Annotated in this window: 52 protein-coding genes; 21 read left to right on the top strand and 31 right to left on the bottom strand. The window is 65.8% G+C overall.

All coding sequences use genetic code 11. The annotated features are described in order from the left end of the window. The 3 genes from H2040_RS06780 to H2040_RS06790 form a co-directional block, all read right to left on the bottom strand. Positions 1 to 180, bottom strand: a 180-nt coding sequence (locus tag H2040_RS06780) for an AAA family ATPase (RefSeq protein ID WP_287156221.1), incomplete at its 3' end; no start/stop codon positions are given. Positions 181 to 194: 14 nt separating this feature from the next. Beyond that, entirely contained in the window at positions 195 to 908 is a 714-nt protein-coding gene (locus H2040_RS06785; protein WP_287156223.1) for a DsbA family protein, read from the bottom strand. A 61-nt stretch (positions 909 to 969) separates the two neighbouring features. Continuing rightward, positions 970 to 1518, bottom strand: a complete 549-nt coding sequence (locus tag H2040_RS06790) for a DUF721 domain-containing protein (protein ID WP_287156225.1) — start codon at positions 1516 to 1518, stop codon at positions 970 to 972. A 47-nt stretch (positions 1519 to 1565) separates the two neighbouring features. On the opposite strand from H2040_RS06790, the gene mutY reads away from it, so the two are divergent. After that, positions 1566 to 2633: an A/G-specific adenine glycosylase gene (gene mutY / locus H2040_RS06795; protein ID WP_287156226.1), complete on the top strand. Its 1068-nt coding sequence runs from the start codon at positions 1566 to 1568 to the stop codon at positions 2631 to 2633. Here the strand turns inward: mutY and H2040_RS06800 are convergent. Next, the gene (locus tag H2040_RS06800) at positions 2630 to 3073 is read right to left on the bottom strand and encodes a RidA family protein (protein ID WP_287156227.1); all 444 of its coding nucleotides are present in this window, start codon (positions 3071 to 3073) and stop codon (positions 2630 to 2632) included. The two genes, mutY and H2040_RS06800, sit on opposite strands and share 4 nt — an antisense overlap. A 13-nt stretch (positions 3074 to 3086) precedes the next feature. Beyond that, the gene (locus tag H2040_RS06805) at positions 3087 to 3755 is read right to left on the bottom strand and encodes a MarC family protein (protein ID WP_022699047.1); all 669 of its coding nucleotides are present in this window, start codon (positions 3753 to 3755) and stop codon (positions 3087 to 3089) included. Between the two features lie 160 nt (positions 3756 to 3915). Between H2040_RS06805 and H2040_RS06810 the strand changes: the two genes are divergently transcribed. From H2040_RS06810 to H2040_RS06820, 3 genes are read left to right on the top strand one after another with little or no spacing between them, the layout of a single operon-like run. Then, entirely contained in the window at positions 3916 to 5319 is a 1404-nt protein-coding gene (locus H2040_RS06810; RefSeq protein ID WP_287156228.1) for a cytochrome ubiquinol oxidase subunit I, read from the top strand. After that, positions 5316 to 6317: a cytochrome d ubiquinol oxidase subunit II gene (gene cydB / locus H2040_RS06815; RefSeq protein WP_287156230.1), complete on the top strand. Its 1002-nt coding sequence runs from the start codon at positions 5316 to 5318 to the stop codon at positions 6315 to 6317. The genes H2040_RS06810 and cydB overlap by 4 nt, the downstream gene beginning before the upstream one ends. After that, positions 6304 to 6450 carry a hypothetical protein gene (locus tag H2040_RS06820; RefSeq protein ID WP_287156231.1) on the top strand — a complete coding sequence of 49 codons (147 nt, stop codon included), beginning with the start codon at positions 6304 to 6306 and terminating at the stop codon, positions 6448 to 6450. The genes cydB and H2040_RS06820 overlap by 14 nt, the downstream gene beginning before the upstream one ends. On the opposite strand, the gene H2040_RS06825 is transcribed toward H2040_RS06820, so the two are convergent. Then, positions 6447 to 7550 carry a site-specific DNA-methyltransferase gene (locus tag H2040_RS06825; RefSeq protein ID WP_022699051.1) on the bottom strand — a complete coding sequence of 368 codons (1104 nt, stop codon included), beginning with the start codon at positions 7548 to 7550 and terminating at the stop codon, positions 6447 to 6449. The two genes, H2040_RS06820 and H2040_RS06825, sit on opposite strands and share 4 nt — an antisense overlap. A 129-nt stretch (positions 7551 to 7679) precedes the next feature. After that, positions 7680 to 8315, bottom strand: a complete 636-nt coding sequence (rnhB, locus tag H2040_RS06830) for a ribonuclease HII (RefSeq protein ID WP_287156237.1) — start codon at positions 8313 to 8315, stop codon at positions 7680 to 7682. Positions 8316 to 8399: 84 nt separating this feature from the next. Between rnhB and H2040_RS06835 the strand changes: the two genes are divergently transcribed. The 4 genes from H2040_RS06835 to H2040_RS06850 are packed head-to-tail and all read left to right on the top strand — an operon-like array spanning position 8400 to position 11666. After that, on the top strand, positions 8400 to 9068 hold the full coding sequence (locus H2040_RS06835; RefSeq protein ID WP_287156240.1) for a TIGR04283 family arsenosugar biosynthesis glycosyltransferase: 669 nt from the start codon (positions 8400 to 8402) through the stop codon (positions 9066 to 9068). After that, positions 9065 to 9616 carry a TIGR04282 family arsenosugar biosynthesis glycosyltransferase gene (locus H2040_RS06840; RefSeq protein ID WP_287156241.1) on the top strand — a complete coding sequence of 184 codons (552 nt, stop codon included), beginning with the start codon at positions 9065 to 9067 and terminating at the stop codon, positions 9614 to 9616. Before H2040_RS06835 ends, H2040_RS06840 begins: the two co-directional genes overlap by 4 nt. Then, positions 9613 to 11013: a DUF2254 domain-containing protein gene (locus tag H2040_RS06845; RefSeq protein ID WP_287156242.1), complete on the top strand. Its 1401-nt coding sequence runs from the start codon at positions 9613 to 9615 to the stop codon at positions 11011 to 11013. Before H2040_RS06840 ends, H2040_RS06845 begins: the two co-directional genes overlap by 4 nt. After that, a complete protein-coding gene (locus H2040_RS06850; RefSeq protein ID WP_287156243.1) occupies positions 11010 to 11666 on the top strand; it encodes a class I SAM-dependent methyltransferase in 657 nt (218 codons plus the stop codon). The genes H2040_RS06845 and H2040_RS06850 overlap by 4 nt, the downstream gene beginning before the upstream one ends. Positions 11667 to 11670: 4 nt before the next feature. On the opposite strand, the gene H2040_RS06855 is transcribed toward H2040_RS06850, so the two are convergent. Next, the gene (locus H2040_RS06855; RefSeq protein ID WP_287156244.1) at positions 11671 to 12525 is read right to left on the bottom strand and encodes a uracil-DNA glycosylase; all 855 of its coding nucleotides are present in this window, start codon (positions 12523 to 12525) and stop codon (positions 11671 to 11673) included. A gap of 71 nt (positions 12526 to 12596) precedes the next feature. On the opposite strand from H2040_RS06855, the gene H2040_RS06860 reads away from it, so the two are divergent. Genes H2040_RS06860 through H2040_RS06870 form a run of 3 tightly spaced genes read left to right on the top strand, consistent with a single transcriptional unit; the run spans position 12597 to position 16866 of the window. Beyond that, complete coding sequence (locus H2040_RS06860; RefSeq protein WP_287156245.1) at positions 12597 to 14267, top strand: electron transfer flavoprotein-ubiquinone oxidoreductase; 1671 nt, start codon at positions 12597 to 12599, stop codon at positions 14265 to 14267. Positions 14268 to 14287: 20 nt separating this feature from the next. Further along, entirely contained in the window at positions 14288 to 15979 is a 1692-nt protein-coding gene (locus tag H2040_RS06865; RefSeq protein WP_287156246.1) for a tetratricopeptide repeat protein, read from the top strand. Next, positions 15976 to 16866 (top strand): 4-(cytidine 5'-diphospho)-2-C-methyl-D-erythritol kinase, encoded by an 891-nt coding sequence (locus H2040_RS06870; RefSeq protein ID WP_022699060.1) that lies wholly within the window; start codon positions 15976 to 15978, stop codon positions 16864 to 16866. Before H2040_RS06865 ends, H2040_RS06870 begins: the two co-directional genes overlap by 4 nt. Here the strand turns inward: H2040_RS06870 and H2040_RS06875 are convergent. Further along, complete coding sequence (locus H2040_RS06875; RefSeq protein WP_287156247.1) at positions 16863 to 17882, bottom strand: polyprenyl synthetase family protein; 1020 nt, start codon at positions 17880 to 17882, stop codon at positions 16863 to 16865. The two genes, H2040_RS06870 and H2040_RS06875, sit on opposite strands and share 4 nt — an antisense overlap. A 116-nt stretch (positions 17883 to 17998) precedes the next feature. Between H2040_RS06875 and H2040_RS06880 the strand changes: the two genes are divergently transcribed. Genes H2040_RS06880 through H2040_RS06890 form a run of 3 tightly spaced genes read left to right on the top strand, consistent with a single transcriptional unit; the run spans position 17999 to position 19643 of the window. Then, positions 17999 to 18211: a putative signal transducing protein gene (locus H2040_RS06880; protein ID WP_287156248.1), complete on the top strand. Its 213-nt coding sequence runs from the start codon at positions 17999 to 18001 to the stop codon at positions 18209 to 18211. Further along, positions 18208 to 18939, top strand: a complete 732-nt coding sequence (locus H2040_RS06885) for a tRNA1(Val) (adenine(37)-N6)-methyltransferase (protein ID WP_287156249.1) — start codon at positions 18208 to 18210, stop codon at positions 18937 to 18939. Before H2040_RS06880 ends, H2040_RS06885 begins: the two co-directional genes overlap by 4 nt. After that, the gene (locus tag H2040_RS06890) at positions 18939 to 19643 is read left to right on the top strand and encodes an NAD-dependent deacylase (RefSeq protein ID WP_287156250.1); all 705 of its coding nucleotides are present in this window, start codon (positions 18939 to 18941) and stop codon (positions 19641 to 19643) included. The genes H2040_RS06885 and H2040_RS06890 overlap by 1 nt, the downstream gene beginning before the upstream one ends. Here H2040_RS06890 and H2040_RS06895 read toward each other — a convergent pair. After that, positions 19629 to 20168, bottom strand: a complete 540-nt coding sequence (locus H2040_RS06895; RefSeq protein ID WP_161624637.1) for a YbjN domain-containing protein — start codon at positions 20166 to 20168, stop codon at positions 19629 to 19631. The two genes, H2040_RS06890 and H2040_RS06895, sit on opposite strands and share 15 nt — an antisense overlap. Positions 20169 to 20240: 72 nt before the next feature. Then, positions 20241 to 20645, bottom strand: coding sequence for a metallopeptidase family protein (locus H2040_RS06900; protein WP_287156251.1), 405 nt, complete (start codon positions 20643 to 20645; stop codon positions 20241 to 20243). 68 nt (positions 20646 to 20713) lie between these two features. Here H2040_RS06900 and H2040_RS06905 point away from each other — a divergent pair, with 68 nt between their 5' ends. Further along, complete coding sequence (locus H2040_RS06905; protein WP_353844814.1) at positions 20714 to 21157, top strand: MmcB family DNA repair protein; 444 nt, start codon at positions 20714 to 20716, stop codon at positions 21155 to 21157. A gap of 489 nt (positions 21158 to 21646) precedes the next feature. Here the strand turns inward: H2040_RS06905 and H2040_RS06910 are convergent, their stop codons facing one another. Next, positions 21647 to 22228 carry an ActR/PrrA/RegA family redox response regulator transcription factor gene (locus H2040_RS06910; RefSeq protein WP_022699068.1) on the bottom strand — a complete coding sequence of 194 codons (582 nt, stop codon included), beginning with the start codon at positions 22226 to 22228 and terminating at the stop codon, positions 21647 to 21649. A gap of 20 nt (positions 22229 to 22248) precedes the next feature. Then, a complete protein-coding gene (locus H2040_RS06915) occupies positions 22249 to 23583 on the bottom strand; it encodes an ActS/PrrB/RegB family redox-sensitive histidine kinase (protein WP_081639653.1) in 1335 nt (444 codons plus the stop codon). A gap of 106 nt (positions 23584 to 23689) precedes the next feature. Between H2040_RS06915 and H2040_RS06920 the strand changes: the two genes are divergently transcribed. Both H2040_RS06920 and H2040_RS06925 read left to right on the top strand, forming a co-directional pair. Continuing rightward, complete coding sequence (locus H2040_RS06920) at positions 23690 to 24328, top strand: SCO family protein (protein WP_287156256.1); 639 nt, start codon at positions 23690 to 23692, stop codon at positions 24326 to 24328. A gap of 85 nt (positions 24329 to 24413) precedes the next feature. Further along, positions 24414 to 25706: a polyhydroxyalkanoate depolymerase gene (locus tag H2040_RS06925; protein WP_287156258.1), complete on the top strand. Its 1293-nt coding sequence runs from the start codon at positions 24414 to 24416 to the stop codon at positions 25704 to 25706. A gap of 4 nt (positions 25707 to 25710) precedes the next feature. Here the strand turns inward: H2040_RS06925 and H2040_RS06930 are convergent, their stop codons facing one another. From H2040_RS06930 to H2040_RS06960, 7 genes are all read right to left on the bottom strand, one after another. Beyond that, a complete protein-coding gene (locus H2040_RS06930) occupies positions 25711 to 27252 on the bottom strand; it encodes an aq_1923 C-terminal domain (RefSeq protein ID WP_287156260.1) in 1542 nt (513 codons plus the stop codon). A gap of 124 nt (positions 27253 to 27376) precedes the next feature. Beyond that, complete coding sequence (locus H2040_RS06935; RefSeq protein WP_287156262.1) at positions 27377 to 29329, bottom strand: transglycosylase domain-containing protein; 1953 nt, start codon at positions 29327 to 29329, stop codon at positions 27377 to 27379. 111 nt (positions 29330 to 29440) lie between these two features. Continuing rightward, a complete protein-coding gene (locus H2040_RS06940) occupies positions 29441 to 31894 on the bottom strand; it encodes a sensor histidine kinase (protein WP_287156264.1) in 2454 nt (817 codons plus the stop codon). A 112-nt stretch (positions 31895 to 32006) separates the two neighbouring features. Beyond that, positions 32007 to 32438: an energy transducer TonB gene (locus H2040_RS06945; RefSeq protein ID WP_287156288.1), complete on the bottom strand. Its 432-nt coding sequence runs from the start codon at positions 32436 to 32438 to the stop codon at positions 32007 to 32009. Between the two features lie 30 nt (positions 32439 to 32468). Further along, positions 32469 to 33104 (bottom strand): energy transducer TonB, encoded by a 636-nt coding sequence (locus tag H2040_RS06950; protein ID WP_287156265.1) that lies wholly within the window; start codon positions 33102 to 33104, stop codon positions 32469 to 32471. A gap of 41 nt (positions 33105 to 33145) precedes the next feature. Beyond that, entirely contained in the window at positions 33146 to 33835 is a 690-nt protein-coding gene (locus H2040_RS06955; protein ID WP_287156267.1) for an SdpI family protein, read from the bottom strand. Then, complete coding sequence (locus H2040_RS06960) at positions 33832 to 34110, bottom strand: autorepressor SdpR family transcription factor (protein ID WP_287156270.1); 279 nt, start codon at positions 34108 to 34110, stop codon at positions 33832 to 33834. The genes H2040_RS06955 and H2040_RS06960 overlap by 4 nt, the downstream gene beginning before the upstream one ends. Positions 34111 to 34225: 115 nt before the next feature. Between H2040_RS06960 and typA the strand changes: the two genes are divergently transcribed. Continuing rightward, complete coding sequence (typA, locus tag H2040_RS06965) at positions 34226 to 36046, top strand: translational GTPase TypA (RefSeq protein WP_287156273.1); 1821 nt, start codon at positions 34226 to 34228, stop codon at positions 36044 to 36046. A 28-nt stretch (positions 36047 to 36074) separates the two neighbouring features. Continuing rightward, the gene (ppa, locus tag H2040_RS06970; protein ID WP_022698226.1) at positions 36075 to 36602 is read left to right on the top strand and encodes an inorganic diphosphatase; all 528 of its coding nucleotides are present in this window, start codon (positions 36075 to 36077) and stop codon (positions 36600 to 36602) included. Here ppa and H2040_RS06975 read toward each other — a convergent pair. From H2040_RS06975 to ahcY, 4 genes are all read right to left on the bottom strand, one after another. Further along, positions 36599 to 37339, bottom strand: a complete 741-nt coding sequence (locus tag H2040_RS06975; protein WP_287156280.1) for a Crp/Fnr family transcriptional regulator — start codon at positions 37337 to 37339, stop codon at positions 36599 to 36601. The two genes, ppa and H2040_RS06975, sit on opposite strands and share 4 nt — an antisense overlap. A 439-nt stretch (positions 37340 to 37778) precedes the next feature. Further along, on the bottom strand, positions 37779 to 38477 hold the full coding sequence (locus tag H2040_RS06980; protein WP_287156281.1) for a YceI family protein: 699 nt from the start codon (positions 38475 to 38477) through the stop codon (positions 37779 to 37781). Further along, positions 38458 to 38805 (bottom strand): ArsR/SmtB family transcription factor, encoded by a 348-nt coding sequence (locus H2040_RS06985; RefSeq protein WP_022698229.1) that lies wholly within the window; start codon positions 38803 to 38805, stop codon positions 38458 to 38460. The genes H2040_RS06980 and H2040_RS06985 overlap by 20 nt, the downstream gene beginning before the upstream one ends. Positions 38806 to 38935: 130 nt before the next feature. Then, positions 38936 to 40336 (bottom strand): adenosylhomocysteinase, encoded by a 1401-nt coding sequence (ahcY, locus tag H2040_RS06990; protein ID WP_022698230.1) that lies wholly within the window; start codon positions 40334 to 40336, stop codon positions 38936 to 38938. A gap of 240 nt (positions 40337 to 40576) precedes the next feature. Here ahcY and H2040_RS06995 point away from each other — a divergent pair, with 240 nt between their 5' ends. Further along, a complete protein-coding gene (locus H2040_RS06995; protein WP_287156282.1) occupies positions 40577 to 41089 on the top strand; it encodes an EF-hand domain-containing protein in 513 nt (170 codons plus the stop codon). A gap of 5 nt (positions 41090 to 41094) precedes the next feature. Here the strand turns inward: H2040_RS06995 and H2040_RS07000 are convergent, their stop codons facing one another. From H2040_RS07000 to H2040_RS07015, 4 genes are all read right to left on the bottom strand, one after another. Continuing rightward, positions 41095 to 41370, bottom strand: coding sequence for an HPr family phosphocarrier protein (locus H2040_RS07000; RefSeq protein WP_022698232.1), 276 nt, complete (start codon positions 41368 to 41370; stop codon positions 41095 to 41097). Then, complete coding sequence (locus H2040_RS07005) at positions 41363 to 41770, bottom strand: PTS sugar transporter subunit IIA (protein ID WP_022698233.1); 408 nt, start codon at positions 41768 to 41770, stop codon at positions 41363 to 41365. Before H2040_RS07005 ends, H2040_RS07000 begins: the two co-directional genes overlap by 8 nt. Before the next feature lie 93 nt (positions 41771 to 41863). Beyond that, the gene (locus H2040_RS07010) at positions 41864 to 43522 is read right to left on the bottom strand and encodes a stimulus-sensing domain-containing protein (protein ID WP_022698234.1); all 1659 of its coding nucleotides are present in this window, start codon (positions 43520 to 43522) and stop codon (positions 41864 to 41866) included. Next, positions 43491 to 44192 carry a response regulator transcription factor gene (locus H2040_RS07015; protein ID WP_022698235.1) on the bottom strand — a complete coding sequence of 234 codons (702 nt, stop codon included), beginning with the start codon at positions 44190 to 44192 and terminating at the stop codon, positions 43491 to 43493. Before H2040_RS07015 ends, H2040_RS07010 begins: the two co-directional genes overlap by 32 nt. Positions 44193 to 44303: 111 nt before the next feature. On the opposite strand from H2040_RS07015, the gene H2040_RS07020 reads away from it, so the two are divergent. After that, on the top strand, positions 44304 to 45965 hold the full coding sequence (locus tag H2040_RS07020; protein WP_022698236.1) for a hypothetical protein: 1662 nt from the start codon (positions 44304 to 44306) through the stop codon (positions 45963 to 45965). On the opposite strand, the gene H2040_RS07025 is transcribed toward H2040_RS07020, so the two are convergent. The 3 genes from H2040_RS07025 to polA all read right to left on the bottom strand — a co-directional run. Further along, positions 45962 to 46897: a DMT family transporter gene (locus H2040_RS07025; protein WP_287156284.1), complete on the bottom strand. Its 936-nt coding sequence runs from the start codon at positions 46895 to 46897 to the stop codon at positions 45962 to 45964. The two genes, H2040_RS07020 and H2040_RS07025, sit on opposite strands and share 4 nt — an antisense overlap. Before the next feature lie 267 nt (positions 46898 to 47164). Beyond that, complete coding sequence (locus H2040_RS07030) at positions 47165 to 47665, bottom strand: GNAT family N-acetyltransferase (RefSeq protein WP_287156285.1); 501 nt, start codon at positions 47663 to 47665, stop codon at positions 47165 to 47167. Next, on the bottom strand, positions 47662 to 50347 hold a 2686-nt coding region (polA, locus tag H2040_RS07035), incomplete at its 5' end, for a DNA polymerase I (protein ID WP_287156287.1). The genes polA and H2040_RS07030, both read right to left, overlap by 4 nt.

The following is a 50347-nucleotide window of genomic DNA, read 5'->3' on the forward strand; positions in this document are numbered from 1 at the left end:
CCCCGCGCCGCGCAGCGCCTTGGCGGAGGTGGCCCCCATCACCCAGCGCACGGATTCGAACAGGTTGGACTTGCCGCAGCCGTTCGGCCCCACAACGCCGGTCAGCCCCGGTTCGATCCGGATATCCACCGGATCGACGAAGGACTTGAAGCCTGCAATGCGGAGCTGGCGGAATTTCACGGCCTGGTCGCGCCTTATCCTTCGGCCGGCGTCGCGGCGTCTTCGCCGTCTTCGCCCGCGTCTTCTTCAGACGGCGGCGGGGCCTGATCGCCCAGCAGCGGCGCGAACTTCTCGTCAAAGAAGCTGAGCGCCCGCGCGCCGGCATAGGTCTCGCCGTCGATGATGAAGGTGGGGGTGGAGCTCACATTGAACTTGGCGGAGGCCTCGTCGACCACATCGTTGATGCGGTTGATCTGTTCCTCGTCCCGGATGCAGGCGTCGAATTCCTCTTCATCGATCCCGGCGGCGCGGGCGATGTTCAGAAGCTCCTCGCGCGGCTCCTGCGAGCGGACGATCTGCTCCTGCCGTTCAAACAGCGTGTCCAGCACGTCGTAATACTGGCTGTCCGGCGCGCAGCGCGCGACCAGGAAGCCGGCCATGGCCAGCGGCACGGGCGGGGTGGGCAGTTCGCGGAACGTGTATTTCACCAGCCCGGTATCGACATATTTCTCCTTCACCTCCGGCCACGTCGTCTCGTGGAAGGCCGCGCAGTGCGGGCAGGTGACCGAGGCGTATTCGATCAGAAGCACGGGCGCGTCGGCGTCGCCCAGAATGATGTCGTCCGCGCGCTGGTTCTCGGCCAGCGGGCCGTCGGCGCTGGCGCCGTCTCCGCCCCCGCACGCGGCGAGGAAGAGGGCCGGCGCGGCGATGGCCGCGGTCAGAAGGCTGCGTCTGATGGCTGTGTTCACGTCAAATCTCCGCTCAATCCTTAATAAATCCGCCGATTCTCTCGAGTCTGGCAAGCTCGGCTCATGGGGCGCTGCGCGAAAGCACCGCCCGGCCGAGCCGTTGCAGCGCCGCGCGAAGGCGTTCGGACTCGATCCCGTCCAGCGAGTTTTCCAGCGATTGCGTTTCGCTTGGCGTCAGGCCGCGGCGGACGGGCGGGGCCTTTTTCGGGGTCATGGCCGGCTTGAAGCTCAGCGGCCCTTGCTGGAAGGCGATGCGGGCAATCGCGCCTTCGCCGCAATAAAGGTTCGCCCGCTCGATCAGGCGCGGCGTCTCCGCCTGCAGCAGCGTGGCGGCGGGCCCGCGCGTGCGCAGGGTCAGGGTGCCGGCCTTGCGTCCGCGCGTCAGTTTCACCGGCCGCGCCAGTTTGGACAGGCGGTCGCCCGCAATCTCGTTCCAGTGTTCCGTGATTTCGGTCAGGCCCGGCCCATATTTCTTCGCCAGCGGCCGCAGGACGGCGGCCACGGCGCGCCCGGCCTGCGGCGCCGGCTTGATCGCCGCGCGGCCGCGCGCGCTATTCAGGCGCTGCAAGGCGGTGCGGGAATCGAGACGGGGCGGACGCATGGGGGCCATGGCCGCAAGCCTCGCTTTTCGCGCCGCGGCGGTCCAGAGGGGAAGGCATGAACGATCCACAGGGAAATGAAGGCCCGCCGGCCATGCGCGCGGCGCTTCTGGCCTGGTATGACCGCCATGCCCGCAGCCTGCCCTGGCGCGCCCCGCCGGGGTCGGGGCGCCGGACTGACCCCTATCGCGTCTGGCTGTCGGAAATCATGCTGCAGCAGACCACCGTGCCGCACGCCGCGCCCTACTTTGCCAAATTCACCGAACGCTGGCCGCGCGTGGAGGCCCTCGCCGCCGCCGACCGCGATGACGTGCTGGCCGCCTGGGCGGGGCTGGGCTACTACGCCCGCGCTCGAAACCTGCACAAATGCGCGCAGGCGCTGGCGGCGCAGGGCGGATTTCCCGAAACGGTCGAAGGGCTGAAGGCGCTGCCGGGGGTGGGCGACTATACCTCTGCCGCCATCGGCGCCATTGCGTTTGACCTCCCCCACGTTCCCGTGGACGGCAATGTGGAGCGGGTGATGGCGCGGATATTTGCCCTGGAAACGCCGCTGCCCGCCGCCAAGCCGGAGATAAGGGCGCTGGCCGCGCGCTTCGCCGCTGATGGCCGGCCGGGCGATTTCGCGCAGGCTTTGATGGATCTGGGCGCGACGATCTGCACCCCGAAATCCCCCGCCTGCGCGCTGTGCCCGTGGCGGGACAATTGCGCGGCCTTCGCGCAGGGCGACCCCGCCGCTTATCCCAAACGCGCGCCCAAGAAGAAAAAGCCCCACCGTCAGGGCGTGGCGTTCTGGATGCAGCGGGACGGCGCGGTGCTGCTGCGCCGCCAGCCGGACGATGGCCTGCTGGGCGGCATGTGGCTGCCGCCCTCAACGCCATGGCGCGAAGAGGCATGGAGCGAGGGCGAGGCGCTGGGCCACGCGCCCGCCGCCGCCGAATGGGAAGATCTCGGGGCGGAGGCCCGGCACGTCTTCACGCATTTTTCGCTGGGGCTGGAAATCTGGCGCGCGGCCGCCCCCGCCGGTTTTACGCCGGATGCGGAAGAACGGTTCGTGAAGCTGGAGGATTTGCCGGAAAGCGGCCTGCCGAGTGTCGGGCGCAAGGTGTGGAAACTGGCGGCGTCCTAGTCCTGTCCGCCCGTCCAGGCGATGCATTCCACCTCGACCGCCGCGCCCAGCGCCAGCCCGTCGGCCCCCAGCGCGCTTCGCGCGGGATAGGCGCCGGCCTCGAAATAGCTCGCATAGACTTCGTTGAAGGCGGGCCATTCGGCCATGTCGTCCAGAAAGACGGTGCATTTAACGACATCGCCGAAACCGAGGCCGCGGCGGTCGAGCGCCGCCCCGATATTATCCATGGTCTGGCGGGCTTCGGCGGCCATGCCGCCTTCCGCAAGGCTGGCTTCGCCCGGAACCGTGCCGATCATGCCGGACAGATAGAGAAATCCGCCCGCCTCGACGCTTTCGGAGAACGGGTAATCGGCCAGCGCCGGGTCCGGACTGGGATGATGCAGAGGATCAGCGCCCGCGCTGAGGGTCAGGGCGGCGAGGGCAATCAGCAGCGATGTCATGTCGGGGTCTCCGTCAAGCCAGCTGGCCGAACGTATTGACCAGCGAGTCCAGCATAAGCTGGGCGGCGAGCGCCGCCAGTATCACGCCGAGAACGCGGGTGATCGCGCTGGCGGCGGACGGGCCGGTCAGACGCAGGATCGCGCCGGCGGCCAGGAACAGGATCAGCGAGAGCGCCAGAGTCGCCGCCATGGCGCCCAGCGTCACGCCCTTTTCCGCCAGCGACAGCTTTTCGTCCGACATATAGAGCAGCACGGTGGCGATGGAGCCGGGACCGGCCAGCATGGGCAGCGCCATCGGGAAGACGGAGATATCCTCCCGGTGCTCGATCTCGCCCGGATGCGCCTCGCCGTCCTCTTCCCATTCCTCCTTCACCGTCTCGGCGCGTTCCTCGCGCCGTTCGCTGCGCTTTTCGAAGATCATGTCCAGCGCGATCAGGAACAGCAGCACCCCGCCGGCCAGCCGGAAAGCGTCCAGCCCCACATGCAGGGCGTCCAGCACGAAATCGCCGATGGCCGCGAAGCCGAACAGGATGATGGCGGAGATGATGATGGACTTCACCGCCATGGTGCGCGCCCAGCGTTTCGGCGCGCCCTCGGTCAGGCTGGCGAAAACCGGCGCGACCCCAAGCGGGTCGATCACCACGAAAAACGTGACGAAGGAGACGATGAAGAGTTCAAGCATGGCGCGGCTCTAACGCTTTGCGCCCGCCGGGGGAAGCCCCGAAATTGCGGGCAAACAGGTCAGCGGCGAAACGCCGCGCGCGCAAACGCCGCTTTGCCTTCCGCCGGTCAGGCAATCACAATGGCGGAAACGGCGCTCGCGGTTTTTGGAGAGTTGAACGATGGATTTATCCGATCCGGTCATTCTGGCGCGAATACAGTTCGCGTTCACGATATCGTTCCACATCATCTTCCCGGCCTTCACCATCGGGCTGGCCAGCTATCTGGCCGTGCTGGAAGGCCTGTGGCTGTACACCAAGCGCGACGTTTATCTGCGCGTCTTCAAGTTCTGGCTGCCCATCTTCGCCGTGGCGTTCGCCATGGGCGTCGTTTCCGGCATCGTGATGAGCTATCAGTTCGGCACCAATTGGGGACCGTTCGCAGAGCGCACCGCGCCGATCCTCGGCCCCTTGCTGGCTTATGAGGTCCTGACCGCGTTTTTCCTGGAGGCCGGGTTCCTGGGCATCATGCTGTTCGGGCTGAAGCGCGTGGGGCCGAAACTGCACTTTTCCGCCACGCTGATGGTCGCCATCGGCACGCTGATTTCCGCCTTCTGGATCCTGTCGGCCAATAGCTGGATGCAGACGCCGGTCGCCTACAATATCGAACCGGGCACGGGGCGTTTCACGCCGGACACCTGGATGGGCGTCATCTTCAATCCGTCCTTCCCCTACCGCTTCGCGCACATGACGCTGGCCGCCTATCTGACGACCGCCTTCGTGGTCGGCGGGGTCGGCGCGTGGCACCTCCTGAAGGACCGCGCCAATCGCGGCGCGCGGGTGATGTTCACCATGGCCGCCCTGATGGCGATGGTGGTCGCGCCGCTGCAGCTGGTGGTCGGCGATCTGCACGGCCTGAACACCAAGGAGCATCAGCCGGCCAAGGTCGCCGCGATGGAGGGCCATTTCGAGTCGAAGGAGGGCGCGCCCCTGATCCTGTTCGGTCTGCCGGACCGGGAAGCGGAAAAGGTCCATGCGGAGATCGGAATCCCCAAGCTGGGCAGCCTGATCCTGGAGCATGATCTGAATGCGGAGGTGACCGGGCTGGACGCCTTCCCGAAGGAAGACTGGCCCTATGTGGCGCTGACCTTCTGGAGCTTCCGCGTGATGGTCGGGATCGGCATGCTGATGATCCTGTTCGGCGCGGTCTCCGCGCTGCAGCTTTTCCGCGGCAGGCTCTATGATTCCGGCTGGCTGCACCGCTGGGCCGTGGGCATGGCCCCGCTTGGTTTTATCGCCATCCTCGCCGGCTGGTTCGTGACGGAAACGGGCCGCCAGCCCTGGGTGGTTTACGGACTTATGCGCACGGCGGACGCCGCCTCGCCCGTCGGCGCGCCCGGCGTCGGGATCAGCCTGATCGCTTTTGTTGCGATCTACATGATCGTTTTCGGCGCCGGGACTTTTTATCTGATCCGCCTGATGGGCCGCACGCCGGAGATTGAGGATGACCGCACGCTGGAGAAGGGCCCGATCCGCACCGCGGGCGTCAATCCCGGCCCGGCGCAAGAAGATGGAGGCAGGGAATGATGGACCTTCCAACAATCTGGGCCGGACTGATCTGCATCGCCCTGCTGGCCTATGTCGTGCTGGACGGGTTCGATCTGGGCGTCGGGATCCTGTTCCTCACCGGCAAGGATACGCGCGAGCGCGACACGATGATGAACACGGTCGCGCCGGTCTGGGACGGCAACGAGACATGGCTGGTTCTGGGCGGCGGCGGGCTTTTCGCGGCCTTTCCGCTGGCCTACTCGGTGCTTCTTACGGGCTTTTACGCGCCGATCATCGCCATGCTTCTGGCGCTGGTGCTGCGCGGGGTGGCGTTCGAGTTCCGCTTCAAGACTGAGCGGTGGAAACATTACTGGAGCTGGGCCTTTTTCGGCGGCTCCACCATGGCGGCCTTCACGCAGGGCATCATGGTCGGCGCCTTCGTGCAGGGCGTGGAGGTTCAGGACAATGTCTATGCCGGCGGCTGGTTCGACTGGCTGACGCCGTTCACAATCCTCTGCGGCCTTGCCCTGACGGCGGGGTACGCGATGCTGGGCGCGGGCTGGATGGTGATCAAGACGGACGGCGAACTGCATGACCGCATGAATCGCTGGCGCATCCCCATCGGGATCATCGCCATCGCGCTGCTGGCGCTGGTCAGTTTCGGCACGCTCTACCAGCAGGAAACGGTGCGCCTGCGCTGGCTGACGGCGCAGGATGGCTGGTGGTTCTGGATCATCCCGGCGGGCAGCGCGATCGCCGGTCTGGCCTTCCTCTACACCGCGCGGAAGGGGAAAGAGGTCACGCCCTTCCTGTGGACCCTGGTCCTGTTCGCCACCGGTTTCGCCGGACTGGCGGCCAGCCTCTACCCCTATCTGATCCCGCCGGACATCACCTATCGGGAAGCCGCGAACTATGACGCCAGCCTGGTCTTCATGCTGGTCGGCGCGCTGATCATGCTGCCGATCATCCTGGCCTATACCGCGTTCGCCTACTGGACCTTCCGTGGAAAGGTGGACCCAGATCATGGCTACCACTGATCCCGAAGAGACGCCGGGCGGCCCGGCGCGCAAGGCGCTGTGGTTCGTCGGCCTGTGGATCGCCGGATTCGCGGTCGTGGTCGGCGGCGCCTACGCCCTCAAACTGATTATGGGGATGGTGGTCGGGCTCTAGTTCGGCCGGCTCGGCGACCCGCTGATCCCGCCCGCTTCGCGCACCTGACGGCGCAGCACGTCCAGCGGGATCAGGCCGCCGTCCGTGCGCACATGCCAGAACGTCCAGCCATTGCAGGCCGGGGCCTTCAGAACATGCGCCCCCACCTGATGGATGGAGCCCCGCGCGTCCCCGGTGACGATGGAGCCGTCGGCGCGGATGCGCGCCACGTGGCGGCCATCCGGGCTATGCAGCTTGTCGCCGGCCGAGAGCAGGCCGCGCTCGATAATCGTGCCGAACGGCACGCGCGGCAGGGCGCGGGCGGATTCGGTAACTTCCAGATCCTCCGGCGCGGCGCCGACAACCTTGTCGATCCGTTCGCGCGCGGCGATGCAGTAATCGTGATCGGCGTCCACGCCCATGAAGCGGCGGCCCAGCTTCTTGGCGACCGCCCCGGTGGTGCCGGTGCCGAAGAACGGGTCCAGGATCACGTCGCCCGGATTGGTGGTGGACAGGATCACCCGGTGAAGCAGCGATTCCGGCTTCTGTGTCGGGTGGGTCTTTTCGCCGTCATCCTTCTTCAGGCGCTCGCCGCCCGTGCAGATCGGCAGCGTCCAGTCGGAGCGCATCTGCACGCCGTCATTGAGCATCTTCATCGCCGAGTAATTGAAGGTCGGCTTGGAATCCTTGTGCTTGGCCGCCCAGATCAGCGTCTCATGCGCATTGGTGAAGCGCGTGCCGCGGAAATTCGGCATCGGGTTGGATTTGCGCCAGATGATGTCGTTCAGCATCCAGAACCCGGCGTCCTGCAGAATGCCGCCGACGCGGAAAATATTGTGATAGCTGCCGATCACCCAGATCGCGCCATCGTCCTTCAGAACGCGCCGCGCCTCGTCCAACCAGCGCCAGGTGAACAGGTCATATTCGTCGAACCCGCCGACCTGGTCCCAGGCCGCTTCCACGCCGTCCACGCGGGAATTGTCCGGGCGGTGCAGTTCGCCGCCAAGCTGGAGATTATAGGGGGGGTCGGCGAACACCAGATCGACGCTGCCGTCCGGCAGCGTCTTCATGAATTCCACGCAGTCGCCTTCGTAAATCTCGTCGAGCGGCAAATCCGCCATGGCCCACGCCCCTTTGTTTCTTGCTCTATTCAAGCCCGTCGAATCGGAAGCGTCCAGATTCGTGCGCTCACGGTTAGCGAGGGGCTAAGGAACGTGGTTAACCGGTTTTAACGGGGCGGCGAGGGGGACTCAGATCGCTTTGCCAAAGGCGAAAGCGGCCTGCTGACCTTCTTCTGCAATCCGCACGGGCGCGAAGCTGCGCCGGTGGATGGGCGTGGGGCCCAGCCTGGTCAGCGCCGCCTTGTGGGACGGGCAGCCATAGCCCTTGTGGCTGGCGAAGCCGTAGCCGGGATACACGGCGTCCATCTCGATCATGATGCGGTCGCGCGTGACCTTGGCGATGATGGAGGCCGCGGCGATGGAGACGGACTTGCCGTCCCCGCCGATGATCGTCTCGCAAGCGCAGCTCAGCATGGCGGGGCGCGCATTGCCGTCGATCAGGGCGAAGGCGGCGCGCTCGGGCAGGGCGGAAACCGCCCGCGCCATCGCCGTCATCGTCGCGTGATAGATGTTCAGCTGGTCAATTTCCTGATGGTCGCACATGCCGACGCCCACCACGGCGCTTTCACGGATGCGGGCATAGAGCGTCTCGCGTTGCTCATGGCTCAGAACCTTGGAGTCGTTCAGGCCCCGCGGGCGGCGCTTGCGGTCCGGGAAAAAGACGGCGGCGGCGACCACCGGCCCGGCCAGCGGGCCGCGCCCGGCCTCGTCCACGCCGCAGACCGGCGTCTTCGCGCATCGTCTTTCGTACAGAAAATCGGGCATCGTTCCTGATCCCAACCTGCCGCGATTCAGCGCCAATCGGCAAGCAGGCCTCGCACGCGGGGCGGCGCGGCTGTAAGGGTTGAGATGATGCTCAGCGCCGTCATCCCCGCCCTCAACGCCGCCGCAACGCTGCCCGCAACGCTGGAAAGCCTGATCGGAGCGGACGAGATCGTCCTTGCCGATGGCGGGTCCGGCGATGCGACGGTTTCGGTGGCGGAGGGCGCGGGCGCGCGCCTCGTTTCATCGCCGCCAGGGCGCGGGCGGCAGCTCATCGCCGGGGCCGCGGCGGTGCGCGGCGACTGGCTTCTCTTCCTCCACGCCGACACGCGGCTCGCGCCGGAATGGCGGCGGGCCGTGGATTCCTTCATAGCCGATCCCGCCAATCTGGAGCGCGGCGCCGTTTTCACTTTTGCGCTGGACGATGATTCCGCCGCCGCAAAACGTCTTGCCTGGTCGGTGAACCGGCGGACAGACTGGTTCGGCCTGCCCTATGGCGATCAGGGCCTGCTGGTCTCGCGCCCCTTCTATGACAGCCTTGGCGGCTATCGCCCGTTTCCGCTGTTCGAGGACGTGGACCTTGTCCGCCGCATCGGCCGGGCGCGCCTGACCCGCCTGCCGGTCCGCGCGGTAACCAGCGCCGCGGCGTTCCGGCGCGACGGCTATTTGAGGCGCTCCTTGCGTAATCTCACCCTGCTGACCCGCTATCTGGCGGGCGCCTCGCCGGAATCGCTGGTGGAGGAATACAGGCGATGAGACCCCGTCTTGTCATCTTCGCCAAGCCGCCCGCGATGGGGCGGGCCAAGACGCGGCTGGCCGCCGATATTGGTCCGGTCCCGGCGATGCGGCTCTACCGCGCCATGGTCGCGCACATCCTGAGAAACACGCGCGATCCGCGCTGGAAAACCCTGCTGGCGCTGCCCGACGATAGCCTGAATGCCCGCCACCCGGTCTGGCCGCCGGACCTGCCGCGCATGCCGCAAGGGCCAGGCGATCTGGGCGCGCGGCAGGCGCGGGCCTTCTCCGCGCCCATGACTGTGGTGATCGGAACCGACACGCCGGACGTGACTGCACGCGACATCGCCGCCGCCTTAGCCGCTTTGAGGCGGAGCGAGGCGGTTATCGGCCCGGCTGAGGATGGAGGCTACTGGTTGCTGGGCCTGAAGGGGCCCGCGCGGCCGGGCCTGTTCGACGGCGTGCGCTGGTCACACGCCAACACCTTGAATGATCTTGAGAAACGTCTGCCGCGCCCTATCATGAGGCTCGCCGCCAAGCGCGACATCGACGACGGGACGGACCTTTGAAAACACGCCTTCTGGCCTGGTGGGACGATCTGCGTTCCAGCTACTGGTTCATCCCCGCGGTGATGACCGTTTCGGCGATCATCCTGTCCTTCGCCTCCACCGCTTTCGACCAGATGATCGGTCAGGACTGGGTGGAGGGGTTCGGCTGGGTCTATGCCAACAAGCCGGAGGGCGCGCGGGCCTTCCTTTCCACCATCGCCGGGTCGATGATCGGCGTGGCGGGGGTGACCTTTTCCATCACCATCGCCGCGGTGGTCTATGCGACGTCGCAATTCGGCCCGCGCCTGCTGACCAATTTCATGCGCGACACCGGCAACCAGGTCACGCTGGGCGCTTTCATCGCCACCTTCATCTATTGCCTGATGGTCCTGCGCACCGTGCGCAGCGCGGACGAGCCGGTTGGCGATTTGCCGGAGGGGGCGGAGCTGTTTACCGGCTTCGTGCCGCATTTCTCCATTCTTCTGGCGATCGGGTTCGTCCTGCTCAGCGTCGCGGTGCTGATCTATTTCATCCATCACATCCCGGACTCGGTCCACGCCTCCAATGTCACCGCCGGCGTGGGGCGCGAGCTGAAGAACAAGATCGCCGATTTCTATCCGGCGCGGGAGGAAAAGGACGCAATCCTCCCCATGGACGATGCGCCTTTTGAGCGCCCGGACGCTCCGGCGCGGCTGGCCGCGAAATCCGCCGGCTATCTTCAGTTCCTCTCCGTGTCCTCGCTGATCGAGACCGCCCGCGCCCGGGATGCGGTGATAGAGCTGCGCTTCCGCCCCGGCGATTTCGTCACGCCCGGCCATGCGCTGGTCCGCGTCTGGCCCGCCGAGGCGTTGGACGAGGATATGGAGTCGTCCATCCGAAGCGCCTTTTCCTTCGGCCGCAAGCGCACGCAGGGGCAGGACCCGATCTTCCTGGCGAACGAGCTGGTGGAGATTGCCGGGCGCGCCCTGTCGCCCGGGATCAATGATCCGTTCACGGCGATATCCTGCATGGACTGGCTGGCCAACGCGCTGGGCGAACTGGCGCAGCGACGCGCCGTTTCCGAACGGCGTCTGGACGATGACGGCGATTTGCGCGTCATTCTCTCCACCCCCGATTTTGAGGAATTCTGCGAAGTCGCCTGGGGTCAGCTGCGCCCCTATGTGCAGTCGGACCGCAACGCCGCCCTGCACATGATGGCGTTGCTGGCCGCCGCGTCAGAGGTGACGCCCGCGCGCGCCGACCGCGAAATCCTCGCCCGCCACGCCGGCGCTCTGAATGACGGCGCCACGGAGTCGCTGGACGCCCGCTCCGCCGCCGCCGTGGCGGAGCGCTACGGGGTGGCGGTCAGCCTTCTGGAGACCCCGTCCGGCTTCGATGACGCCGTGGCAAAGCATCGCTGGCTGAGCGGACGGGGATGAGCGGCAAGACGATCCGCGAAAGCTGGGACGCCAACGCCGCGCGCTGGATCGATGTTGCGCGGGAGGGCCGCATGCCCAGCCGCGCGGTCACAAGCCCCGCCATCCTCAACGCCGCCGCGGCCCTGGCGCCGGATCGCGTTCTTGATCTTGGTTGCGGGGAAGGCTGGCTGGCCCGCGCCCTGACGGAGAAGACGGGCGCGCGCGTTACTGGAATCGATACGTCGGCTGCATTGATCAAGGCGGCGCACACGGAGGACCCGGAGAATGATTACCGCGTCCTGGCCTATGAAGACGCCGCCGCGGACCCGGCCCGGCTCGGCGGCCCGTACGATCTGGCTATCGCCAATTTCGCTCTGTTCGACGAAGATCTGACGCCCGTCCTCCGCGCCATCGCGCAGACGCTGACGCCGCAGGGCCGCCTTCTTATCCAGACGCTCCACCCGTCCCTGCTCGACCCTCAGGAAGACGGCTGGCGCACCGAGAAATGGGACCGCTTCGCCGGTGAAGGCTGGACCGACATGCCGCTCTATCTGCGGACCATGGAGGGCTGGCAGGCTGTGCTCGCAGCCGCCGGTTTCAAGCTCGAGGAGACGATTGAGCCGAGAGATAGCGATGGCGCGCCGCTCTCGATAATCTTCGCCGCTTCGATATGAACACCTAACCCTCCTCCAGCCGCTTCCGCAGGCTCAGCAAATCGCGCCAAGTCTGGCGTTTGAAGTCGGGCTTTCGCAACAGGAAGGCGGGGTGGAAGATGGGCAGGGCGGGAATGGTCTGGGCCTGCGATTCATCGCCGGCGGCGGGGGTGTAGGCCCCCCACTTGCCGCGCATCCGCATGATGCCCTCGCTGGAATTCAGGATGGCCTGGGCCGAGGTTTTGCCAGCCAGAACCAGTATCCTGGGCTGCGCCAGCGCGATATGCCGCTCCACGAACGCCATGCAGGCGGCGAGGTCCGATTGCGAAGGGTCACGGTTTTTCGGCGGCCGCCAGAACAGCATGTTTGTGACATAGATGTCCTCGCGGTCCAGCCCGATGGACGCGAACATCCTGTCCAACAACTGACCCGAGCGCCCGACAAAGGGCAGGCCCTGCCGGTCTTCGTCGAAGCCCGGGGCCTCGCCGATGATCATCACGCCCGATTTCATGGAGCCGCGCGCGAACACCGTATTCTGCGCCGTGGCTTTCAGGGTGCACCCCTCGAACCCCTCCACGGCCGTCTTCAGTTCCGCGATCGTGGAGGCCGCGGCGGCCAGGCGGCGGGCGTCGCGCGGGGCGTCTTCCTCCCCGCCGCTGGTTCGGGATGCAGAGGGCGCTGCGACGCGCTGCGGGCGCGGCGCGCTGAGCTTTTCAGGCGCGCCCGGCGCGCGGGTGTCCCGGCGTTCCGGGGCAGAGGCGGATTTGACGCGCGCCGATGGCGGCGGCGCTACGGGCTCGACGCCCGCATCGGACCACCATTCGATCAGGCTGCGCGCGGCGTCATTTATCGCCGCATCCTGTGGTTCGGGCTTTGTCACGCCCTAGCTCCCTCAACGTCCATACGCTAAGACCTTAGGACGAAACGGAGAAACAAGGGAGAGGCCGCTTCATGAGCGACGCCGGCGAACAGCGCGAATCCATGGAATATGACGTCGTGATCGTGGGGGCGGGGCCTGCCGGGCTGGCCGCCGCGATCCGGCTGAAGCAGCGCGCCGAGGAAGCGGGGAGCGAGCTGAATGTCGCGGTTCTGGAGAAGGGCTCCGAGGTCGGCGCGCATATTCTTTCCGGCGCCGTGATCGACCCCAAGGCGATGAACGAGCTGCTGCCGAACTGGCTGGAGGACGGCTGCCCGCTGAACACGCCGGTGAAGCAGGACAAGTTCTTCGTGATGGGCGAGGCCGGGTCCCTGGCCATCCCGAATTTCATCATGCCGCCGCTGATGAACAATCACGGCAATTATGTCGGCAGTCTCGGCGATATGTGCCGCTGGCTGGCCGAGCAGGCCGAGAATCTGGGCGTCGAGGTCTATCCCGGCTTCGCAGCCGGCGAGCTGATCGAGGAAGACGGCGTGATCTGCGGCGTCGCGACCGAGCCGTTCGGCGTCGGCAAGAATGGCGAGAAGAAGGACAGCTACCAGCCGCCGATGGAGCTTCGCGGCAAATACGTGCTGCTGGGCGAGGGCGTGCGCGGCTCGCTCTCCAAGTCTGTCATCAAGCGTTACGGCCTGGACGAAGGCAAGGAGCCTTCAAAATTCGGCATCGGCCTGAAAGAGCTGTGGCGCGTGGCCGAGGGCAAGCACCAGCCGGGTCATGTGCAGCATTCCTTCGGCTGGCCCCTGAAATCCGACACCGGCGGGGGCAGCTTCATCTATCACTTCGGATCGGACGAGAACCGCTATGTCTATGTCGGTTTCGTTGTCCATCTGAATTACAAAAATCCGTATCTGAACCCGTTCCAGGAATTCCAGCGCTTCAAGACGCACCCGGACGTGAAGGAGCTGCTGGAGGGCGGCGAGCGCATTTCCTATGGCGCCCGCGCGATTACCGAGGGCGGGTACCAGTCTGTTCCGAAACTGGCCTTCCCCGGCGGCGCGCTGATCGGCTGTTCCGCCGGACTGGTGAACCTGCCGCGCATCAAGGGCAGCCATAACGCCATGAAGACCGGCATGATGGCCGCCGAAGCCGCGTTTGACGCCATTGCGGAAGGGCGCGCCGGCGACGAACTGGCCGCCTATCAGGACGCCTATGAGACGAGCTGGGTGGCGAAGGACCTCAAGAAGGTCCGCAACGTCAAACCGCTCTGGTCGAAATTCGGCCTGGTCGGCGGGGTGACGCTGGGCGGTATCGATATGTGGACCAATACGCTGCTGGGCTTTTCAGTCTTCGGCACGATGAAGCACGGCAAGACGGACGCGGCCTGCACCGAGCCGGAGAGCAAGCACAAGCCGATCGTCTATCCCAAGCCCGACGGCGTTTTCAGCTTCGATCGCCTGTCCTCGGTGTTCATTTCCAATACCAATCACGAGGAAGACCAGCCCTCGCACTTGAAGCTGCGCGATCCGGATTACCCGGAAGAAACGGAAATGCCGGTCTATGCCGGCCCGTCCCAGCGCTATTGCCCGGCGGGGGTCTATGAATATGTCGAGGGCGATCCGAAGCGTTTCCAGATCAACGCCCAGAACTGCGTTCACTGCAAAACGTGCGACATCAAGGATCCGGAGCAGGTAATCTACTGGACGACGCCGGAAGGCGGCGGCGGGCCCAACTATCCCAACATGTAAGGGCATGAGTGACGGCAGGCTTGAAACATAAGGTGCGGCGGGCGCTGGGCGCCGGGGTTTCCATCCTCGCGCTGGCGGCCTGTTCGACTGCCTCGGCGCCGTTCGCCGGGGATGCGCCGCGTTCGGTTTACGGCGATTATCTCGCCGCGCGCTGGGCCGATGCGCGCAATCATTCCGGCGATGCGGTCAGCTATTATCAGCGTGCGCTGGAAAAAGAGCCCGAAAGCGCCTTCCTGGCGGAACGGGCCTTTTTCTCCGCTCTGACTTCCGGCGATCAGGCCGCCGCGGCGGATTTCGCCACGCGCACCATGCAGACCGACCCGGACAATCGTCTGGCGCGTCTGACGCTGGCCGCCGACGCGCTGGCCGAGCGGCGCTATAACGATACGCTGATGCTGCTGGACCAGACGACTCTCGGGCCGTTCAACCGGGTCGTCGGTTCGCTTCTGATCGCCTGGGCGGAAGCGGGTAAGGGCAATGCGCAAGCCGCGCTGGACGCCATCGCTGCGCCAAACGAATCCGGGGCGTTTGCCTCCCTGTCCGGTCTTCATTATGCGCTGATCCTGGCGAAGTTCGAGAGACCGGGGGCGGAAGAGGCTTTCCAGAGCGCGGTTGAAACGTCCGCCTTGCCGTCCTTCGCCATTCGCGAATACGGCCGCTGGCTGGAGCGGGCGGGCCGCGTGGACGAGGCGCGGAGCCTCTATGAAGACCGCCTCGCCGAGTCGCCCAATGACGCGGTGACGCAAGCGGAAATGGCGCGTCTGGTCAGCGGGCAACGCCCGCCCGCCCCGGTCACGGCGGCGGAGGGCGCGGCCATCGGCGTCTATGGTCCGGCCGCGGCGCTTTCCACGCAGGAACAGACCCAGCTTTCCCAGATCTATCTGGAAATCGCCCTGCGGCTGGACCCGGAATTCGGCCCGGCGCGCGTTCTCTTGGCGCGGCTGTTCAGTCAGGACGGGCGGCTGGCGGAGGCGGATCGTCTGCTCGCCGCGTTGCAGCCGAATGCCGCGTCCGCGCTGGAGGCCGAAATCATCCGCGCCCAGATCAAGCTGGTGCAGGGCGACACCGAAACCGGAATTGCCCTGTTGCAGGAGGCGTGGCGGCGCAGCGGCGACCGGCAGGCGGGTCAGTCTCTGGCCGAAGCCCTGCGCATCGCCGAACGCTGGGAAGAAGCGGAGACCGTCTCCACCACGCTGATCCAACGGGCGGGCGAAGCGGCGGACGGCGAGCTTTATTATGGCCGGGGCATCGCCCGCGAACGCCAGAATAAATGGCCCTCCGCGCGGTCAGATTTCCGGCGCGCCCTGCAGCAATCGCCGGACGACCCGGAAATTCTGAACTATCTCGGCTACACGATGGTCGAGCGCGGCGAGAATATCGACGAAGCGTTCGGCATGATCGAACGCGCCATCATGCTGCGCCCGCGCGCCGGCTATATCGTCGATAGCCTGGGCTGGGCGCACTACAAGCGCGGCGATTACGCTGAAGCGGTCAACCATCTGGAGCGCGCCGTGGCGCTGGAGCCCGCCGACGCCACGATCAACGCGCATCTGGGCGACGCCTACTGGATGACCGGCCGCCGTCTGGAAGCCCGCTTCCAGTGGGAGCGCGCGCTCAGCTTCGATCCCGAACCGGCTATCGAACAGGAACTGGCCGAGAAGCTGGAGAACGGCCTGAATTCCACGCCGTCCAGCATGGCGGATACGCGATGAGGCCCGCCGCGGCCCCGGCAAAAGTGAATCTCTGGCTGCATGTCGGGCGCAAGCGCCGGCGCGACGGCTATCACAAGCTCAACAGCCTGATCGTCTTTGCGACCGAGTTCGACGAAGTCGCGGCCGAGCCGGCGGACGACCTGACGCTGGAAATCGAGGGGCCGTATGGCGAGGGGCTGAGCACGACCGATAATCTGGTGCTGGACGCCGCCGAAGCCTTCGCCAAGGCGGCGCGCAAGGCCCGACCGGGCGCGCATATCCGCCTGACCAAGAATCTTCCCGTCGCGTCCGGCATGGGCGGCGGGTCTTCCGATGCGGCCGCGACGCTGCGCGTGCTGAATGAAATCTGGGAAATCGACTGGCCGCTGGGGCGGCTGCAGGATGTCGCCGCGAAGATCGGCGCGGACACGCCGGTCTGCGTCGATCCCCGCCCGACCATCGTGACGGGCGTGGGGGAGCGTCTGGCGCCGCTGGAATCCTGGCCCGCCCTGCACGCTGTCCTGGTCAATCCGGGCGTGGAGCTGTCCACGGCGGAAGTGTTCCGCGCCTATGATGTCGGGCATCGCGACCAGCCGCATGATCTGCGCATCCCGCTGGGCCTGTCCGATCCGGCCCACGCGATCCGCCTGATCAAGGAAGGCTCGAACGATCTGGAAGGCCCGGCGGTGCGCCTGTGCAGCCAGATTACGCCGGTGCTTGAAACGATCCGGGCAAGCGAGAATTGCTGTCTTGCCCGCATGTCCGGCTCAGGCGCGACCTGTTTCGGGCTTTATGAGAGCGAGGCCGAGGCGAAACGGGCCGCCGAATCTATCGCCGCCGATCACGGCGAATGGTGGGTGCGCGCGGTGAAGCTGGGCGGCTGCGATATTGACGGCCAGGAAGCCTAGTAGACCCGGCTGACCACGAAGTCGGGCAGGTCCATCATGGCCGTGCGGAGCGGGCTTTCCTCGAAAACCTCCAGCGATCCGGCCGCCTTGTCGGCGTGATGCCGGGCGGCGTCCAGCGTCTTCTCGACGCCGTTGTGCCGGGCCACGATCTCCAGCGCGCGTTCGAAATCGCCGTCCGTCTGTTCCAGATCGGTCAGGGTGCGGGCCCAGAAGGCGCGTTCCTCCGCGTCGCCGCGCGCATAGGCGACCGCGACGGGCATTGTGATCTTGCCTTCCCGGAAATCGTCGCCCACCGACTTGCCCATCGCCAGGGTGGCGCCGGCATAGTCCAGCGCGTCGTCGACAAGCTGGAAGGCCAGGCCCAGGGACTGGCCGTACTGGCGCATAGCCTGACGGCGCTTGTGCGGCGTTCCGGCCAGAACGCTGGGGGATTCCGCGGCGGCGGCGAACAGCTCTGCGGTCTTGGAGGCGATGATGTCCAGATAGGCCTCAGCGGACAGTTCCACGTCGCCGATGGCGGCCAGCTGTTTCACTTCGCCTTCGGCGATCACGCTGGCCGCGTCGGCCAGCACGTTCAGCGCCTCGATGCTGCCCGCTTCCACCATCAGGTTGAAGGAGCGGGCGAACAGGAAATCCCCGACCAGCACGCTGGCCGAATTGCCCCAGATCGTGTTGGCCGATTCCTTGCCGCGCCGCAGGCCGGACTGGTCGACCACGTCGTCATGCAGCAGGGTGGCGGTGTGGATGAACTCGACCGCCGCGGCCAGTTTCAGATGCCCGTCCCCGCGATAGCCCAGAAGGCGCGCCGCGGCGCAGGCGATCATCGGGCGCAGGCGTTTGCCGCCGGCGCCGACCAGGTGGTCGGCGACGTCGGGAATCATTCCCACCGGGCTTTGCATGCGCTCGTCAATCAGCGCTTCAACCCGGTCCATGTCGTCGGAGAGCAGGCGCGACAGGCGGTCAGCCGGCGTCTCTGCCGGCGCGCTGTCACGCGGCGCTTCAGCGGTCAGTCCCAAAAAGACGCCCCTTGTCGAAAACCATCAGCCTGCCAGACAATAGAAACCGGCCCCCGCGCGGGCAAGCAATGAGCGCCGCGCAATGGCGCCGCAGGGAAAACTGGAGATAAGCCCCCGTGATCGAAATTCTACGCACCAATGACGCCGTCATGCTGAGCTTTGCCGAAAGCCTGCTGCGCGAAGCGGAGCTGGACCCGGTGATCATGGATACGCACGCCTCCGTGCTGGACGGATCGGTGCTGGCGATCCAGCGGCGGTTGATGGTGCCGGATGACGCGGCGGACGAGGCCCGCCAGATTCTGAAAGACGCCGGCCTGAACCCGAAGTGAGCGACGCCTTCCTCGACGGCGCGATCACGCTGCGCCAGCCGGAGCGGGGCTTCCGCGCCGGGACGGACAGCGTGCTGCTGGGCGCGGCGATCCGGGCGGGGCGCGGCGAACGCGTGTTCGAGCCGGGTTGCGGCGCCGGGCCGGCGCTGCTGATCGCCGCGTACCGCAATCCGGAGGCGATGTTTGCCGGGCTGGAACAGGACGGCGGGACAGCAGCGCTGGCGGCGGAGAACGCGGCGGAGGACGGGCTGGGGGAGCGCGTTGTAATCCATGAGGGCGATATCGCCGCGCCGCCGGACGCGGTGCGGGAGGCGCTGTTCGACGGGGTTTTTCTCAATCCGCCCTTCTTCGACCCGGAGGGCGGCTGGCGGCCGCCGCGGGAGGACAAGCGGGCCGCGCACTGGGAGGGCGCGCCTTTGGGCGATTGGCTGGACTTCGCCTTGCGGCGGCTGAAGCCGGAGGGGCGGATCACGCTGATCCACCGCACCGAGCGGCTGCCGGATATTCTGGCCGCCTTTGCCGGCCGCGCGGGCAGCGTGCGGGTGAAGCCGGTGGCCGCCCGGCCGGGTCGCGCGGCGGGGCGGGCGCTGGTCACCGCGGTCAAGCGCGGCCGGTCGCCCTTTACGCTGCTGTCTCCGCTTGTGATGCATGGGGCCGAGGGCAAGGCGTTCAGCGCGGAGGGTGAGGTCATCTTGCGCGGCCGCGCCGGGATCGACTGGGAGGATTGATGGCGGATCGGGAGAATATTGTTGTTCTGACCGGGGCGGGCATTTCCGCCGAGTCGGGCGTGGCGACCTTTCGCGACAAGGACGGCATCTGGTCGAAATTCGACTGGCAGAAGCTGGCGACGCCGGAGGCGTTCGAAAGCGACCAGCAGACCGTCTATGATTTCTACAATACGCGCCGTCACAAGCTGCGCGATGTCTCGCCCAACCCGGCGCATGAGGCGCTGGCCCGGCTGGAGCGTGAATGGGGCGGCGGGTTCACGCTGATCACGCAGAATATCGACAATCTGCATGAACGCGCGGGCTCGCAGGCGCTGATCCACATGCACGGCGAGATGATGAAAATCCGCTGCGCCGAGTGCGAGGCGGTGACCCCTTACGATGACGATCTCTCTTTCGATCTGGCGTGCCGGGCGTGCGGCGAATCCGGGCGGATGCGGCCCCATGTCGTGTGGTTCGGCGAAATGCCGCTGGATATGGAGGGCATCTACCGGGCGCTGCAGGAGGCCGATCTGTTCGTCGCCATTGGCACGTCCGGGGCGGTCTATCCGGCGGCCGGGTTCGCGGCGGAGGCGCAGGCCATGGGGGCGCGGACGCTGGAGCTGAACCTGGAGGATTCGGACATCACGCCGCTGTTCGACGCGGTGCGGCGCGGCCCGGCGGGCGCGGTCGTGCCCGAATGGGTTGAGGAATTACTGGACGCTTGAGCCGCTTGCGCTGGCCGAGGCGGACCGGTCTTCCAGATCGAAATAATAGCGGGTCATCGCCTCCCGCCACAGCGGGATGAGGGAGGAAACGTGGCCGACGGTCACCCCGCCCTCCGCATTGATGTCCATTTCCAGAACCGCCGACCCGTCTTCGGCGCGATAGGCGCGGGTGAAGCGGTGTGTGCGGTTCCAGTCATTGATGGCGTCGAGCGAGGGCGCGGCGCCGGAAAAGGCGGTGCGCAGCTGGATATCGCTGCAGCGGCCCTGATCGTTGCAATTATAGAGATAGACGAACCAGGCGATGCGGTCGCTGACCACCACGCGCTGATCGGCCACCACGCCTCCGCCGGGGATGGAGTCCAGCTCCGCCGGCAGGGCGTTGAGCAGCAGAATCTCCATCACGTCCTTGGGGCTGAGGGCCTGATAGACGACTTCTTCCGCCGCGCGCGCCGGGGACGCCTGGCCAAGCGCGGCCAGCAGCAGCGCCGCGATCAGGCCCAGAACTGGCAGCCGGCAGGGTTTCATTGACGTCATTTCCGTTCGGTGTTCGCCCTCTTCAAAGGGCATCAAATCAGCAAGCCTGCTTACGGACAACGCTCAGGCGCTGTCCTCGATCCGGTGCATGTCCTCGTCGGAGAGGCCGAAATGATGGCCGATCTCGTGCACGATGACGTGGGAAATCAGCTCGCCCAGCGTGATGTCCCCGCGCTCGCACCACTCGTCCAGCAGCGGGCGGCGATAGAGGAAGACCATGTCCGGCTCCCCGCCCGGGTCGAGATGCGATTTCTGGGTCAGGTCCACGCCCTGATAAAGCCCCGTCAGCTCGAACGGGTTCTCGATCCCCAGATCGCGCAGCACCTCCTCCTCGGCGAAGTCGTCCACCCGCATGATGACGGGGCCGCACAGCTTGGTGAACTCCGGCGGCAGCTTCGCCCAGGCGTCTTCGGCGATGGCCTGAAAGTCGTCGAGCGACGGGGCGTATTCGTTGTGGCGTTTTGTCATGGGGACTCATGTAGCGCAGAAACGGACGGGTTGCCCCGGAAACAAAACCGGAACATTATGCGGGAATGATGGATCAGAGCAGCGCCGTTTCCGCCAGCAATCCCGCCATTGACGATGCGTCCGCCCTGATGCGCGGCGTGGCGCGGCTGTTCGCGGAGCGCGGCTATGCCTGCGTGCCGGAGCTGATCCTTGCCAATGGACGGCGCGCCGACATCGCCGCGCTGGGGCCCAAGGGCGAGCTGGCCGTGGTGGAGATCAAGTCGGGGCTGGCCGATTTCCGTTCTGACGCGAAATGGCCGGATTATGTGGGCTATTGCGACTCCTTCTATTTCGCCGTCTCTCCGCGCTTTCCACGCGATATCATTCCCGAAGAGGCCGGCCTGATCGTTGCCGACGCCTGGGGCGGGGCGATATTGCGCGAAGCCCCGCCGCGGCCCGTGAAGCCGGCGCGGCGAAAGGCGGTCATGCTGAGATTCGCCCACTGCGCCGCCGGCCGGCTGATGCGGGGATAGGGGAGGCGTTTGAGGTCTTGCGTCTTGTTCTGAGGCCCGCCCCCTCACCCTTTCGGCTGGCCAAATCCGGTGGATTTGGAGCCTCAAGCCCTCTTCCCCTCTCGGGGGCGAGGGGACTTTTTCTACCTTCCACCTCTTTCCACCGTCATCCTCCGGCTTGACCGGAGGACCCAGAGGGTCGTGGGGCGCCAAAACTTCAACTGGGTCCTCCGATCTTCCCCCGGCTCAAGGCCGGGGTCCGTCGGAGGACGACGGAGTTGGTTTGGGTTTCCGCTTATGCCTCCGCCTCCACGGCCGCGCGTTACTTTCTGTGACGGCCCTTCGAGACGCCGCGCTCTGGCGCGGCTCCTTAGGGTGAGGATGATGGGAAGGGGTAGGAGAAAAAGGGGCTTCCAGCCCCCAAACCTTAGCCTGAGGAGCTGCGGAGCAGCGTCTCGAAGGCGGGGTCCGGAGAGCGCAAACTTCCCCGGGAAAGTCCGGGGAAATTCTCTATTTGGGGGCGCGTTTGGCGAGGATGCGTTGGAGGGTACGGCGGTGCATGCCAAGGCGGCGGGCGGTTTCGGAGACGTTGCGGTTGCACAGCTCGTAGACGCGGAGGATGTGCTCCCACCGCACGCGGTCGGCGGACATGGGGTTGTCCGGCGGCTCGGGCAGTTTGCCGGGGCCGGCCAGCAGGGCGTTGGTGATGGCGTCGGCGTCGGCGGGCTTGGAGAGATAGTCCACGGCGCCGGCTTTCACGGCGGCCACCGCCGAGGCGATGCCGCCATAGCCGGTCAGCATCACCACGCGGCAATCGGGGCGGTATTCGCGCAGGGCCTCGACGACATAGAGGCCGTTGCCGTCCTCCAGCCGCAGGTCGAGCACGGCGAAGGCGGGCGGGTTGAGGCGGGCGATGTCGATGGCGTCCTCGACCGTGGCGACGGCGCTGACTGAGAAGCCGCGCTGTGTCATGGCCTGACCAAGACGGGTGCGGAACGCGCCGTCATCGTCGAGAATCAAAAGCGAATGATCCTCCGGCAATTCAAGACGGTCCGGCTTCACGTCGGGGTGGGACTGGGGCGTATTCATCATCAAGCTGCCTCCTGCCCGGTCTATATAGGTTGCGGATCCGCCGAGGGCGAGTAGGGCGGCGCTTGAATTGCACCAATCGGCCACACAGCCACGGCGCGCGCGCCCGAAGCGGTGTTGGAAAAGGCGATCTTTCCGCCCGTGCGGGTGATCAGCGTGTCGGCGATGAACACGCCAAGACCCATGCCGCCGGCGTCCGCCGCCCCTTCGCGGGTCGAGACATAGGGCTCGCCCAGCTTGGCCAGCACTTCCGGGTCGAAGCCTTCGCCGTCATCCTCGATGGTCACGGTGACGTCGCGGTCTGTCCAGACGCCGGTGACGGTGACGCGGGCGGCGGCGAAATCCACCGCGTTCTCCACGATATTGCCGAGGCCATAAATGATCTCGGGCGCGCGGGTGAGATCGGGCATGCGGCCCGGACCGGAAACGGAGATATCGATCTCCGCCCCGAAATGGCGGAAGGGTTCGGCGATTTCCTCCAGCAAGGTGCGGAAATCGGCGCGGGCGATTCCGGCGTCGGCCTCGTCCCCGCGGCGGGAGAGCTGGCCCAGAATGTCGCGGCACCGCTCGGCCTGCTGGACCAGAAGGCGGGCGTCGTCGGCCAGCGGGCTGTCTTCGGGGATGGCGCGGGCCATTTCCTTGGCGGTGAGCTGGATGGTGGCCAGGGGCGTGCCCAGCTCATGCGCGGCGGCGGCGGCGATGCCGCCAATGGCGGCCAGGCGCTGTTCCCGCGCCAGCACGGCCTGCGTGGCGGTGAGGGCCAGGGCGTTGCGCGCCGCCTCCGCCGAGGCGCGCCAGGCGGTCAGGCCGGCGAAGGCCATGGTGATGACCAGCGCGGTCCACAGGCCGAACACATACATGGTCGGCAGGATGAGAGGCTGACCCTCCGACCAGGGCAGGGGGTGGCCCAGCACGGCGATGGCGGCGGTGCAGGACAGGGCGAACACCGCCAGCGACAGCGCCATGCGGCCGGGCAGGGTGGCCGCGCCGATGACGACCGGGGCGGCGAGGATGACGACATAAGGGTTTTCCAGTCCGCCGGTGAGGCCGAGGATGAGGGCGAGCTGGGCGATATCGAAGGCGAGCTGCCACATCGCCTCCTGCGGTCGGGCGAGGCGCGACAGGCGCAGCCGCACCGACATGGCGAGGTTGAGCCCGATCGAGGCGGCGATGGCGGCGAAACAGGCGGCCAGCGGCAGCTCGAACCCCAGGCCGAACTGCACCACCAGCACGGTCGCCATTTGCCCGGCGGCGGCGAACCAGCGCAGCATGACCAGAGTGCGCAGGCGGACCGTGCCCCGGACCGGCGGCGTGAGGGGGCGGTCATCGGGGGGCGCGGCGTATGTGTCGCCTTTCATGGACATGGAATTTGCGCTTTCCTAACTGGCCTCTGCACGGGCGCTCGGCCCGGCCCATTGTTACGCCCCGCGCGCCCCGCGCGCCAACACGCAAAAAGGACACGCCATGCGACCGGCGTCCGGATTTTCCACTCTATCCAAGATTATTATCGGCGGTTCGCTGGCGCTGATCGTGGTGCTTGTGGCGGCGGTGCTGCTGCGCCCGCAGCCGCAGGGGCCGAGCATCGCCCAGCCGATGGGCAGTGCGGCGATCGGCGGCGAATTCACCCTGACCGACGATTCCGGCGAGACGTTCACGGACGAGGATCTGAAGGGCAAGGCCAGCCTGATCTATTTCGGCTATACCTATTGCCCCGATGTCTGCCCCTATTCGCTGCAGGCGATGAAGGCGGCGCTGGGGCAGCTCGGCGAAGGCGAACGCGAACAGTTCCGCACGGTCCTGATCAGCGTCGACCCGGAGCGTGACACCGTTGATGCGCTGCACCAATATGTTCAGTCCGAAGCGTTTCCCGAGGGCCTGATCGGCCTGACCGGGACGGCCGAACAGGTCGATGCGGCGAAGGCGGCCTACAAGGTCTATTCCGCGAAAGTCGAGGATGAAGGCTCGTCCGCTCAATACCTTGTGGATCATACAAGCCTGATCTTCCTGATGGGCAAGGATGGAGAATTCGTCTCCGCCTTTACCCACCAGGAGCCGCCGGAAACGATTGCGAAAGGCCTCCGCGACTATATTGCAGCGCAGTAAAAGCGTTTGCCCTTGCCGGTGCGGCGGGCCTATCCTTTTCCGCTGACAAGACCGCAAGAGTCGAAATTTCAGAGGGGGCGCAGATTTGCTTTACGCAATGTACGAGATGGGGCGCGCCGCGATGACGCCCTGGCGCGCGGCGGTGAACGCCGGGCGCAATGCGGCCCTGTCGCCGATGAACCCGTTTTTCGAAACCCCGGCCGCGCGGACCTGGGCCGCGGCGGCGGAAGTGTTCGAGCGGGCCTCCCGCGCCTATAACCGCCCCGACTGGATGATCGAGGCGGCCGAGATCGGGGGGAGCCGCGTTCCGGTCAGCCCCGAGACGATCTTTGAGACGCCCTGGATGGAGCTGACCTGGTTCCGCCGCGAAGCCGGGGCGATGAAGGCGGCGACGGGCGGCAAGGCGCAGCCGAAACTGCTGCTGGTCGCGCCGATGTCCGGCCATTACGCCACGCTGCTGCGCGGCACGGTCGAGGCCTTCCTGCCCGATTTCGAAGTCTTCATCACCGAATGGAAAAACGCCCGCGCTGTCCCCTTAAGCGACGGGCGTTTTGATTTGAACGACTATGTCGATCACGTGATCGACGCGCTGCACGTGCTGGGGCCGCAGACCCATGTCGCCGCGGTGTGCCAGCCGGGGCCGCTGGTGCTGGCCGCCACGGCCGTGATGGCGGACAATGACGATCCGTGCACGCCAGCCAGCATGACGCATATGGGATCGCCCATCGACGCGCGGCGCTCGCCCACCGTGCCCAATGTGCTGGCCATGCAACGGCCGCTGAGCTGGTTCCACGACAATCTGGTTCACACCGTGCCCGCGCCCTATCCGGGGGCGCTGCGCCGGGTCTATCCGGGCTTCCTGCAGCTGATGAGCTTCATGAACATGAACTGGGACCGGCACGTGGACGCGCACTGGTCCTTCTTCGAGCATCTGGTCGATGGCGACGGCGACAGCGCCGAGAAACACCGGGAATTCTATGATGAATACCTAGCTGTGATGGATCTGTCGGAGGAATTCTACATCCAGACCGTGGACGAGGTGTTCCAGCAATTCACCCTGGCGCGCGGCAAGATGATGCATCGCGGCCAGCGCGTGCGGCCGCAGGCGATCACAAAGACGGCGCTGATGACGGTCGAGGGCGAGAACGACGATATTTCCGGCATCGGCCAGACCCAGGCCGCGCATGACCTTTGCGAGAATATCCCCGAGGAGATGCGCCTGGACCACGTGCAGGACGGGGTGGGGCATTACGGCGTGTTCAATGGCCGCCGCTTCCGCGAGGAAATCGCGCCCTGCATGAAAGGCTTCATGCGCAGCCACTGGGATGAAAAGGCGGACCTGAAGGCCCGCCCGGATTTCGCGGCGCTGATCCGCTAGCCGGCTAGTTTTCAGTCGCCTCGGCGGAGAAGTTCAGGGCGTCCTCGTCGACCACGCCGCCCTCGCCGACAAACTCGCTGAGGGCCAGCGGGGCGTCCGGCGCCACGCGGATGGTCAGAACGCCGGGATCCTGAAGGAAGCTGGTCAGCGCGGTCGAAAGCTCGGTCAGCGCGGCGCGCGGGGCCTGTTCGGGGGCGAAGGCGGACATCAGGGCCACCATGCCCACGGCCTGGGCGCGGACGGTTTCGGGATCGGTGCCCTGCATCTGCGCCGTTCCGTTGAAGATATTGTCGGTCAGGCCGCGATCCTCCAGCCGCAGCATGAAGTCGCGCAGCTTGATGTCTTCCAGCGGCAGGTCGGCGGCGGCGGGCGGCGCATCGCCCGGCTCGGCCGCGGCGAGATCGGTGCTCAGGGCGACATATTCGCCATAGCCGTCCATATCCAGCGTGGTTTCAAGGCGGAAGCCGTCCTCCATCTCCACCCAGCTATCCTCGATGATCAGGCGGTCGGCCTCGCGGTCCCAGACCTGGCGGCCGGCGCTGGACAGTTTCAGCGTGTCATAGCCGAACATGCCGGCCATGACCGCGCCCTGCATCCCCAGCGGGCCGGACGTGTCGAAGCTGATCTCCATGGCCGGAACTTCGCTGAGCGAGACCATGCGCTCACCCTCGGTGCGGTTGGAGAAGGCCGCTTCGGGCATGTCGAGCTTCACCCCGCCAATATCGGCGGTCAGGCCCTCGATCCTGCCGTCCATGTCGAAATCGCCCTGCATCTGGTCCTGCTGCATCTGCTCCATCAGCTCGCCAAGGGCGTCCGGATCGCTGTCGGCCAGCGAGAACATGTCCATGGAGCGGGCATAGACGTCGTTCATGCGGATGGCCTCGACCGCGAGGGCGGCGTTGACCGGCTGGCCGGTCTGTTGGTCGGTGAAGGTTGCCGTGAAATCGAAATCATTGAAATTCATGGCGCCGAGCGTGCCGTCTTCCAGATCGTCCATCTCGATGGAGGCCAGCCTCATGGCGCCTTCGCCCTCGCCTTCCTCGGCGAAGGTCAGCTCCAGATCCTCCAGCAGGAAGGCGTCGAAGGCGAGTTCGGAGAAGCGGGCGGCGTCCTCAGCAGAGCTTCCGGCGCCGTCATCCTCGTCGTCGTCAGCCTCCTGCATGGCGCGGACCATGGCGGCATTGGGGCCGGCCAGGCTGATGCGCGCGACAGTTATTTCCGAGCCTTCGCCGCTGGCGGAGAAGTTTTCCATTTCCCAGAGGTCGAAGACCGGCTGGCCGTCATCCATGCGCGGGTTCTCGACGACCAGGGACTCCAGCTCGGCCGTCCCGTCCAGATCGCCTCCCGCTTCCGCCAGATCGAAGGTGAGGCCGGTGAAGACCGCGCGGTCGCCGTCGCGGCGGTAATCGTCCCAGGTGACGCCTTCGGCGGTGTCCTCGGTCAGCTCCAGCGCGGCCAGGGCTTCATCGAACGCGGCGTCGCCGCCGCCGCGGCCGCAGGCGGCCAGAAGGACAAAGGCGGCGGGAACGATCAGGGATTTCTTCATGGACGCGGGTCTCCGGTAGGGAATGGCTGGGCGTTTTTCAGCAAACTAACGGGCCGGACGCGGTCTGTGAACGCGAACGGCGGTTATCACGGATATTTTTTGCGCAAGGCCGGAGGGCGGGCGGTCAGTCGCCGCCGGCGCCGTTTTCTCGGACCGTGGTGATCAGGTCGCCGATGGGGTCTTCGCGCGGGGCCTCCTCGGCCGGGCGCGCGGGCGGCTGCGCCGCAGGGGCGGCCGGGGACGGCGCGGCCGGGGCGGCGTAGTCGCGCATGGGCGGAGCGTGGCGCATGAACTCGGCCCAGATGGCGGCGGGATAGCTGCCCCCCGTGACGCCCTGCATGGCGCGGTTATCGTCATTGCCGACCCAGACGACGGTGGTGACGCCGTCCGCGTAGCCGGCGAACCAGGCGTCGCGGAAATCGTTCGTGGTGCCGGTCTTGCCCCCGGCCGTGCGGTCCGGCAGGCGCGCGGCGCGGCCCGTGCCCTGTTCGACCACCGACTCCAGCATGAAATTCATGTGCGCCAGCGGATCGGGCTGCACCACCCGCCCCGGGCCGGAGCCGCGGCGTTCATAGAGAACCTGCCCGCCCATGGTGCGGATGCGCGTGATGCCGTGCGGGATGACGCCCATGCCGCCATTGGCGAAGGGGGCGTAGGCGGCGGCCAGCTCCATCGGCGTGACCTCCTGCGCGCCCAGCGCCAGCGAGCGGGTGGGGGCGAGGCGGGAGACGATGCCCATGCGCTGGGCGGTGCGGGCGACCTTTTCGCGGCCCAGCTCCTCGGTCAGGCGCACGGCGACGGTGTTGAGGGATTTTTCCAGCCCGGTCTTCAGCGCCACCTCGCCGTAATAGCGTTCGCCATAATTGCCCGGCTCCCAGTCGCCGACGCGCACCGGGGCGTCCATGCGGGTGGTCCAGGGCGACAGTCCCGCTTCCATCGCGGTGAGATAGACGAAGGGCTTGAAGGCCGAGCCCGGCTGGCGGTGCGCCATCACGGCGCGGTTGAACTGGCTGGCCGTGTAGTCGCGGCCCCCGGCCAGCGCCAGAACCTCGCCCTGCGGCCCCAGCGCGATCAGCGCGCCCTGTTCGGCGCCCTTGTCGATGGCTTCCTGTTTCAGGCCTTCGCGCAGAGTGCGCCCGGCCATGCGCTGCATGGGCAGGTCCATCGTGGTCTCGACGATCAGGTCGGCATTGACCTCGCCCACCAGCTGGCGGACCTCGGTATCGACCCAGTCCATGAAATATTGCGCGCTTTCCACCGCGCTGGCGCGGGAGACGACGATGGGCGCGTCAAAGGCGGTTTCCCGCTGTTCCGGCGTGATCTTTCCGGCCTCGACCATGACGTCCAGCACGACGGTGGCGCGGGCCTCCGCCCGGGCGACGTCGGAGGACGGATTATAGCGGGAGGGCGCTTTCAAGAGGCCGGCGAGGAGGGCGGATTCGCCCAGCGTGACCTCGCTGGCCGGTTTGGAGAAATAGCGCTGCGAGGCGGCCTCGATCCCCCAGGCGCCGCCGCCGAAATAGACGCGGTTGAGATAGAGGGCGAAAATCTCGTCCTTGGTGAATTTACGCTCCAGCCACAGCGCCAGCAGCATTTCCTGCGCCTTGCGCCGGATGGTGCGCTCATTGGTCAGGAACAGGTTCTTGGCCAGCTGCTGGGTGATGGTGGAGCCGCCCTGCACCACGTAGCCGGCGCGGAAGTTCGCATAAGCGGCGCGCGACAGGCCGATGGGGTCGATGCCCGGATGCGCATAGAAGCGCCGGTCTTCAACCGCCATCACCGCGCCGGGAAGGTGGTCGGGCAGGGAATCCAGCCGGACCGGCGGGCCATAGACCGCCCCGCGCCGGGCGATCAGCCGCCCTCCGCGGTCAAGGAAGGTGACGCTGGAGGAATCCTCCACGTCCCAGAGCGCGGAGGTGTCGGGCAGGTCATGCGCGAACCAGGCAACGGTCCCCGCGCCGAGAACGGCCAGCCACAGGATGGCGATGCCCGCCCAGCGCAGCCACGGCGTGCCGCGCTTGGGCGCGGCCTTCTTGCGGCTGGCGGGTTTGTTTTTCGGCTTGCGGCGAGAGGCCATGATTTTTCAGGTCCGGAACATACCGTTTTAGGCAAGGCCATGCCGTCATCACGGTTAAGGCGCGGCTAATTTCATTATGCCCCGCGCAGCGCGGCGCGGCTATGATGCGTGTTATTCGGCCGCGTTTTCGCTGAGCGCCAGTTCCGGCGGGGCGGCCTGGGCCCTGGCGTTTTCGGGCAGCCAGACCGTGACGCAGGCGCCTTTGCCCTGCTCGCTCTCGAACTCCACCCAGCCGCCATGCATGGCGGCGAATTCGCGGACCAGCGCCAGGCCAAGGCCCGCGCCGCCGCCGCGCCCGGAATTGAAGCGGTCGAACACCTTGGCCTGTTTTTCCGGCTCCAGCCCCGCGCCGGTATCTTCCACCCAGATGCGCGCGGCGCCGTCCTCCCGCTCACAGCCCAGCGTGACTTCGCCGCCTTCGGGGGTGTGGCGGATGGCGTTATTGATGAGGTTGAACAGGATCTGCTTCACGCGCGTCTCGTCCGCGCGGATCGCGCCCAGATCCCCGCGCGCGTCCAGCGCCAGCTTGACGTGGCCTTCCAGCGCGCGGCCCTCGGCGGTTTCCAGCGCGCTTTGCAGGGTTTCCTCCAGATGCACGTCGCCCAGGTCCAGCTCCAGCGCGCCGGCGTCGATGGCGGCGATATCGAGGATATCCTTGATCAGCTTGTCCAGCTGCTGTGAGGCGGTCTCGATGGCGCCGAGGAATTCCTGCTGGCGCTCGTTCAGCTCGCCCGAGATGTTGGATTTCAGCATCTCGGCATAGCCGGAGATGGTCGTGAGCGGAGTCTTCAGCTGATAGGAGACATGGCGCACGAAATCGGTCTTCTGGCGGTCGGCTTCCTGCAGCGCCTCGTTATGCTGGCGCAGGATCTTTTCCTCCCGCTTGATGGCGGTGATGTCGGCAAAGGCCAGCACGGTGGCGCCGTCCGGTAGGGGCTGGGACATCCAGGTGAGGGTGGAGCCGTCCGCGCGCTCCATCTCGCCCACCGAGCCGACGCGGGACTCAGGGGAGGGGTCGGTGACCCGGCCCTTGATCTCTTCCCACACCGCGTTCTTGTGAAAGAGGGGGCGGCAGATTTCGGCCACGTCCTCGAACGCGGCGCTGTCGTCCAGCTGGCCGTCCTTGATGTCCCACATGCGGTCGAAGGCGGCGTTGTGCAGGCGCAGCTCCCCGGCCGATCCAAACACCGCGACGCCTTCCATGAGATTGTCCAGCGTCGCCTTGCGCACGGTCAGCGCGGTTTTGTACTGGGCGCTGAGCACGACTTCCTGCGTGACATTGTCGAACAGCAGGATCACCCCGCCCAGCGGATGCTGCTGGCGCACCACGCGCAGGGTGCGGCCGTCCGGCAGGGGCCAGATTTCCTCCGGCGCCTCTTCCGGGAAATCCTCGTAATATTTCAGCTCGCCGGCTTTCCACTCGGCGAAATCGGCCTGTTCGGGCAGGCGGCGGGCCTCGCGCAGGCGGTCCAGGATCTCGCCGTGCGTCGGACCGTCGTCCAGCCAGGCTTCGTCCAGGCTGAACATCTCTGAGAAGGCGCGGTTGTGAAACACCATGCGGCGGGACTTGCCGAAGATCGCCACCGCCTCGGCCATGTGGTCCAGCGTCTCGTCATGGGCGCGGACATGGCGGGACAGCGCCTCCTTGGCGTTCATCTCTCCGCTGACATCGACGGCGACGCCGGAAACGCCGCCGGAAACCGGATAGAGGCAGAGGCCGAGGACACAGCGGTCGCCCGCGATAACCGCGCGGCGCGTTTCCTCCACCGGCTCGCCCGCCTCGACCGCGGCGCGGGCGAGGTCCGCCAGGTCCGGGTGGAGCATGACGTCGTTCTTCACCGCGGAGTCGAGACTCGGCTCCTCCACCGCGGCCAGATAGGCGGCGTTAGCCCAGAGCAGCTTGCCCGCCGCGCTCATGCGCCATGCGGGCAGCGGGGACTTGTCCAGCGTTTCAAGGAAGACCAGCGGGTCGTCGCCCAGCGTGCGCAGGGACTCCTCGCGCTTTCCGGCGGCGTCGGATTCATCGAGGCTGCGCACGGTGGAGTCGGTCAGCCAGAGGACGGCCTGCGCGCCGGCCGGACGGCCATCGGCGTCAAGGAAGCGGCCTTCGGGGCCGGATATCGTCATGGAGAAGGCGCGGCCCGTCTCGCGCAGCTGGCGCAGGCGCTTGCGCAGCGTGACGTGGTCGCCGGAGGCATCGCGCGCTTCATAGTCGGCGATGCCGTCAAGGATGGAAGCGGCGGGGCTTGGTCCGGCCGTGGCGCCGGCGAAATTGAGCAGGGCGGTCATCGCCGACGGGGAGCCGAACAGGCGCGGCTCGCCCCAGTCGGCTTCCGCGTCCACGTCTTCCTCGCTCCAGGTCAGGATGACGCCCGGATGAGCGTTGAAGACGCCCTCCGCCCGGTCCAGCCGCGCTTCCAGCATGGAGGTGCGGGTCTTCCAGCGCCTGTGCCCGGCGCGGGCGCCCTGTGTCAGCCGCCACGCCCACAGCGCCGCCGCAACGGCGAAACACACCGCCCCGACCGTGACGATCAGCGTTGCATATTGTTGAACCGCAGGATCCACGCCTTCGATCCACCCCTTCGCGAATTGGCGAATCACCAATGTAACGGATGGGAATCTCGCGCGCGAGGCGTTTACGTTTGGCTAACCAAAACGCGAAAACAGGCGATGCCGCCTAGCCGGCGATCATCACCTGGCCCAGCTTGAAATCGATGCGGACCAGGCAATCGGTCAGCCGCCCCGATTGCGGGGGCAGGAAGCGCCAGTCCTCGACCGCGCTCACCGTCACGCCGTTGAACCAGCCGGCCGGGGCCTCGCGCAGGACGGCGACATTCTCCGTCCGTCCGTCCAGCCCGACATCCAGCTCCACGATCACCCAGCCCTGCACGCCGTGTTTCCAGGCGCGGCGCGGATAGTCCGGCTTGGGCGTTTCGACGGCGGAGAGCTTGGAGCCGCCGCGGCACTGGCCGGGCTCGGCATAGGACTGGGTGCGCAGGGGGTGCGGATAGTCGCTGCGCGGGACGAAATCGCCCCTCGGGCCGATGGGCGCGACGGCGCAGGCGGAGAGAATTAATGCTGTAGCCAGACTAACGCCCGCGCGAACCATAGATTGCACTCTCAGATGTCTAAAGGTCTGTCAGTCGTGCAGGCGAAATTCAAAACGCTGCGTAACCAAGCCTTCGTCATGCATTTCAGGGTCAAAGCGCCATTGTTCTAGAGCGTTCAGCGCAGCCTGCTCAAGACTTGAATGTGAGGCGCTGACAGTTGCTATGTCGACGGGCTTTCCAGAAGCGTCGGTCCGGAATGAAAGAATAACCACGCCTTCGATGCCTTGCTGGATCGCAAGGGTCGGATATTCGGGTTTAGTCCCCCATCTTTCATGAGATCGGTGAAGCGGAAAACTCACACCCTCGAACGCGAGTTCCTCTATGAGGTCAGCAGGCGAGAATTGAGGAATCCAAATTGGGAAATTGGACGGGGGTTGAACTTTGACTTCCGACAGTGGCGGCCTGACTGGAATATCAAGCATACGGTCGTCGATGATCATTTCAATTTGTGGCGGAGGATAGATTGAATATCTTAATGTCGGCTGATCCTCCCTTTTGAACTCGAGCCTCGGCGGGAACCTCGATTCCTCTAAAATATTTGCGTGCCTCACAAGAGAAGACATGAAAACAAAAAGCACCGCCGCGATTATTGCTCCACCGATAAGCGAGGCGGAGGTCTTGGAGAAGCGCCAGAGATTTTGAGTCGATTGAAGCGCGTAAGCCATACACTTACTTACACTATTTCACTCAAGTCTGCGACCTTGCTCTATTCCGGCTGCGGCCCCGGATTGCGGTCTGGCGCGCCCCGCCAGACGAGGAAGGAATAGACGACCGCGATGATCGCCGCGCCGACAGAGCCGCCGACAATCAGCCAGAGCGCCGTCTGCACGGGGGCGAACACGGCCAGCGGAACGCCGACCAGGCCCACCGCCACCCACAGGCGGCCGATCAGGCGGTGGGTCTTCTGCCAGCTCAGATCGCTGGTCAGGGTCCAGGGCGTGCGCACGCCAAGAAAGAAGTTTGGCCGCGCCTTGGGCAGGACATTGCCCAGCAGCAGGAAAAGAAGCGCGGTGGCCAGCAGGATGCCCCGGATCATGACCGGGCCGCCGGACGGGTCCAGGCCGTAAAGAATGGAAAAGGTGATCGCCGCCTGCGCCAGCGTCGCCACGGCCATGCCGCCGATCCAGCTGATCAGATAGGGCGTGGCGGAGCGTTGCAGGTTCTTTCCGCGCGGATCGATACGCGGAAGCACGGCGCAGATGAGGCCGATGCCCAGAATGATCGGCGGGATGATGGCGAACGCCTCCCATTTCCCGCCATAGCGGTCGGGCTGTCCGTCGGGACCGAAATGCACGGGTAGGGGTTCGCCCGCCGGGGCTTGCATCCAGCCGAGGACCGAAAGCGCCGTGGCGGCGGCGAAGAATATGGCGGTGAAAATCAGGCCTGTGCGGATCATGTTGTGTCTCCGTCTTTCCCGCCGCCGGCCAGGTCCAGCAGCAGGGCGGCCGCGTCTTCCGCGACCGAGGTGTTGAGGCGGTAATGAATGGTGGTGCCTTCGCGCTCGGCCATGATCAGCCCGGCATCCTTCAGCACGGTGAAATGGCCGGACATGGTCGGCTTGGACACGTCGAACGCCCCGGCCAGCTCCCCCGCCGTGCACGGCCCGTCCCGCAACATGCGCAACACGGCGCGGCGGACCGGATGGGACAACGCTTTGAAGACCGAATTCATAGCCTGCATTATTTAGTGAAATGACTAAATAGAAGCAAGCACAATCAGGGCAGCGACCGCGCCAACAGCGGACGCGGCTTTCTATTGCAGTGCAATACCCCTATATGCGCGCCCCATGAGCCGGTCTTTGAGAAATATCGCTATTATCGCCCACGTCGACCACGGGAAAACCACCCTGGTGGACGAACTGCTGCGCCAGTCCGGCGCGTTTCGCGACAATCAGCGCGTCGATGAACGCGCGATGGATCGCAACGCGCTGGAGCGCGAGCGCGGCATCACGATCCTCGCCAAGGTTACCTCTGTCGCCTGGAACGATGTTCGCCTGAACATCGTGGATACGCCCGGCCACGCCGATTTCGGCGGGGAAGTGGAGCGCATCCTCTCCATGGTGGACGGCGCGGTGCTGCTGGTCGACGCGGCCGAAGGGCCGATGCCGCAGACCAAGTTCGTGCTGTCCAAGGCGCTGAAAGTGGGCCTGCGCCCCATCGTGGCGCTGAACAAGATCGACAAGGACGAGGCGCGTCCCGACGCCGTGGTGGACGAGGTGTTCGACCTGTTCGCCGCGCTGGGCGCGGACGAGGACCAGCTGGATTTCCCGATTCTCTATGGTTCGGCCAAACAGGGCTGGATGGCCGATGCGCCGGACGGGCCACAGGACGATGTCTCGCCGCTGTTCGAGAAGATCGTCGAGCATGTCTCCGAGCCCAAGACCGAGGACGGACCGTTCCGGATGCTGGCCACGACCATCGAGGCCGACCCGTATCTGGGCCGCATCCTGACCGGGCGCATTGCGTCCGGCACGGTGAAGCCGAACATGAACGTCAATGCGCTGGCGCGCGACGGTCGGGTGGTGGAGCGCGGGCGCGTTTCCAAGGTTCTGGCTTTCCGCGGACTGGAGCGCACGCCGGTGGACGAGGCGCGCGCGGGCGACATTGTCGCCATTGCCGGCCTGAACGAGGCGACGGTCGCCGACACGCTGGCCGACACCACCGTCGAAACGCCCATTGCCGCTGACCCCATCGACCCGCCGACGCTGGCCATGACGTTCCGCGTGAACGACTCGCCGCTGGCGGGCACGGAGGGCAAGAAGGTCACCTCCCGCATGATCCGCGACCGCCTGTTCCGCGAGGCGGAGGGCAATGTGGCGCTGGAAGTCACCGAGACCGGCGAGAAGGACGCGTTCGAGGTCGCCGGCCGGGGCGAGCTGCAACTGGCCGTGCTGATCGAGACGATGCGCCGCGAGGGCTTCGAGCTGGGCGTTTCGCGCCCCAAGGTCGTGGTGAAGAAGGACGAGAGCGGCGCGCTGCTGGAGCCGATCGAGGAAGTCGTCATCGACGTCGATGAGGAGCATTCCGGCGCGGTGGTGCAGAAGCTGTCCGAGCGCAAGGCGGACCTGATCGAGATGGTCCCCTCCGGCGGCGGTCGCCAGCGCCTGGTCTTCCACGCGCCGACGCGCGGGCTGATCGGCTATCAGGGCGAGCTGCTGTCCGATACGCGCGGCACGGCCATCATGAACCGCGTCTTCCTGAAATATGACGCCCACAAGGGCGAGATCCAGGGCCGCCGCACGGGCGTTCTGATCTCTATGGCGCAGGGCGAGGCGGTGGCCTACGCGCTGTTCAATCTGGAAGATCGCGGCCCGATGATGATCAAGCCGGGCGACAAGGTCTATGAAGGCATGATCATCGGCGAACACACGCGCGGCAACGATCTTGAGGTCAATGTCCTCAAGGGCAAGAAGCTGACGAACGTGCGCGCCTCCGGCAAGGACGACGCGGTCACGCTGACCCCGCCGATCCGCATGACGCTGGAAAAGGCGCTGGCCTATATCGAGGACACCGAGCTGGTCGAGGTGACCCCGGAATCGGTCCGCCTGCGCAAGGTCCACCTGGACCCGCACGAACGCAAACGCGCCGAGAAAACCAAGGCCGCCTGATTTAGATTACATTCAAGGGAGACGCGTCATGCGCATAGACGCCATTTCCATCGGCAAGAATCCGCCGGAAGAGGTCAACGCCATCATCGAGGTTCCGGTGGGCGGCGAGCCGGTCAAGTACGAGATGGACAAGGCGGCGGGCACCATGATGGTGGACCGCTTCCTGTACACCTCCATGCGCTATCCGGGGAATTACGGCTTCATCCCGCATACGCTGTCCGAAGACGGGGACCCGGTGGACATCCTGATCGCCAATCAGCGCGGCATCATGCCCGGCGCCGTTCTGGCCTGCCGCCCGGTCGGCGTGATGCTGATGGAGGACGAGGCGGGGATGGACGAGAAGATCATCGCCGTGCCGGCCAGTCATATCTCCCCCTATTATGACCGCGTGAAAGAGCACACGGACCTGGCCCCCATGGTCACCCGCCAGATCGAGCACTTCTTCGAGCACTACAAGGATCTGGAAGAAGGAAAATGGGTGAAGTGCCACGGCTGGGACGACGCGGCGCGCGCCAAAGCCCTGATTGTCGAAGCGATCGAGCGGGCGAAGGGCTAGGCGGGGCCAGGCCCGGCCTCCAGATAGGCCGGGTCGAAACCGCAAAACAGGCTCATCCGTTTTACGTCCAAGAAGCGCAATGTCGGCCGGTCCATCTCGATCAGGCCGGCATGGCGCAGGGACGAGATCGTGCGCGAGACATGAACCGGCGTAATGCCCAGCAGGTCGCCGATATCGGGCTGGGCCAGCGGCACGGTCAGGGTCTCCCCCTCCATCGCGCCGATCCGCTTGTGAAGATGGCGCAGCTCCAGCAGCAGATGCGCCAGCGCCTCCGCCGATGAACGCCGGCCCAGCCGCGCGACGTGCTCCAGCAGGCGGTTCTCGTCCAGCATCACGCCCAGCCATAGCGCCCTGGCGACATTGGGCCGTTCGGAGACGGCCTCATGCATGGCGCGGGGGCACAGGGCGCAGGCGCGGATATCCGTGGCGCATTTGACCGCGGTGATCGTGCGGGCGCCGGGCAGGAAGGCCGCGCGGTCCACGATGTCGCCGGGCAGCAGAACCTGCACGACCTGCTGGTCCCCGTCAGTCATCGGCAGGTAGCGCAGCGCCCATCCGCTTTCTATGAAAAGCAAAGGCGGAGCGTCACCCGGACGGATTATATCATCCTGCCGGGAATAGCCGACCGGAGACCGGTCGGCGCGCTTCAGCGCGGCGACGTCGGCGTCCGAAAGAGGCGAATAGGAAGATAAACGCCGGACGAGGACGCCGGTGTCGAATGAACTGGGCGAATTCATTCCGGTCTTGTGGGACGGCTCGCGCGATCCGCCCATAACCTGAGTTAGCAGCGGAAATAATTTTGCGCAGTATCACCGCTTTTAGCCCATCCAATCACTTAACATGCATCAACCGAATACGGGCGTGCGTAATGAATGAGCGGTTCCGGAAAATTGATCTCTGTTATCGCGGATCGCCGCAAAGGGGCGTATGTTGAGACTTGCCGTCAATGGCCCGCTCATTTGGGGGAGGAGGGCTTAAATGCTGCTTGTTTGTGAACAATGTCACGGTCACGGCGTCGCCGCCGGCAAGGACAATACCGATTGTCCCGGTTGCGGCGGAGTCGGATTTGCACCGCAGCGCGCATTGCGGCCGGGCAGCGCGGTTACGGTGACCGTGCCGCCGATTAACAAACCAGCGCCGCGTCCTGTCGTGAAATAGGGTTGCCCTTGGCCAGCCTTATTGCGCGTCGCGCGTGAACTCCGCCTCGATCTCGAACATCACCCTGTCGCTGACGCCCATGCTGGAGCCTGGCTCCGGTACGCCAAGACTGATCCCGAAATCGGAACGCTTCAGAGCGCCATGGGCCGAGAAGCCGATGCGCGACCCGGCCGGATCCATCGCATTGCCGGCATAGCCGCCGTTGAATTCCACATCCATCGTCACGGGTTGCGTAACGCCGTGCAGGGTCAGATCGCCCGTCAGGGTCGCCGCGGCCGGGCCGGTTTGCTCGACGCCGGTGGACTGAAACCGCATTTGCGGGAACGCGTCCGCGTCCAGCCAGTCTTCCCCGGCGATGGTGGCGTTAAAGTCCAGATCGTCCCCCGGATAATGGGTTTCCAGAGAACGCGGATCAATTTCGGCGCGGACCTGCATGGTTTCCGGGTTGTCCGGGTCGAATTGCAGAATGGCGTCCCACCCCGTGAAGCGGGCCGTGTAATCGGACAGGCCCAGATGGCTGACCGTGAACACCAGGCTGGCGTGCGCCTTGTCCAGCTTGTACTCGCCCGCCGGCGCATCGCTCTGCAGCGCCGCCATGCCGGTCGTCATGCCGGGTTCGGCGGCCTCGGGAGCATTCTGCGCGAAGACGTCTTTTTCGTTGGAGCAGGCGGCCAGCAGGATCAGGCAGAGCGCGCTTTCAATTATCCTTGGAGTCATTTTCCGCGTCTTTTGTGTTTTTCAGATAGGCGTCGAGCCGGTCGAAGCTTTCCTCCCAAAAACGCCGATAGCGGGCGAGCCAGCTATCGACATCCTTTAGCGGGGCGGCCTGAAGGCGGCAGGGGCGCCATTGCGCTTCGCGGCCGCGCTCGATCAGGCCGGCGCGCTCAAGCACTTTCAGATGCTTGGAAACGGCGGGCAGGCTCATCTCGAACGGTTCGGCCAGCTCGGTAACCGAAGTCTCGCCCGTCGCAAGCCGCGCAAGAATGGCGCGGCGCGTGGGATCGGCCAGGGCCGAAAAGGTCAGGCTGAGACGGTCGTCGGTCATGTTTCCCCTTGATTGAATTGATAAATAACCCTGTGGTTAAATATAGATCGCTGCGGTGCAGCGTCAAGCAGAATAAAAAAGGGCGGCCCGTGAAGGCCGCCCTTTTCAAAGGCTATGGATCGCGGAGATCCTAGTAGCGGTAAGCCTCGCCCTTGTAGGGGCCGTTCTTCTCGACGCCGATATATTCGGCCTGTTCGTCGGAAAGCTCGGTCAGATGGGCGTTCAGCTTGCCCAGGTGCAGCGCCGCGACTTTCTCGTCCAGATGCTTGGGCAGGACGTAAACGTCGTTCTTGTACTCATCGCCCCGGGTGAACAGCTCGATCTGGGCCAGCACCTGGTTGGTGAAGCTGGCGGACATCACGAAGCTGGGGTGGCCGGTGGCGTTGCCCAGGTTCAGCAGGCGGCCCTGCGACAGCAGCAGGATGCGCTTGCCGTCGGGCTTTTCGATCATGTCGACCTGCGGCTTGATCTCGGTCCACTTGAAGTTCTTCAGGCCTTCGACCTGAATTTCGTTATCGAAGTGGCCAATATTGCCGACGATCGCCATGTCTTTCATCTTGCGCATGTGATCGACGGTCAGGACGTCCTTGTTGCCGGTCGCGGTTACGAAGATGTCGGCGGACTCGCAGGCCTCCTCCATGGTCACGACCTCGAAGCCGTCCATGGCGGCCTGCAGGGCGCAGATCGGGTCGATCTCGGTGACCTTCACGCGGGCGCCGGCGCCTTTCAGCGAGGCGGCGGAGCCTTTGCCGACATCGCCATAACCGGCGACGCAGGCGACCTTGCCGGCCATCATCACGTCGGTGGCGCGGCGGATGCCGTCCACCAGCGATTCCTTACAGCCATACTTGTTGTCGAACTTCGACTTGGTGACCGAGTCGTTGACGTTGATGGCCGGGAACGGCAGCTCGCCGCGCTTGGCCATCTGGTACAGGCGCAGCACGCCGGTCGTGGTTTCTTCGGAGACGCCCTGGATGTGCTTCTTCACTTCCGCGAACCAGCCCGGGGAGGATTTCAGGCGCTTGCGGATCTGGGCCTGCAGGTATTTCTCCTCTTCGGAGCCCGGCTCGCCCAGGACGCTTTCGTCTTCCTCGGCCTTGGCGCCCAGCAGGATATACATCGTGGCGTCGCCGCCATCGTCCAGAATCATGTTGCACGGCTCGCCTTCCGGCCAGTCGAAGATCTTGTCCATGAAGTCCCAGTATTCTTCCAGCGTCTCGCCTTTATGGGCGAAAACCGGAACGCCTTCCTTGGCGACGGCCGCGGCGGCGTGGTCCTGCGTGGAGTAGATGTTGCAGGACGCCCAGCGAACCTTCGCGCCGAGCGCTTCCAGCGTCTCGATCAGCACGGCGGTCTGAATGGTCATGTGCAGGGAACCGGCGATGCGCGCGCCCTTCAGCGGCTGGCTGGAGGCGTATTCCTCGCGCGTGGCCATCAGGCCCGGCATCTCGGTTTCGGCGATTTCAATCTCCTTGCGGCCATATTCGGCCAGGGAGATGTCTTTCACAGCGTAATCGTTGGCTTGAGCCATGGAGCGGTTAATCCTCGTATTGGCTAAAAACTCTTTTGAAGTCCGCAGCAACAAACAAATCGGGGGAGGCCGCCGGACCAAACTCTGACGCCCTGCGATATAGCGGCGGGGCGGCGGGGCTGCAACCGTCATATAAAGATATCTTTATATGATTGCAGGGGCGTTTGCAGTGACGGCGACGGAAATTACGCCGATAATCGTGCAAGCTGATTGCGATTCACCAGCCCCCGGGGAGCCTTCATGACACGATCTTCCGCGTTTGCCCTTGCCGTGACGGCGATTGCGCTGGCCGCCTGCGGCTCAAGTCCGCGCGAAAGCCAGAGGATTGGCCCCGACCAGCTGGAGTCCGGACGGGTGATGCGGCCTGCCGCGCTGTTGTTCGCCACCTTCGACGCCAATTACGACTTTCAGATTACGCCGGACGAGCTTTCCGCCGGGCTGGCGCGCAGCTTCGACATGATCGATTCCGATGACGACGGGGCTATCGGCCTGATCGAGCACGCGCGCTGGAGCGAACGGGTTTCGGGCAGCGAAACGGCGCGGCCCGGCCGCTTCGATTTCGATTCTAACGCCGACTCCCGCATTACGCGCGATGAATTCAACGCCACGCTGGAAGACTTCGCCCGGCGCTATGCCGGCGCGGACGGCGTCATCCAGTTTTCGGAGCTGAGCGAGGAAGCGCCGATTGGCGGCTATCTGCGGCGCATGGAAAACCGGGAGCTGACGGGCATCGATCGCCCGCCCGGCCGCTAGGCCCCCTAGCGGTCCTCGCCGAAGCGGGCCTCGACCAGCGCCGCCAGCACCTTGACCGCGTCCGGGGCGTCGGGGCCGTCGGCGGAGATTTCGATCTCCGCGCCCGGCCCGGCCTGAAGCATCAGCAATTCCATGATGGAGTCGGCCGGGGCGGTTTCGCCGCCGCGGCGGACATGGACCGATGACTGGAACTCGGCGGCCAGTTGCACGAATTTCGCGCTGGCCCGCGCATGCAGGCCGCGCACATTGGTCACCTGAACGCGCTGGCTGGCTTCAGCCATCGCCGCCGTCGAGCACCTGGGACGCCACGGCGATATAGCGCCGCCCGGCCTCCTGCGCCGACTGCGCGGCCTCGTCGATGGTCTGGGTGCGGCGGGCTTCCGACAGCTTGATCAGCATGGGCAGGTTCACGCCCGCGACCACCTCGATGCGGCCCTTGTCCAGAAGCGAGATGGACAAATTGGACGGGGTGCCGCCGAACATGTCGGTCAGCAGGATCACGCCTTCGCCGTCATCGACGGCCTGCGCCGCGCTGCGGATATCGTCGCGGCGCTTTTCCATGTCGTCGTCGGCGCCGATACACACGGCGCGGACCTTGTCCTGATCGCCCACGACATGCTCCAGAGCGGAGACAAGCTCCTCGGCCAGACGGCCATGCGAGACGACAACAAGCCCGATCATTTTAAACGCGTTTCCCCCAACCGTTCCGTTATTCACGTCCCCCGCGAAGAACCGGAATTGTCATCTAAGACTCTTAAATCGGTCAGGAAAAGTTCAAAGCGCTGTGTGCAGCGGCAGAAGCACCGTGAATCGGGCGCCGCGCACGCCGCCTTCGCCGTCTTCCATGTTTTCCGCGGCGATGATCCCGCCATGGCTTTCCACGATCTGGCGGGCGATGGACAGGCCAAGGCCGGAATGGGCGCCGAACACCGCGCCGGGCGGGCGCTCTGTGTAGAATCGCTCGAACACGGTCTCCAGGTTTTCCGGCGGGATGCCCGGCCCCTGGTCCTCCACCGTCACTTTCGCGGCGGGGCCGCCATCCATGGCGGCATGGGCGTCCAGCGTCATCGTCACCTGCCCGCCTGCGGGAGAGAAGGTGCGGGCATTGTCCAGCAGGTTGCGGAAAACCTGACCCAGCAGGCCCTCCAGCGCGGTGACGAAGACCGACTCCTCCTCCGCGCGGTGGAACACGATCCTGGCCTCGCCATCCTTGCGCACGGCTTCATAGAGATCGGCGATATCGGCCAGCATGGCCTGAAGGTCCACCGGCTCGCCGCGTTCGCGCGCCAGCTCCGCGTCCAGCCGGGAGGCGCGGGAGATATCGGTGATCAGCCGGTCCAGCCGCCCGACATCGCTGACCAGCACGGCCAGCAGTTTTTCACGCGATTCCGGGTCTTTCGTATTGGGCAGGGTCTCCACCGCGCTTCGGATGGAGGTCAGGGGATTCTTGATCTCGTGGCTGACATCGGCGGCGAACCGCTCGATCGCGTCGATGCGGTCATAGAGCGCCTCGGTCATCGCCTTCAGGGAGGTCGAGAGATCGCCGATATCGTCGCGGCGGTGCGACAGGTCCGGGATGGCGGCGCGGCGCGGGCCGGCGTGGCGCACCTGATCGGCGGCGACGGCCAGACGGCGCAGCGGCTGGGCGATGAACAGGGTCAGCAGCAGCGAAGTGAGGATGGTCACCACGATGGCGAACAGGATGAAGGGCAGCAGCGCCCGACGCTCGGCCGAGACGATGGCGTCGACATCCGTCGCTTCCAGCGTCAGCACGCCCAGAACCGCGCGCACGCGCTGCACCGGCAGGGAAACGGAGATAACCCGCTCCCCGTCCTCATTGATGCGTTCGGCGGCCACGGCCTCGCCCCGCGCGATGGCGGTGGCGGCTTCCTCTTCCAGCGTCAGGTCGCGGGTCAGGCGGCGTTCGCGCAGCGGATCGACCGTGCTGCGCAGCGCCCCCTCGAACGCTTCCTCCAGACGCCCGGCGTCCAGGTCGAACCCGCCGCCCTCGCCAATGGGCGGGAGGTCGCGCACGCGCACGCGGTCGGACAGCCGCCATGAATCGGCGACCAGCGCGCCCTCGGTGGTGAACAGGCGGACGCGGGCGAATTCCGGGATATAGAGCTGGGTCAGGACCTGCCGCGCCTCGTCGGTGTCCAGCTGGGCGATGGGTTCGCCCCGCGTCGCGTCCTCGATCAGCACATTGGCGATCAGCTCCCCCTGACCGCGCAGGGAGGCGACGCGCGCCTCGATCAGGCCCTCGCGCATCTCGTTCAGGACGAGGGCGCCGACGATAAGGATGATCAGTCCCGCCAGATTGAACAGCAGGATCATCCGCGTCAGCGCGGAAAAGGCGAGGGGCCGGCCCGGGCGGTGCGGCTTGCGCCGCCGCTGCGCGCGGTCAGCTATCCTTGTAACGATATCCGACGCCATAGAGGGTTTCGATCGCGTCGAAGGTCTTGTCGACGGTGCGGAATTTTTTGCGGATTCGCTTGATGTGGCTATCGATGGTGCGGTCGTCGACATAGATCTGGTCATCATAGGCCGCGTCCATCAGCTGGTCCCGGCTTTTCACATATCCGGGCCGCGAGGCCAGCGCCTGCAGGATCAGGAATTCGGTGACCGTCAGGCGGATCGGTTCACCCTCCCAGAAGCAGGCGTGGCGGTTGGGATCCAGCGTCAGCCGGCCGTGCACGATCTTCTTCTTGTCGCCGCCGTCTTCCTCCGGCCCGTCATTGCCGGGCCGCACCCGGCGCAGAACGGCCTTGATGCGCTCGCCCAGCAGGCGTTGGGAGAACGGCTTGGTGATATAGTCGTCGGCGCCGAGATTGAGGCCGATGGCCTCGTCAAACTCGTCATCCTTGGAGGTCAGGAAGATCACCGGAACGTCGGAGTTCTGGCGCAGCTTGCGCAGCAGCTCCAGCCCGTCCATGCGCGGCATCTTGATGTCCAGAATGGCCAGATCGGGCGGCGAATCCTTCAGCGCGTCCAGCGCGGACGCGCCCTCGTGAAAACTGGCGACGTCGTATCCCTCATTCTTCAGGAAAAGGGAGACGGAGGTGAGGATGTTCTCGTCGTCGTCGACCAGGGCGATTTTCGTCATCGGTTCAAATCATCCGTTAAAGCGAGGCGGGCGGGGCGGTTTTTCACTCTTTTGCAAGCATAACCGACCTAAACAGCATGGCTGAAATATGGTCGGGAGGGCGGAAACGTCGTGGGGCAGCGCGAAATTCATTACGAAGTCTATCTGATGCGGCGCCGGAAAGGCGCCTGGGCGCTGTATCAGGCCTTCGATTCGCGCGAAACCGCCATCGAGACCGCCAAAAAGCTCCACGCCCAGCATAACGAAGGCGCGGTTCGCGTCGAGAAAGAAACCTATGACGGGGGCGACCGCGCCTTTGACGCGGTGACGGTTTTCACGCTGGGCGAGGTCGAACAATCGGTTCACGCCGGCCGCGATTCACGCACGGCCGAGCCGCCCTGCTCTCTGGCCGAGGATCTGTGGACGGTGCATTCGCGCCGCACGATCGCCCGCGTTCTGGAGGAATGGCTGGCGCGGGAAACCGTGCTGACGCTGGAGCTGATGCACCGGCCGGACCTGGCCGAAAAGCTGGAATCGGCGGGCACCACGGTGCAGCACGCGATCCAGAAAACCGCCATCGCGCAGGCGCAGGAATATGATTCCAGCGTGCAGCATTTCGTCAAACGCCTGAACGAGCTGTCGGAAAAAGCCTTCAGCCGGGTGGTCGAGGACGGCCGGCAGGGCCGCCTGCCCAAAGTGTCCGGCGCCGGCGAAGTCGCCGCCCTGGCCGCCAGGCTGGTCAAGGCGTCCAGCTATCGCCGCTGCGCCCTGATCGCCAGCGGCATCAAGGGCGCGAAGGGCTGGGCCGGAAAGCTGACCGCGCTTCTGGACATCGCCGACCAGCTGACCGAGCCGGAGGTCGCCGAAGCGCTGTACCCGGACATCGACGATTTCCTGACCGAGCTTCTGAGCGTCAATGCGGCCGCGGATTCGCTGGCGCAGGACCCGGAGGATCTGGGCGATATTCTGGACGCGCTGGTTGATGTGATCACGACCAAGCCCGCCCATCCGGACAACCTGACCGCCGGGGCGCGGCGGCTGTCGAAATATTTCGCGGCCAAGGAATTTCCCGGCGCCCGCGCCGCGCTGGCCCGCCGCGTTCTGGACGATCTCTGCCGCCCGGTGCGCCTGAAGCCGGACGATGTGTGGGGGGAGGTGAAACTCTCCCGCGCGCTGGCCGACCGCCTGATCGCGCTGGCCGGGGCCGATTTCCCGGTGGAGCGCACGGCGGAGGCCTTCATCTATCGCTCGGGCCGCATGGTCGCGCCGGAAGTGATCGAGGAGGCGCTGGCCACCGCCGACACCGCCGTGGATGCGCTGGACCGCCTGATGCGGCTGGAAACCGCCATTGCGGGCGCGCCGACCAAGCGCAAGCTGGCGGCCTATATTCGCGGCCGCCTCGGTTCTCACCAGACCGAAGCCGAATTCGTGCGCGGCCCCGGCAAGCCGATGGAGCGGCTGGCGCAGCTGACCGCGTTGCAGCGCAAGGCGTTCAATAGCGGCTTCTGCGATGAGGATCGCGACGAGATTACAGACCAGCTCGACCGGCTGGGCATGGGCATACTGGAGACCAGCAAGCTGATCGCGGCGCTGGAAAAGCGCGACGCGCCGGCGCTGGAAAAGGCGGAGTCGCTGCTGCGGCTGGCCACCCGCAACGTGCTGCCGCAGGGCCGCTGTCAGGCCGAAGCCAGCGCCCGGGCGCAGGCGCTGCTGCGCGAGGCGATGAAATCGGGCCAGAGCGACCCGCAGCGCCTGACCGAAATCCGCGACATGCTCGGCGAAATCGCCGCCTAGGCCCGCTTTCGCCGCCGCGCCCAGCTGCCGATCATGCGCACGGGGCGGCCGTCAATCGCGGCCAGGCCCAGCGCGATCAGCGCCAGACCGGCAAGCTGGTTCGCGGCCAGCGTCTCGTTCAGGAAGGCCGCGCCCAGCAGGATTGCGGTGACCGGGACCAGCAGCGTCACCAGCATCAGGTTCGTCGCGCCCGCGGTGGAGAGAATCCGGAAATAGAAGACATAGGCCAGCGCCGTGGAAACCAGCCCCAGCGCGGCGAGGCAGGCGATGACGCCGGTTGACGGCAGGGGCAGGGTCCAGGGCGCGTCGAGGACAAGGACAAGCGGGATCAGGATCAGGCTGGACATGGTAACCTGCCCGGTGGCGGTGGCCATGGGCGCGACGCCCATGCGGCGGAAGCGGCGTCCGAAAATGCCCGCCAGCGCATAGGACAGCGCCGCGCCGAGGCAGGCGATCTGCGCCCAGATATCGGCGTGCAGGGCGCGCATGGCGTCGCCGCCGATCAGCACCGCCACCCCCGCCAGCCCCAGCAACGCCCCGGCCAGACGGCGCGGCGTCAGGCGTTCGTCATCGGTCAGGAAATGCGCCGCGGCGATGGCGAAAAGCGGCGTGGTCGCGTTGAGGATGGAGGCAAGGCCCGAGGCGATCTGCGTCTGCCCCCAGACCAGAAGACTGAACGGAATGGCGTTGTTCATCAGCCCCATCACCGCAAACGCCGCCCAGATTTTCGGATCCGACGGCATGCGCCGCCCGGTCAGGCGCAGAAAGACATGCAGCGCCAGCGCCGCCAGAATCAGGCGCGTGGCGACAATGGTGAAGGGCGGCAGCTCGCGAACCGCGACTTCGATAAAGAAGAACGACCCGCCCCAGACGACCGACAGCCCCAGCAACAGCCCCCATTCCAGAGCCGTCATCTCTTTCGCCTGCGCCATTGGCCGCTCCTCGCCTCAAAGCGTCTCCTTAGACGTTTCACCGAGTCGGAACAGCCCGGTTTTTGCGGTGGGGGCATACATGAAGGGAGTCCCTTCTCCCCTATGGAGGGGAGAAGGTGTCCGAAGGACGGATGAGGGGAGGCGTAGAAGGACGTGCTCTATCCTGAGACCCGCCCCCTCACCCTTTCGGCTGGCCAAATCCGGTGGATTTGGAGCCTCAAAACCCTCTCCCCCTCGCGGGGGCGAGGGGACTGGTTGCCGCACGAACTAAAGCCCGAACGCGGCCGGGTAGATCAGCTTGCCTTGCGCCCTGGCGAGCGCGCCGGGCTCCAGCTCCAGCGCCATGAAGGACTCGCCGGAGAAGGGGGCGTCGAGGCCGGCGGCGAGGGAGGCGGAGAAGCCGAAGCGGGGATAGTAGTCGGCGTGGCCGAGGACGATGACGGCCTCCACGCCGCGCGCCCGGCATTCGCCAAGGCCGGCGGCGACCAGCAGGGTTCCCGCCTCCTTGCCCTGCCAGTCCGGAACCACCGCCATCGGGGCGAGGGCGGCCAGAGGCGGGAAGTCGCCCGATCCGCTCATCGTCAGGCGGGAGAATAGGATATGGCCGATCGCATCTTCCTCTTCCTCCGCGATCAGCGAGGCGACGACGTCGCCGCTCTCCCGCAGCCTGTCGACCAGATCGGCCTCGTCGGGCTGCTCGAACGCGGCTTCGTTGATGGCGCGGATGGCGGCGTGATCGGCGGGCGTCTCGGGGCGGACGGAGATCAATGCGCCTCGTCCCAGGTCATGCCTTTTCCGGCGTCCACGACCAGCGGGACATCAAGGCGCAGGACCGGCTCGGGGGCGTTGACCATGACGTCTTTCGCCAGCGCGATCAGGTCGTCGGCCTGGGATTCCGGAACCTCGAAGACCAGTTCGTCATGCACCTGCAGGAGCATTTTCGCGTCCAGCTTTTTCGCGGAAATCGCGTGCGGAAGACGGATCATGGCGCGGCGGATGACGTCGGCGGCGGTGCCCTGAATGGGGGCGTTGATGGCCTGCCGCTCGGCGCCGCCGCGCTTGTTGAAGTTGGAATCCTTGATGTTCTGGATGTGAACCTTCCGCCCAAACAGGGTGGAAACGAAGCCCTGACGCCGCGCCAGATCCTTGGTCTCGTCCATGTAGCGCTGGATTCCGGGGAATTTCTCGAAATAGGCGTCGATATAATCCTGCGCCTCGCCCCGGCCGATGCCCAGATTCCGGGCCAGACCGAAGGCGGAAATGCCGTAGATGATGCCGAAATTGATCGCCTTGGCCTGCCGCCGGATCACCGGATCCATGCCCTCGACGGGCGTGCCGAACATCTCCGACGCCGTCATGGCGTGGATGTCCTGACCCTCCCGGAAGGCGGTTTTCAGGGCGTCGATGCCGGCCATCTGGGCCAGAATCCGCAGCTCGATCTGCGAATAGTCGGCGGAAACCAGCACGTTTCCGTCCTCCGGCACGAAGGCTTCGCGGATTTTCCGGCCGGCTTCCGTGCGCACCGGGATGTTCTGGAGGTTCGGATCGGACGAGGAAATGCGCCCCGTCGCGGTGGAGGCGAGGTGGAAAGAGGTGTGAACCCGGCCCGTTTTCGGGTTGATCGCGGCGCCCAGCGCATCCGAATAGGTGGATTTCAGCTTGGAATATTGCCGCCATTCCAGCAGCGAGGTGGGCAATTCATGGCCTGCGGCGGCCAGGTCCTCCAGAACCTGCGCGTCCGTGGACCACGCGCCGGTCTTGGTTTTCTTGCCGCCGGGCAGGCCCAGCTCGCCAAACATGATCTCTCCGATCTGTTTGGGGGAGCCGAGATTGAACGAACGGCCCGCGATTTCGTACGCTTTCGCCTCGTGTTCGGCCATGCGCTGGGCGAAATCGCCCGACAGGCGGGACAGCGCGTTGCGGTCCACCTTGATGCCGTGCAGCTCCATCTGCGCGATAATCGGCGGAAGCGGGCGTTCCAGCCGCTCATAGACCGCCGTGACCCCGTTGGCGGCCAGTTGCGGTTTCAGGACATGCCACAGGCGCAGGGTCACATCGGCGTCTTCGGCGGCGTATTTGGTCGCCGGTTCAAGCTGGATCTGGTCAAAACTCTTCTGGTTCTTGCCCGTGCCGCAGACTTCCTTGAAGGGAATCGGCGTGTGGCCGAGATGGCGCTGGCTCAAGGCGTCCATGCCGTGCGCGAACAGTCCGCCCTCCTGCGCGTAGGAGATCAGCATGGTGTCGTCATACGGCGTGATTTCCACGCCATAGCGGCGCAGCACGGCGATGTCGTAGATCAGGTTCTGGCCGACTTTCAGGACCTCCGGGTCCTCCAGAAGGGGTTTAAGCGCGGCCAGCGCGTCCTCCAGCTTCAACTGGTCGGGCGCCTTGCCCCCGCCCTCGGCCAGATCCCCGCCCAGATGCGCCAGCGGAATATAGCAGGCCCGGTTCGGTCCGACGGCCAGCGAGACGCCGCACAGGCCCGCGCCGGCGGAATCCAGCGCGTCGGTTTCGGTGTCCACGCCCATCACGCCGGCGGCGCGGCAACGGTCTATCCAGCCCTCCAGCGCGTCCATCGTGGTGACGCACTCATACTTGTCCGGCTCGAAATCGGCGGCGGCGGGGTCGTCGGCCACCTCGATATCGGCGCCGTCGGCGGCGAAATCGGCCTCCGCGCGGCGGCGCAGCGTGCGGAACTCCATCAAATCCATGAAGTCTAGCAGGGCGTCCGGCTCCGGCGCTTTCACCGACAGGTCGTCCAGGGTCAGTTCCAGCTCCAGATCGGTCTTCAGGGTCGCCAGAACGTGGGAGATGCGGGCCGCCTCGGCGTGCTCGATCAGGCTCTCGCGGCGCTTGGGCTGCTTGATTTCCTCAACGCGGGCCAGAAGCGTTTCCAGATCGCCATAATCGCCGATCAGCTGCGCGGCGGTTTTCACCCCGATGCCCGGCACGCCCGGAATATTGTCCGAGGTATCGCCGATCAGCGATTGAACTTCCACGACCTTGTCAGGGCCGACGCCGAACTTCTTGACCACCTCGTCGGCGCCGATGCGGGCGTCCTTCATGGTGTCGTAGAGCCCGATATTGTCGGAGACGAGCTGCATCAGATCCTTGTCGGAACTGACGATGGTCACCTTCGCGCCCGCGGCTTCGGCCTGGCGGGCATAGGTGGCGATGATGTCGTCGGCCTCATAGCCGCCCAGTTCGATACAGGGCTGTCCGAACGCCTTTACCGCGTCGCGGATCAGCGGGAATTGCGGGACCAGGTCTTCCGGCGGCGGCGGGCGGTTGGCCTTGTAGTCGGCGTAAAGATCCTTCCGGAAGGTCTTTTCGGAGGCGTCGAAGATCACCGCGAAATGGGTCGGCGCGTCGCCCGCCTTCATCTCCCGCAGCAGCTTCATCATCATGCCGGTAAAGCCATGCACCGCCCCGATGGGCGCGCCGTCCGAC

The organism is Euryhalocaulis sp. (assembly GCF_013911995.1).
Classification (GTDB): domain Bacteria; phylum Pseudomonadota; class Alphaproteobacteria; order Caulobacterales; family Maricaulaceae; genus Euryhalocaulis; species Euryhalocaulis caribicus.

What these genes read in the sequence shown, in the direction of transcription:
- H2040_RS06790 (WP_287156225.1), bottom strand. Translation starts at nt 1,518, where the DNA reads ATGGCCCCCATGCGTCCGCCCCGTCTCGATTCCCGCACCGCCTTGCAG.
- mutY (WP_287156226.1), top strand. Translation starts at nt 1,566, where the DNA reads ATGAACGATCCACAGGGAAATGAAGGCCCGCCGGCCATGCGCGCGGCG.
- H2040_RS06800 (WP_287156227.1), bottom strand. Translation starts at nt 3,073, where the DNA reads ATGACATCGCTGCTGATTGCCCTCGCCGCCCTGACCCTCAGCGCGGGC.
- H2040_RS06805 (WP_022699047.1), bottom strand. Translation starts at nt 3,755, where the DNA reads ATGCTTGAACTCTTCATCGTCTCCTTCGTCACGTTTTTCGTGGTGATC.
- H2040_RS06810 (WP_287156228.1), top strand. Translation starts at nt 3,916, where the DNA reads ATGGATTTATCCGATCCGGTCATTCTGGCGCGAATACAGTTCGCGTTC.
- cydB (WP_287156230.1), top strand. Translation starts at nt 5,316, where the DNA reads ATGATGGACCTTCCAACAATCTGGGCCGGACTGATCTGCATCGCCCTG.
- H2040_RS06820 (WP_287156231.1), top strand. Translation starts at nt 6,304, where the DNA reads ATGGCTACCACTGATCCCGAAGAGACGCCGGGCGGCCCGGCGCGCAAG.
- H2040_RS06825 (WP_022699051.1), bottom strand. Translation starts at nt 7,550, where the DNA reads ATGGCGGATTTGCCGCTCGACGAGATTTACGAAGGCGACTGCGTGGAA.
- rnhB (WP_287156237.1), bottom strand. Translation starts at nt 8,315, where the DNA reads ATGCCCGATTTTCTGTACGAAAGACGATGCGCGAAGACGCCGGTCTGC.
- H2040_RS06835 (WP_287156240.1), top strand. Translation starts at nt 8,400, where the DNA reads ATGATGCTCAGCGCCGTCATCCCCGCCCTCAACGCCGCCGCAACGCTG.
- H2040_RS06840 (WP_287156241.1), top strand. Translation starts at nt 9,065, where the DNA reads ATGAGACCCCGTCTTGTCATCTTCGCCAAGCCGCCCGCGATGGGGCGG.
- H2040_RS06850 (WP_287156243.1), top strand. Translation starts at nt 11,010, where the DNA reads ATGAGCGGCAAGACGATCCGCGAAAGCTGGGACGCCAACGCCGCGCGC.
- H2040_RS06860 (WP_287156245.1), top strand. Translation starts at nt 12,597, where the DNA reads ATGAGCGACGCCGGCGAACAGCGCGAATCCATGGAATATGACGTCGTG.
- H2040_RS06870 (WP_022699060.1), top strand. Translation starts at nt 15,976, where the DNA reads ATGAGGCCCGCCGCGGCCCCGGCAAAAGTGAATCTCTGGCTGCATGTC.
- H2040_RS06890 (WP_287156250.1), top strand. Translation starts at nt 18,939, where the DNA reads ATGGCGGATCGGGAGAATATTGTTGTTCTGACCGGGGCGGGCATTTCC.
- H2040_RS06895 (WP_161624637.1), bottom strand. Translation starts at nt 20,168, where the DNA reads ATGAAACCCTGCCGGCTGCCAGTTCTGGGCCTGATCGCGGCGCTGCTG.
- H2040_RS06900 (WP_287156251.1), bottom strand. Translation starts at nt 20,645, where the DNA reads ATGACAAAACGCCACAACGAATACGCCCCGTCGCTCGACGACTTTCAG.
- H2040_RS06905 (WP_353844814.1), top strand. Translation starts at nt 20,714, where the DNA reads ATGGATCAGAGCAGCGCCGTTTCCGCCAGCAATCCCGCCATTGACGAT.
- H2040_RS06910 (WP_022699068.1), bottom strand. Translation starts at nt 22,228, where the DNA reads ATGATGAATACGCCCCAGTCCCACCCCGACGTGAAGCCGGACCGTCTT.
- H2040_RS06915 (WP_081639653.1), bottom strand. Translation starts at nt 23,583, where the DNA reads ATGAAAGGCGACACATACGCCGCGCCCCCCGATGACCGCCCCCTCACG.
- H2040_RS06920 (WP_287156256.1), top strand. Translation starts at nt 23,690, where the DNA reads ATGCGACCGGCGTCCGGATTTTCCACTCTATCCAAGATTATTATCGGC.
- H2040_RS06930 (WP_287156260.1), bottom strand. Translation starts at nt 27,252, where the DNA reads ATGAAGAAATCCCTGATCGTTCCCGCCGCCTTTGTCCTTCTGGCCGCC.
- H2040_RS06935 (WP_287156262.1), bottom strand. Translation starts at nt 29,329, where the DNA reads ATGGCCTCTCGCCGCAAGCCGAAAAACAAACCCGCCAGCCGCAAGAAG.
- H2040_RS06945 (WP_287156288.1), bottom strand. Translation starts at nt 32,438, where the DNA reads ATGGTTCGCGCGGGCGTTAGTCTGGCTACAGCATTAATTCTCTCCGCC.
- H2040_RS06950 (WP_287156265.1), bottom strand. Translation starts at nt 33,104, where the DNA reads ATGGCTTACGCGCTTCAATCGACTCAAAATCTCTGGCGCTTCTCCAAG.
- H2040_RS06955 (WP_287156267.1), bottom strand. Translation starts at nt 33,835, where the DNA reads ATGATCCGCACAGGCCTGATTTTCACCGCCATATTCTTCGCCGCCGCC.
- H2040_RS06960 (WP_287156270.1), bottom strand. Translation starts at nt 34,110, where the DNA reads ATGAATTCGGTCTTCAAAGCGTTGTCCCATCCGGTCCGCCGCGCCGTG.
- typA (WP_287156273.1), top strand. Translation starts at nt 34,226, where the DNA reads ATGAGCCGGTCTTTGAGAAATATCGCTATTATCGCCCACGTCGACCAC.
- ppa (WP_022698226.1), top strand. Translation starts at nt 36,075, where the DNA reads ATGCGCATAGACGCCATTTCCATCGGCAAGAATCCGCCGGAAGAGGTC.
- H2040_RS06975 (WP_287156280.1), bottom strand. Translation starts at nt 37,339, where the DNA reads ATGAATTCGCCCAGTTCATTCGACACCGGCGTCCTCGTCCGGCGTTTA.
- H2040_RS06980 (WP_287156281.1), bottom strand. Translation starts at nt 38,477, where the DNA reads ATGACTCCAAGGATAATTGAAAGCGCGCTCTGCCTGATCCTGCTGGCC.
- H2040_RS06985 (WP_022698229.1), bottom strand. Translation starts at nt 38,805, where the DNA reads ATGACCGACGACCGTCTCAGCCTGACCTTTTCGGCCCTGGCCGATCCC.
- ahcY (WP_022698230.1), bottom strand. Translation starts at nt 40,336, where the DNA reads ATGGCTCAAGCCAACGATTACGCTGTGAAAGACATCTCCCTGGCCGAA.
- H2040_RS06995 (WP_287156282.1), top strand. Translation starts at nt 40,577, where the DNA reads ATGACACGATCTTCCGCGTTTGCCCTTGCCGTGACGGCGATTGCGCTG.
- H2040_RS07000 (WP_022698232.1), bottom strand. Translation starts at nt 41,370, where the DNA reads ATGGCTGAAGCCAGCCAGCGCGTTCAGGTGACCAATGTGCGCGGCCTG.
- H2040_RS07005 (WP_022698233.1), bottom strand. Translation starts at nt 41,770, where the DNA reads ATGATCGGGCTTGTTGTCGTCTCGCATGGCCGTCTGGCCGAGGAGCTT.
- H2040_RS07010 (WP_022698234.1), bottom strand. Translation starts at nt 43,522, where the DNA reads ATGGCGTCGGATATCGTTACAAGGATAGCTGACCGCGCGCAGCGGCGG.
- H2040_RS07015 (WP_022698235.1), bottom strand. Translation starts at nt 44,192, where the DNA reads ATGACGAAAATCGCCCTGGTCGACGACGACGAGAACATCCTCACCTCC.
- H2040_RS07025 (WP_287156284.1), bottom strand. Translation starts at nt 46,897, where the DNA reads ATGGCGCAGGCGAAAGAGATGACGGCTCTGGAATGGGGGCTGTTGCTG.